This window comes from Pseudonocardia oroxyli (genome assembly GCF_900102195.1).
Classification (GTDB): domain Bacteria; phylum Actinomycetota; class Actinomycetes; order Mycobacteriales; family Pseudonocardiaceae; genus Pseudonocardia; species Pseudonocardia oroxyli.
The window spans coordinates 169,665-225,281 of the sequence record NZ_FNBE01000006.1; the positions used below are offsets into that span (position 1 = coordinate 169,665).

The 55,617-nt window shown below is 73.6% G+C and carries 58 protein-coding genes and 1 tRNA gene (2 of these 59 running past the window's edge); 27 read left to right on the top strand and 32 right to left on the bottom strand.

Translation table 11 applies throughout. The features are described 5' to 3' along the window. Positions 1-180 carry the 3' portion of a TetR/AcrR family transcriptional regulator gene (locus BLS43_RS11315; RefSeq protein WP_245707429.1) on the top strand. It extends 516 nt beyond the left edge of the window, so only the last 180 of its 696 coding nucleotides appear in the window; its start codon lies off the left edge, out of view; the stop codon is at positions 178-180. A 142-nt stretch (positions 181-322) separates the two neighbouring features. Here the strand turns inward: BLS43_RS11315 and BLS43_RS11320 are convergent, their stop codons facing one another. The 11 genes from BLS43_RS11320 to argS all read right to left on the bottom strand — a co-directional run bounded on the left by BLS43_RS11320 (position 323) and on the right by argS (position 13,484). Next, positions 323-1,213, bottom strand: a complete 891-nt coding sequence (locus tag BLS43_RS11320) for an endonuclease domain-containing protein (protein WP_093082038.1) — start codon at positions 1,211-1,213, stop codon at positions 323-325. A 181-nt stretch (positions 1,214-1,394) separates the two neighbouring features. Next, the gene (locus BLS43_RS11325) at positions 1,395-2,054 is read right to left on the bottom strand and encodes an L-threonylcarbamoyladenylate synthase (RefSeq protein WP_093082662.1); all 660 of its coding nucleotides are present in this window, start codon (positions 2,052-2,054) and stop codon (positions 1,395-1,397) included. A gap of 19 nt (positions 2,055-2,073) precedes the next feature. Further along, positions 2,074-2,934 carry a peptide chain release factor N(5)-glutamine methyltransferase gene (gene prmC, locus BLS43_RS11330; RefSeq protein WP_093082665.1) on the bottom strand — a complete coding sequence of 287 codons (861 nt, stop codon included), beginning with the start codon at positions 2,932-2,934 and terminating at the stop codon, positions 2,074-2,076. Positions 2,935-2,962: 28 nt separating this feature from the next. Beyond that, positions 2,963-4,054, bottom strand: a complete 1,092-nt coding sequence (gene prfA, locus BLS43_RS11335; RefSeq protein WP_093082042.1) for a peptide chain release factor 1 — start codon at positions 4,052-4,054, stop codon at positions 2,963-2,965. 112 nt (positions 4,055-4,166) lie between these two features. Continuing rightward, complete coding sequence (rpmE, locus tag BLS43_RS11340; protein ID WP_093082047.1) at positions 4,167-4,394, bottom strand: 50S ribosomal protein L31; 228 nt, start codon at positions 4,392-4,394, stop codon at positions 4,167-4,169. 125 nt (positions 4,395-4,519) lie between these two features. After that, positions 4,520-6,676 (bottom strand): transcription termination factor Rho, encoded by a 2,157-nt coding sequence (rho, locus tag BLS43_RS11345; RefSeq protein ID WP_093082054.1) that lies wholly within the window; start codon positions 6,674-6,676, stop codon positions 4,520-4,522. Between the two features lie 297 nt (positions 6,677-6,973). Beyond that, positions 6,974-7,876 (bottom strand): homoserine kinase, encoded by a 903-nt coding sequence (gene thrB / locus BLS43_RS11350; RefSeq protein WP_093082059.1) that lies wholly within the window; start codon positions 7,874-7,876, stop codon positions 6,974-6,976. Next, positions 7,876-8,892 carry a threonine synthase gene (gene thrC / locus BLS43_RS11355; RefSeq protein ID WP_245707442.1) on the bottom strand — a complete coding sequence of 339 codons (1,017 nt, stop codon included), beginning with the start codon at positions 8,890-8,892 and terminating at the stop codon, positions 7,876-7,878. Before thrC ends, thrB begins: the two co-directional genes overlap by 1 nt. 83 nt (positions 8,893-8,975) lie before the next feature. Next, positions 8,976-10,343: a homoserine dehydrogenase gene (locus tag BLS43_RS11360; RefSeq protein ID WP_093082064.1), complete on the bottom strand. Its 1,368-nt coding sequence runs from the start codon at positions 10,341-10,343 to the stop codon at positions 8,976-8,978. A 52-nt stretch (positions 10,344-10,395) separates the two neighbouring features. After that, entirely contained in the window at positions 10,396-11,844 is a 1,449-nt protein-coding gene (lysA, locus tag BLS43_RS11365; protein ID WP_093082068.1) for a diaminopimelate decarboxylase, read from the bottom strand. Next, on the bottom strand, positions 11,841-13,484 hold the full coding sequence (gene argS / locus BLS43_RS11370) for an arginine--tRNA ligase (protein ID WP_093082073.1): 1,644 nt from the start codon (positions 13,482-13,484) through the stop codon (positions 11,841-11,843). The genes lysA and argS overlap by 4 nt, the downstream gene beginning before the upstream one ends. A gap of 61 nt (positions 13,485-13,545) precedes the next feature. Between argS and BLS43_RS11375 the strand changes: the two genes are divergently transcribed. The 3 genes from BLS43_RS11375 to BLS43_RS11385 all read left to right on the top strand — a co-directional run bounded on the left by BLS43_RS11375 (position 13,546) and on the right by BLS43_RS11385 (position 15,186). Then, on the top strand, positions 13,546-14,352 hold the full coding sequence (locus BLS43_RS11375) for a thioredoxin-like domain-containing protein (protein ID WP_093082078.1): 807 nt from the start codon (positions 13,546-13,548) through the stop codon (positions 14,350-14,352). After that, a complete protein-coding gene (locus BLS43_RS11380; RefSeq protein ID WP_093082083.1) occupies positions 14,349-15,056 on the top strand; it encodes a DUF305 domain-containing protein in 708 nt (235 codons plus the stop codon). Before BLS43_RS11375 ends, BLS43_RS11380 begins: the two co-directional genes overlap by 4 nt. 58 nt (positions 15,057-15,114) lie before the next feature. Beyond that, positions 15,115-15,186, top strand: a tRNA-Arg gene (locus BLS43_RS11385). Positions 15,187-15,237: 51 nt separating this feature from the next. Here BLS43_RS11385 and BLS43_RS11390 read toward each other — a convergent pair. Together BLS43_RS11390 and BLS43_RS11395 are read right to left on the bottom strand one after the other, a co-directional pair. Next, a complete protein-coding gene (locus tag BLS43_RS11390; RefSeq protein WP_093082087.1) occupies positions 15,238-15,453 on the bottom strand; it encodes a ferredoxin in 216 nt (71 codons plus the stop codon). Positions 15,454-15,472: 19 nt separating this feature from the next. Next, a complete protein-coding gene (locus BLS43_RS11395) occupies positions 15,473-15,976 on the bottom strand; it encodes a group I truncated hemoglobin (RefSeq protein WP_093082091.1) in 504 nt (167 codons plus the stop codon). 113 nt (positions 15,977-16,089) lie between these two features. Here BLS43_RS11395 and BLS43_RS11400 point away from each other — a divergent pair, with 113 nt between their 5' ends. The 9 genes from BLS43_RS11400 (at position 16,090) to BLS43_RS30490 (ending at position 24,165) form a co-directional block, all read left to right on the top strand. Further along, positions 16,090-16,425 (top strand): AraC family transcriptional regulator, encoded by a 336-nt coding sequence (locus tag BLS43_RS11400; RefSeq protein WP_218129789.1) that lies wholly within the window; start codon positions 16,090-16,092, stop codon positions 16,423-16,425. 302 nt (positions 16,426-16,727) lie between these two features. Further along, entirely contained in the window at positions 16,728-17,843 is a 1,116-nt protein-coding gene (locus BLS43_RS29930; RefSeq protein ID WP_176921276.1) for a hypothetical protein, read from the top strand. Next, complete coding sequence (locus BLS43_RS29935; protein WP_176921277.1) at positions 17,840-19,342, top strand: lipopolysaccharide biosynthesis protein; 1,503 nt, start codon at positions 17,840-17,842, stop codon at positions 19,340-19,342. The genes BLS43_RS29930 and BLS43_RS29935 overlap by 4 nt, the downstream gene beginning before the upstream one ends. Beyond that, positions 19,339-19,899, top strand: a complete 561-nt coding sequence (locus BLS43_RS11410) for a DinB family protein (RefSeq protein WP_093082100.1) — start codon at positions 19,339-19,341, stop codon at positions 19,897-19,899. Before BLS43_RS29935 ends, BLS43_RS11410 begins: the two co-directional genes overlap by 4 nt. Positions 19,900-19,959: 60 nt before the next feature. Next, entirely contained in the window at positions 19,960-20,931 is a 972-nt protein-coding gene (locus BLS43_RS11415) for an NAD(P)/FAD-dependent oxidoreductase (protein WP_093082104.1), read from the top strand. A gap of 13 nt (positions 20,932-20,944) precedes the next feature. Next, the gene (locus tag BLS43_RS11420) at positions 20,945-21,613 is read left to right on the top strand and encodes a class I SAM-dependent methyltransferase (RefSeq protein ID WP_245707430.1); all 669 of its coding nucleotides are present in this window, start codon (positions 20,945-20,947) and stop codon (positions 21,611-21,613) included. A gap of 167 nt (positions 21,614-21,780) precedes the next feature. Beyond that, complete coding sequence (locus BLS43_RS11425) at positions 21,781-21,975, top strand: hypothetical protein (protein ID WP_237193053.1); 195 nt, start codon at positions 21,781-21,783, stop codon at positions 21,973-21,975. Positions 21,976-22,592: 617 nt separating this feature from the next. Beyond that, positions 22,593-23,273, top strand: a complete 681-nt coding sequence (locus tag BLS43_RS11430) for a VldE C-terminal domain-containing protein (protein WP_093082112.1) — start codon at positions 22,593-22,595, stop codon at positions 23,271-23,273. Positions 23,274-23,430: 157 nt separating this feature from the next. Next, positions 23,431-24,165 (top strand): VldE C-terminal domain-containing protein, encoded by a 735-nt coding sequence (locus BLS43_RS30490; protein WP_218129790.1) that lies wholly within the window; start codon positions 23,431-23,433, stop codon positions 24,163-24,165. Positions 24,166-24,196: 31 nt separating this feature from the next. On the opposite strand, the gene BLS43_RS11440 is transcribed toward BLS43_RS30490, so the two are convergent. Further along, the gene (locus tag BLS43_RS11440) at positions 24,197-26,224 is read right to left on the bottom strand and encodes a PhoX family protein (RefSeq protein ID WP_245707431.1); all 2,028 of its coding nucleotides are present in this window, start codon (positions 26,222-26,224) and stop codon (positions 24,197-24,199) included. Positions 26,225-26,337: 113 nt separating this feature from the next. Beyond that, positions 26,338-26,763, bottom strand: coding sequence for a hypothetical protein (locus BLS43_RS11445; protein WP_093082117.1), 426 nt, complete (start codon positions 26,761-26,763; stop codon positions 26,338-26,340). 84 nt (positions 26,764-26,847) lie between these two features. Between BLS43_RS11445 and BLS43_RS11450 the strand changes: the two genes are divergently transcribed. The 4 genes from BLS43_RS11450 (at position 26,848) to BLS43_RS11465 (ending at position 30,664) form a co-directional block, all read left to right on the top strand. Beyond that, complete coding sequence (locus tag BLS43_RS11450) at positions 26,848-27,873, top strand: 6-phosphofructokinase (RefSeq protein WP_093082683.1); 1,026 nt, start codon at positions 26,848-26,850, stop codon at positions 27,871-27,873. Between the two features lie 95 nt (positions 27,874-27,968). Beyond that, positions 27,969-28,334, top strand: a complete 366-nt coding sequence (locus BLS43_RS11455; protein ID WP_093082122.1) for a hypothetical protein — start codon at positions 27,969-27,971, stop codon at positions 28,332-28,334. 118 nt (positions 28,335-28,452) lie between these two features. Continuing rightward, entirely contained in the window at positions 28,453-29,391 is a 939-nt protein-coding gene (locus tag BLS43_RS11460) for an AraC-like ligand-binding domain-containing protein (protein WP_093082126.1), read from the top strand. Positions 29,392-29,428: 37 nt separating this feature from the next. Beyond that, a complete protein-coding gene (locus tag BLS43_RS11465) occupies positions 29,429-30,664 on the top strand; it encodes an acyl-CoA dehydrogenase family protein (protein WP_093082131.1) in 1,236 nt (411 codons plus the stop codon). A gap of 60 nt (positions 30,665-30,724) precedes the next feature. Here the strand turns inward: BLS43_RS11465 and BLS43_RS11470 are convergent, their stop codons facing one another. Together BLS43_RS11470 and BLS43_RS11475 are read right to left on the bottom strand one after the other, a co-directional pair. Continuing rightward, positions 30,725-31,699, bottom strand: a complete 975-nt coding sequence (locus BLS43_RS11470; RefSeq protein WP_176921278.1) for an AIR synthase related protein — start codon at positions 31,697-31,699, stop codon at positions 30,725-30,727. Beyond that, positions 31,692-32,279: a helix-turn-helix domain-containing protein gene (locus BLS43_RS11475; protein WP_245707432.1), complete on the bottom strand. Its 588-nt coding sequence runs from the start codon at positions 32,277-32,279 to the stop codon at positions 31,692-31,694. The genes BLS43_RS11470 and BLS43_RS11475 overlap by 8 nt, the downstream gene beginning before the upstream one ends. A gap of 61 nt (positions 32,280-32,340) precedes the next feature. On the opposite strand from BLS43_RS11475, the gene BLS43_RS11480 reads away from it, so the two are divergent. Continuing rightward, positions 32,341-33,057: a GntR family transcriptional regulator gene (locus tag BLS43_RS11480; RefSeq protein ID WP_093082140.1), complete on the top strand. Its 717-nt coding sequence runs from the start codon at positions 32,341-32,343 to the stop codon at positions 33,055-33,057. Between the two features lie 43 nt (positions 33,058-33,100). Here the strand turns inward: BLS43_RS11480 and BLS43_RS11485 are convergent, their stop codons facing one another. The 6 genes from BLS43_RS11485 to BLS43_RS11510 all read right to left on the bottom strand — a co-directional run bounded on the left by BLS43_RS11485 (position 33,101) and on the right by BLS43_RS11510 (position 38,767). Further along, entirely contained in the window at positions 33,101-33,415 is a 315-nt protein-coding gene (locus BLS43_RS11485) for a glycerol dehydratase reactivase beta/small subunit family protein (RefSeq protein ID WP_093082145.1), read from the bottom strand. Continuing rightward, a complete protein-coding gene (locus tag BLS43_RS11490) occupies positions 33,400-35,181 on the bottom strand; it encodes a diol dehydratase reactivase subunit alpha (RefSeq protein ID WP_093082149.1) in 1,782 nt (593 codons plus the stop codon). Before BLS43_RS11490 ends, BLS43_RS11485 begins: the two co-directional genes overlap by 16 nt. Beyond that, a complete protein-coding gene (locus BLS43_RS11495) occupies positions 35,178-35,753 on the bottom strand; it encodes a propanediol/glycerol family dehydratase medium subunit (RefSeq protein ID WP_093082154.1) in 576 nt (191 codons plus the stop codon). The genes BLS43_RS11490 and BLS43_RS11495 overlap by 4 nt, the downstream gene beginning before the upstream one ends. Continuing rightward, positions 35,753-37,447, bottom strand: a complete 1,695-nt coding sequence (locus tag BLS43_RS11500; RefSeq protein WP_093082158.1) for a propanediol/glycerol family dehydratase large subunit — start codon at positions 37,445-37,447, stop codon at positions 35,753-35,755. The genes BLS43_RS11495 and BLS43_RS11500 overlap by 1 nt, the downstream gene beginning before the upstream one ends. Continuing rightward, a complete protein-coding gene (locus BLS43_RS11505) occupies positions 37,447-37,878 on the bottom strand; it encodes a diol dehydratase small subunit (protein ID WP_093082163.1) in 432 nt (143 codons plus the stop codon). Before BLS43_RS11505 ends, BLS43_RS11500 begins: the two co-directional genes overlap by 1 nt. Before the next feature lie 133 nt (positions 37,879-38,011). Continuing rightward, on the bottom strand, positions 38,012-38,767 hold the full coding sequence (locus BLS43_RS11510) for an MIP/aquaporin family protein (RefSeq protein WP_093082167.1): 756 nt from the start codon (positions 38,765-38,767) through the stop codon (positions 38,012-38,014). Positions 38,768-38,954: 187 nt separating this feature from the next. On the opposite strand from BLS43_RS11510, the gene BLS43_RS11515 reads away from it, so the two are divergent. Continuing rightward, positions 38,955-39,374 carry a GlcG/HbpS family heme-binding protein gene (locus BLS43_RS11515; protein ID WP_093082172.1) on the top strand — a complete coding sequence of 140 codons (420 nt, stop codon included), beginning with the start codon at positions 38,955-38,957 and terminating at the stop codon, positions 39,372-39,374. A gap of 81 nt (positions 39,375-39,455) precedes the next feature. Here the strand turns inward: BLS43_RS11515 and BLS43_RS11520 are convergent, their stop codons facing one another. Genes BLS43_RS11520 through BLS43_RS11530 form a run of 3 tightly spaced genes read right to left on the bottom strand, consistent with a single transcriptional unit; the run spans position 39,456 to position 42,387 of the window. Further along, a complete protein-coding gene (locus BLS43_RS11520; RefSeq protein ID WP_093082177.1) occupies positions 39,456-40,793 on the bottom strand; it encodes an aldehyde dehydrogenase (NADP(+)) in 1,338 nt (445 codons plus the stop codon). A gap of 9 nt (positions 40,794-40,802) precedes the next feature. Further along, a complete protein-coding gene (locus BLS43_RS11525) occupies positions 40,803-41,474 on the bottom strand; it encodes a GntR family transcriptional regulator (RefSeq protein ID WP_093082182.1) in 672 nt (223 codons plus the stop codon). Between the two features lie 22 nt (positions 41,475-41,496). After that, positions 41,497-42,387, bottom strand: a complete 891-nt coding sequence (locus tag BLS43_RS11530; RefSeq protein WP_093082187.1) for a dihydrodipicolinate synthase family protein — start codon at positions 42,385-42,387, stop codon at positions 41,497-41,499. Between the two features lie 90 nt (positions 42,388-42,477). Here BLS43_RS11530 and BLS43_RS11535 point away from each other — a divergent pair, with 90 nt between their 5' ends. From BLS43_RS11535 to BLS43_RS11545, 3 genes are read left to right on the top strand one after another with little or no spacing between them, the layout of a single operon-like run. Beyond that, positions 42,478-43,809: an MFS transporter gene (locus tag BLS43_RS11535; RefSeq protein WP_093082192.1), complete on the top strand. Its 1,332-nt coding sequence runs from the start codon at positions 42,478-42,480 to the stop codon at positions 43,807-43,809. Further along, positions 43,809-44,816, top strand: a complete 1,008-nt coding sequence (locus BLS43_RS11540) for a dihydroxyacetone kinase subunit DhaK (protein ID WP_093082197.1) — start codon at positions 43,809-43,811, stop codon at positions 44,814-44,816. The genes BLS43_RS11535 and BLS43_RS11540 overlap by 1 nt, the downstream gene beginning before the upstream one ends. Continuing rightward, the gene (locus tag BLS43_RS11545) at positions 44,813-45,400 is read left to right on the top strand and encodes a DAK2 domain-containing protein (RefSeq protein WP_093082202.1); all 588 of its coding nucleotides are present in this window, start codon (positions 44,813-44,815) and stop codon (positions 45,398-45,400) included. The genes BLS43_RS11540 and BLS43_RS11545 overlap by 4 nt, the downstream gene beginning before the upstream one ends. A 54-nt stretch (positions 45,401-45,454) precedes the next feature. Here the strand turns inward: BLS43_RS11545 and BLS43_RS11550 are convergent, their stop codons facing one another. Further along, positions 45,455-46,225, bottom strand: coding sequence for a LuxR C-terminal-related transcriptional regulator (locus tag BLS43_RS11550; protein ID WP_093082206.1), 771 nt, complete (start codon positions 46,223-46,225; stop codon positions 45,455-45,457). Positions 46,226-46,393: 168 nt separating this feature from the next. Between BLS43_RS11550 and BLS43_RS11555 the strand changes: the two genes are divergently transcribed. Continuing rightward, positions 46,394-47,941: a GAF domain-containing protein gene (locus BLS43_RS11555; protein WP_245707433.1), complete on the top strand. Its 1,548-nt coding sequence runs from the start codon at positions 46,394-46,396 to the stop codon at positions 47,939-47,941. Here BLS43_RS11555 and BLS43_RS11560 read toward each other — a convergent pair. Beyond that, entirely contained in the window at positions 47,927-48,760 is an 834-nt protein-coding gene (locus BLS43_RS11560; RefSeq protein ID WP_218129791.1) for a pyridoxamine 5'-phosphate oxidase family protein, read from the bottom strand. The genes BLS43_RS11555 and BLS43_RS11560 overlap by 15 nt on opposite strands. 38 nt (positions 48,761-48,798) lie before the next feature. Here BLS43_RS11560 and BLS43_RS31020 point away from each other — a divergent pair, with 38 nt between their 5' ends. After that, positions 48,799-49,377, top strand: a complete 579-nt coding sequence (locus BLS43_RS31020; protein ID WP_176921280.1) for a CGNR zinc finger domain-containing protein — start codon at positions 48,799-48,801, stop codon at positions 49,375-49,377. Here the strand turns inward: BLS43_RS31020 and BLS43_RS11570 are convergent. After that, positions 49,325-50,464, bottom strand: a complete 1,140-nt coding sequence (locus BLS43_RS11570) for an MSMEG_0565 family glycosyltransferase (protein ID WP_176921281.1) — start codon at positions 50,462-50,464, stop codon at positions 49,325-49,327. The two genes, BLS43_RS31020 and BLS43_RS11570, sit on opposite strands and share 53 nt — an antisense overlap. Before the next feature lie 63 nt (positions 50,465-50,527). On the opposite strand from BLS43_RS11570, the gene BLS43_RS11575 reads away from it, so the two are divergent. The 3 genes from BLS43_RS11575 (at position 50,528) to BLS43_RS11585 (ending at position 53,283) form a co-directional block, all read left to right on the top strand. Beyond that, entirely contained in the window at positions 50,528-51,682 is a 1,155-nt protein-coding gene (locus BLS43_RS11575) for an MSMEG_0568 family radical SAM protein (RefSeq protein WP_093082219.1), read from the top strand. After that, positions 51,679-52,254 (top strand): MSMEG_0567/Sll0786 family nitrogen starvation N-acetyltransferase, encoded by a 576-nt coding sequence (locus BLS43_RS11580; RefSeq protein ID WP_245707434.1) that lies wholly within the window; start codon positions 51,679-51,681, stop codon positions 52,252-52,254. Before BLS43_RS11575 ends, BLS43_RS11580 begins: the two co-directional genes overlap by 4 nt. A gap of 147 nt (positions 52,255-52,401) precedes the next feature. After that, a complete protein-coding gene (locus tag BLS43_RS11585; RefSeq protein WP_093082223.1) occupies positions 52,402-53,283 on the top strand; it encodes an endonuclease domain-containing protein in 882 nt (293 codons plus the stop codon). A gap of 43 nt (positions 53,284-53,326) precedes the next feature. Here the strand turns inward: BLS43_RS11585 and glmS are convergent, their stop codons facing one another. The 3 genes from glmS to BLS43_RS11600 form a co-directional block, all read right to left on the bottom strand. Next, complete coding sequence (gene glmS, locus BLS43_RS11590; RefSeq protein ID WP_093082228.1) at positions 53,327-55,162, bottom strand: glutamine--fructose-6-phosphate transaminase (isomerizing); 1,836 nt, start codon at positions 55,160-55,162, stop codon at positions 53,327-53,329. A 7-nt stretch (positions 55,163-55,169) separates the two neighbouring features. After that, on the bottom strand, positions 55,170-55,433 hold the full coding sequence (locus BLS43_RS11595) for a hypothetical protein (RefSeq protein WP_245707435.1): 264 nt from the start codon (positions 55,431-55,433) through the stop codon (positions 55,170-55,172). 61 nt (positions 55,434-55,494) lie between these two features. Further along, positions 55,495-55,617: the end of an ABC transporter ATP-binding protein gene (locus tag BLS43_RS11600; RefSeq protein ID WP_245707436.1), read on the bottom strand. The gene runs 3,720 nt beyond the window's last position; only the last 123 of its 3,843 coding nucleotides appear in the window; its start codon lies beyond the right edge, outside the window; its stop codon occupies positions 55,495-55,497.

Genomic DNA, 55,617 nt, shown 5'->3' on the forward strand with positions numbered 1-55,617 from the left:
GAAGGGCTCGGCGGGCGCCTGGTGCAGGCCTGGAGCAGCCTCTTCGGCGCCATCAGCTTCGAGCTCTTCGGCCACACCCACAACGTGGTGGAGGACCACGAACAGCACTTCACCCAGGTCGCGACCCGCCTGGCGGCAGGGGTGGGCATCACACCCCCCATCACACCCCCCTCGTTGTGATCAACAGGCGCTGAGGGTCGAGAACCGCACCCGGATCGACCCGGAGCACCTTCTCGACCCCGACGCCCATGATCAACAGGCGCTGGGGGCTCGGCCCCTACGTCGGCGACACCCGTTCCCATGATCAACAGGCGCTGGGGGCTCAACCGCGCCTCGCCAGGCGCTCGGCCACGATCAACGCGGTCCGCTCCCGCACCTGCTGTTCCACAGCCTCGATCATCCGGTCGCGGCGGAGCCAGACGTCGACCGCCTGGAATCGCATCACGTGCCAGCCCAGGGCGCCGATCCGGATGTCGCGCTCACGGTCGAGCGCGTCGTCGTGCTGCGCGCCGTCGTACTCGACCGCCAACCGAGCCTGCGGGAACGCCAGGTCGACGCGGGCGACGAAGCCCCCGAACGCGTTCCGCAGCTCGTACTGGACCTCGGGCCGGAACCCGGCGAGCACCAACGCCAGCCGCATCCGGGTCTCCATCGGCGACTCCGACCGCGGATCGGCGAGCACGACCACCTCGTCGAGCCGCAGGCTGTTCCGCGCGCCGCGCTCCCGCATCCGACGGTCGAGGAGGGTGAACGGGTCGAACCGCGGCGGCGCCCCCGGCGTCGGTACCCGCGCGAGCGCGTCCACGGCGACGACCGCCTCGGGCAGTGGCAGCGATCGCCCGAGGTCCCACGCCGTGCGGAACCGGGTCGTGGCGCGGACCCCGCCCACGGAGACGGTCTCGTCGGTCGGGCCCTGGTGCGCGACGAGTCCCGGCTGCGCCGCCAGGTGGGTCGGCGCCAGCACCTCGACCGGCGCGCCGCTCGGTTCGCACGAGGCACCGAAGGCGTCGGCCGCCGAGTAGCCCGCCAGCACCCCGCCCCGCGGCTCGACGAACTGGTAGGCCGCCTGCGAGCGCACCCGGAACGTCGGTTCCAGGTCCGCAGGCAGGTAGACGTCCGGGAAGATCCGCACGAATCGGCGGCTGCGGAGCACGCCGCGGGTGAGCAGCCCCGCACGCAGGGCGTCGGAGCCGCGGAACGGGCCGATGAGCACCTCCGCAGCGTGACCCGACGACGGTCTCCCCCGTGGCGAAACGGCGAAACTCGTCGACGATGACGACCCTCAGCGCCTGATGATCAGGCCGTCTGGAGTCGAGAAGGCGCTCACGGCTCGTCCCTCACCCCGACTCGACCCTCACCGCCTGTTGATCAGTGCTCCGGGGGGACGCGAGTGCTCAGCCCATCGGGACCTCGTGGCCCACGACCTCGCTCACCATCGCCCGCGTGATCTCGCCCTCGCGCAGGATCCGCGGGGCCTTTCCCGTCAGGTCGACGATGGTGCTCGCCACCGGGGCGCCGCTCGGGCCGCCGTCGAGGTACACCGCCACCGAGTCCGCCAGCTGGTCGATCGCCTCGCCCGCGTTGCTCGCCGGGGGGCGGCCGGAGATGTTCGCGCTGCTCACCGCCATGGGCCCCACATCGCGCAGCAGCTCCAGCGCGACCGGGTGCAGCGGCATCCGGAGCATCACGGTGCCCTTCGTGGAGCCCAGGTCCCAGGCCAGCGACGGGGCGTGCGGCAACACGATGGACAGGCCGCCGGGCCAGAACGCCTCGATCAGAGCCCGCGCGGTCGCGGGGACGCCGAGCACCAGGCCGTCGATCGTCGACCAGGAGCCGACGAGCACCGGCACGGGCATGTCCGGCCCGCGGTGCTTCGCCGCGAGCAGCGACTTCACGGCGGTGGCGGAGAAGGCGTCGCAGCCGAGGCCGTAGACCGTGTCCGTCGGCAGGACGACGAGTCGCCCGGCACGGACGGCCTGCGCGGCGGCGGTGAGGCCCGCGGCCCGGGCGTCGGGATCGGAGCAGTCGTAGACGGGTGCGGCCGGAGCAGTCACCACCGCACCCTACGACCGGTCAGGCGGGCCTGGTCCGGCGGGCCGTCGCGAAGCGGGGGCGGCCCGCCAGGTCGGTGTGCGCCTCGACGTCCGTGAGGACCTTCCGCCTCCGCAGGAGGGCGGGGACGGCGTCGGCGTGGGTGTCGTCGTGCTCGATCGCCAGCCCGCCGCCGTAGCGCAGCAGCGTCGCCGCGGCGCTGATCACCGCCGGGACCAGCGCCAACCCGTCCGGTCCGCCGAACACCGCGACCGCCGGGTCCCACCGCGCCACCTCGGGCGGGACGGGGGTGCCGTCGGGGACGTAGGGCGGGTTGCAGACCACCAGGTCGACGCGGGCCTCGAGCTCGGGCAGCAGGTCCGGCCGCCGGACGTCGTCGGCGTGCAGGACGACCCGGTCGCCGTGCGCCGCGATGTTCCGGCGGGCCCAGGTCAGGGCCGCGGGGTCCAGCTCGACGGCGTGGACGACGGCGTCGGGGCGGGCGGCGGCGAAGGCCAGCGCGAGCGCGGCCGACCCGGTGCACAGGTCCACGACCACGGGGTTCTCGTGCCCGGCGAGCTCCTTGAGCCCCCATTCCAGGAGCAGCTCGGTCTCCGGGCGCGGCGTGAACACACCCGGCCCGACGGCGACCTCCACCGGCCCGAGCACGGCGGTCCCGAGCACGTGCTGGAGCGGCTCCCGGGTGGCGCGCCGGGCGACGAGCTCCCGCAACGCCGTGACCTGCGCGGTGTCGACGAGCGGGCGCAGCACCAGCTGCGACCGCGGTACCCCGACGACGTGCGCGGCGAGGAACTCGGCCTCCACCCGCGCCGACTCCACCCCGGCCGCCGCGAGCGCGCGCTCCGCCTCCGCCACCGCGACCCGCAGGGGCAGACGGCTCACGTGCACACCACGCGGAGGACTCGCGGACTCACGGGGCGGACTCGGCCGCAGCGAGCGACTCGGCGCGTTCGGCCGTCTGGAGGGCCGCGACGACGTCGTCGAGCTCGCCGTCGAGCACGGTGGCGAGGTTGTGGGCCTTGTAGCCCACCCGGTGATCGGAGATGCGGTTCTCCGGGAAGTTGTAGGTGCGGATCCGCTCCGAGCGGTCCACGGTTCTGACCTGGGACTTCCGCTCCGCCGACGCGGCGGCGGCCTGCTCGGCCTCGTGCAGCGCCTGCAGCCGGGAGCGCAGCACCTCCATCGCGCGCGCCTTGTTCTGCAGCTGCGACCGCTCGTTCTGGCAGCTCGCGACGAGCCCGGTGGGGAGGTGGGTGATCCGGACCGCCGAGTCGGTGGTGTTGACCGACTGGCCGCCGTGTCCGGAGGAGCGGTAGACGTCGACGCGCAGGTCGTTCTCATCGATCTCGACCTCCGCGTCCTCCCCCGTGTCCGGGTAGACGAGGACCCCCGCGGCCGAGGTGTGGATGCGGCCCTGCGACTCGGTGACCGGGACCCGCTGCACGCGGTGGACCCCGCCCTCGAACTTCAGGGCCGACCACACGCCGTCCGGCGTGGGCGCGCGGGACTTCAGCAGCAGGGTGATGTCCTTGAACCCGCCGAGGTCGGAGTCGACGGCGTCGAGGACCTCGACCTTCCAGCCGCGGCGCTCGGCGAACCGGGTGTACATGCGCACGAGGTCGCCCGCGAACAGGGCGGACTCCTCGCCGCCCTCCCCGGACTTGACCTCCATGACCACGTCGTCCCCGTCGTGCGGGTCGCGCGGCACGAGCAGCTCGGCGAGCCGGGACTCCAGCTCCGGGACGGCGGTGGCCAGCGCCGCGGCCTCCTCGGCGAACGCCGGGTCCTCGGCCGCCAGCTCGCGGGCGGCGGCGAGATCGGACCGCGCGGTGGCCAGCTCGCGCGCGACGGCGACGGTCGGGCCGAGCTCGGCGTAGCGGCGGCCGAGCTTGCGGGCCAGGGCGGGGTCCGCGTGCACCGACGGGTCCGCGAGCCGCGTCTCCAGTTCGGCGTACTCGTCGACGAGCGACTCCACGCCCGCCGGGCTGCTGCTCACCGCCATCGCCTGCTCCGTTCTCGTGGTGCTGTGGACTCCCGGGCCGGATGCCGGGGACTCAGGGCCCGGCATGCGAACGGCGCCCACCCCCAGCAGGGGGCGGGCGCCGTCGGGGCTGCTACTTGGCCGCGGCCTTGCCCGCGCGCTTGCCGTAGCGCGCCTCGAAGCGCGCGACCCGGCCGCCGGAGTCCAGGATCCGCTGCTTGCCCGTGTAGAACGGGTGGCACGCCGAGCAGGTCTCGACCGTCAGGGCCGAACCGCTGTGGGTGCTGCGGGTGGTGAAGCTGTTGCCGCAGGAACAGGTGACCTGGGTCTCCGTGTACTGCGGGTGAATGCCCTCGCGCATGGATCTCTCCTTCTCCGACTGTGCCGCCGGGTCCCGCGATGGCGGGTGAACCGGAGCAGTGACACGCCATTGAACCACCCGACCCCGGCGGGGATTCCCACCGGGGCCGGGTCGGCTCGGACGGGTCAGTCCTCGTTGTCGCCGAACTTCCCCGGGGTGGTCTTCTGCACCTGCATCAGGAACTCGATGTTGGTGCGGGTCTTGCGCAGCTGCCCGAGCACCAGCTCGATGGCCTGCTGGTGGTCCAGCGCGGCCAGCACCCGGCGGAGCTTGACGCTGACCGCGAACTCGTCCGCGGACATCAGCAGCTCCTCCTTGCGGGTGCTCGACGCGTCGACGTCCACCGCCGGGAACAGGCGCTTGTCCGCGAGCTTGCGGTCCAGCTTCAGCTCGGCGTTGCCGGTGCCCTTGAACTCCTCGAAGATCACCGTGTCCATCGTCGACCCGGTCTCGACCAGGGCCGTGGCGAAGATGGTGAGCGAGCCGCCGTCCTCGATGTTCCGCGCCGCGCCGAGGAAGCGCTTCGGCGGGTACAGGGCGGTCGAGTCGACACCACCGGACAGGATCCGGCCGCTCGCGGGCGCGGCCAGGTTGTAGGCCCGGCCCAGGCGGGTGATCGAGTCCAGCAGCACGACGACGTCGTGCCCCATCTCGACGAGCCGCTTGGCCCGCTCGATGGCCAGCTCGGCCACGGCGGTGTGGTCCGACGGCGGGCGGTCGAAGGTCGAGGCGATGACCTCGCCCTTCACCGACCGCTGCATGTCGGTGACCTCCTCCGGACGCTCGTCGACGAGGACGACCATGAGGTGGCACTCGGGGTTGTTCGTGGTGATGGCGTTCGCGATGGCCTGCAGCACCATCGTCTTGCCCGCCTTGGGCGGCGACACGATGAGCGCGCGCTGCCCCTTGCCGACGGGCATGACCAGGTCGATCACCCGGGTGATGAGCTTCGACGGCTCGGTCTCCAGGCGCAGCCGCTCGTTCGGGTAGAGCGGGGTGAGCTTGGTGAACTCGGGCCGGGACTTGGAGATCTCCGGGTCCCGCCCGTTGATCGCGTCGATGCGCACCAGCGGGTTGAACTTCTGCCGCTGCTGCTCGCCCTCGCGGGGCTGGCGCACCGCGCCGGTGATCGCGTCGCCGCGGCGCAGGCCGTACTTGCGGACCATCGACAGCGACACGTAGACGTCGTTCGGGCCGGACAGGTAGCCGGTGGTCCGGACGAACGCGTAGTTGTCCAGGATGTCGACGATCCCGGCGACCGGGAGCAGCACGTCGTCGTCTCGGACCTCGGTGTCCACGGCGCGCTCGCGCGGGGCGTCGCGCGGGGCGTCGCGGTCGCGGCCCCGACGGCGGTCGCGGTAGCGGCGGCCGCGGCGGCCGCGGCCGTCGCCGTCCTCGTCGTCGTCCTCGTCGAGGCGCGCCGGGCCCCGGGTGTCCACCGGGGCGGTGCGGTCGTTGCGGTCGTTGCGGTCCGGCCGGTCGTTGCGCTCGTTGCGCTCGGGACGGTCGTTCCGCTCGTTGCGGTCGTTGCGGTTGCGGCCCCGGTTGCGGTTGCGACCGCCCCCGTCGCCGTCCGACGGGCCGACGGACGCGGCGACCGCGTCCAGCGTGTCCGACTGCTCGGGGGTGCGCTCGCGACGGCGGGTCTGCCTGCGGCGGCCCTCACCCTCGCCGGGGCCCTCCCCCGGGTCCCCCTCGGACTCGGCGGCCGCATACCCGTTGACCTGGCCGTTCACGGCAGGCGCGGGGGCCGCGGCAGGGGTGTCCGCGACCGGGGCCTCCGGCGCGCCCGCGGGCCGCGAGGCGGTCCGGCGGCGCCGGGCGGGCTTCTCCGGCGCGCTCTCCGCGGCCGGGGTCTCGGCCACCGGGGCGGGCTGGGCCTCGGCCGGAGCCGCAGCCTCGGCCGGGGTGTCCTCGACGGGCTTGGCCGGGCGCCGGGTGGTCCGGCGGGGAGCCGGGGCCGAGTCGGACGCCGAGTCGGACACGGCATCGGTCGCCGAGGTGGACGCCGAGCCGTCCGCCGCGTCCAGCGGGAGCTGGTCGGCGTCCGCGACCTTCTTCGAGGTCCGCTTGGCGGGAGCGGCGGAACCCGCGCCCTGCTTCTCCTTGATGGCGGCGATGAGATCGCCCTTCCGCTTCCCCGCGATGTCGGGGATGTTCAGCTCGCCGGCGAGCTGCCGCAGGTCGGCGAGGACCATTCCGGACAGACCGCCGCGCTTGCGGGGTGCCGCCGGATCGGTGCCGGACTCGGCGGGGGTGCTGACGAGATCGGTCTCGCTCACGAATTTCCTTCCTGACCGGCCTGCAGATTTCAGGCCAGCGGATTCCACACGTCCGACATGCGCCGGACCACGACGCCAGGCGGCATCGACAGCCGCCGAGACGAGTGCAGGGGCGGCGACCAGTGCGACGGTCGCGGGGAAGAGGCCGCTCGGTCCGGACCGGATCCGACCACATGGGCTGCAGTGAAAGGGTTCCGGCTCGAGAGGCCACGCTGATGACGCGTGGATCGCCGTGCGAAGCCGAGGGTATCCGGTCCCGAGATGCAGGGCAACAACACCCGGGGCGTGTCGGACGTCTCAGCCGATCTCGACCTGCGCGCCGACCGTGTCGACGGGCAGCGGCAGCACCGCGAACCCCGTGGTGTCCACTCCCGCCGGGAGCGTCCCGTCCGAGGTCAGGGCCAGGACGGTGGGTCCGGCGCCGGAGATCGTGGCGGGCACCCCGCTCGCCCGGAGCGCGTCGACGAGGTCGGCGGACTCGGGGTAGGCGGGGCGGCGGTAGCCCTGGTGCAGGCGGTCCTCCGTGGCCGCCATCAGCAGCTCCGGCGCCGTGGTGAAGGCCAGCACCGACAACGCGGTGCGGCTCCCGGTGAACGCCGCGTCCGCCAGCGGCACGACCTCGGGCAGCAGCCCGCGGGTCGTCTTGGTGGAGGACTCCACCCCTGCGACGAGCGCGACCGGCGCGATGCCGGCGTGCACGTCCCGCCGTACAGCGTGGAAGCGCGCCGCGGTATTCCCCGGCGTCTCCCAGGCGATCACGAACCCACCCAGCAGGGAGGCCGCCGCGTTGTCCGCGTGCCCCTCCATACCGGCCGTGACCTGCAGCAAGGCGTCCTGTTCGAGGGCCACGTCCCGCCCGGTGAGCACGCAGGCCGCGACCGCGCCCGCCACCGCGGCGGCCGCGGAGCTGCCGAGCCCGCGGGAGTGCGGGATCGCGTTCGCGCACTGCAGCCGCAGCCCCGGCGGCTCCTCGCCGAAGGTCGCGAAGGCGTGGTGCATCGCGCGCACGACGAGATGCGTCTCGTCGCACGGGACCTGCGCCGCGCCCTCACCGGTGACCTCGACCGAGACGCCGGAGGACGTCGTCGACACGACCACGTCGTCGTAGAGCGCCAGGGCCAGCCCGAGCGAGTCGAACCCCGGGCCCAGGTTGGCCGACGACGCGGGCACCCGGACCCGGACCTCGCTCGGGCGCCCCATCAGGCCAGCTCCAGGGCGGCCGCGACGGCGGACGGGTCGATCGGGACCACCTCCGGGGCGGGTGCGGTGGCCAGCACCGAGTCCGGGTCCTTGAGCCCGTTGCCGGTGACCGTGCACACGACCGTCTGCCCGCGGTCGAGCCTGCCCTCCGCGGCGGTCTTCAGCAGCCCGGCCACGCTCGCCGCGGACGCGGGCTCGACGAACACGGCCTCGCGCGTGGACAGCAGCCGGTGCGCGGCGAGGATCTCCTCGTCGGTGACCGCCGCGAACAGCCCGTTCGACTCCTCGCGGGCCGCCTGCGCACCGTTCCAGGACGCCGGGGCGCCGATCCGGATCGCGGTGGCGATGGTCTCGGGGTTCTTCACCGGGGCGCCGTGGACCAGCGGCGCCGCGCCCGCGGCCTGGAACCCGAACATCCGCGGCAGCGCCGGGATCAGCCCGTCGTCCGCGTACGCGCGGTAGCCCTTCCAGTACGCGGTGATGTTGCCCGCGTTCCCGACCGGCAGGCAGTGCACGTCCGGGGCCCGGCCGAGCGCGTCGCAGATCTCGTAGGCGGCGCTGGCCTGGCCCGCGATCCGGGTCGGGTTCACCGAGTTGACCAGCGCGATCGCCGGGTAGTCCGCGGTGGTCTTGCGGGCGAGCTCGAGGCAGTCGTCGAAGTTGCCGTCGATCTGCAGGATGCGGGCGCCGTGCGCCACGGCCTGCGCCATCTTGCCCAGGGCGATCTTGCCGCGCGGGACCAGCACCGCCGACGTCATGCGCGCGCGGGCGGCGTACGCGGCGGCGGCGGCCGACGTGTTCCCCGTCGACGCGCACAGCACGCTCTTCTTGCCCTCGGCCAGCGCCGCGGTGACGGCCATGGTCATCCCGCGGTCCTTGAAGGAGCCGGTGGGGTTGGCGCCGTCGACCTTGAGGTAGACCTCGCAGCCCACCCGCTCGGAGAGCACCGGGGCCGGGAGCAGCGGCGTGCCGCCCTCGCCGAGGGTCACGATCTCCCAGTCCGGCCCGACGGGCATCCGGTCCCGATAGGCGTTGATCACACCAGGCCAGGGGGCCAGCGCGACAGGCACAGCATCTCCGATCTCCACCGATGACTCGCTCAGCCGGCCACGCCGAGGGTCGAGACCGGACGGCCCAGCCCCTCGACGCGCAGCACACTCTCGACCCCGAGCACGACGTCCAGCTCCGCGAGGGCCTCCACGGTCGCGTGCAGCGCCGAGTCCGGGGCCCCGTGCGTCACGACGACGAGGCGCGCGTTCCCGTCGGCGGAGGCCGGTCCGTCCTCGCCGCCGCCCGTCTGCCGCACCGCCGCGATGCTGACCCCGCGCCGCGCGAACTCCCCGGCGACCGCGGACAGCACGCCCGCGCGGTCCGCGACCTCGAGCGAGACGTGGTAGCGGGTGGGCACGTCTCCCATCGGCCGCACCGGCAGGCGGGCGTACGAGGACTCGCGCGGTCCGCGGCCCCCGCCGACCCGGTTGCGCGCGACGGCGACCAGGTCGCCCAGGATCGCGCTGGCGGTCGGCGCGCCACCCGCGCCCTGGCCGTAGAACATGAGCTGACCTGCGGCGTCCGCCTCGACGAACACCGCGTTGAACGCGCCGTCGACGCCCGCCAGCGGGTGCGCCTTCGGGATCATCGCCGGGTAGACCCGGGCGGACACCGACTCCGACGCGTCGGCGGCACCCGGCACGCGCTCGCAGATCGCGAGCAGCTTGATGACGCAGCCGAGCCCGTCCGCGGCGGCGATGTCCGCGGCGGTGACCCGGCGGATGCCCTCACAGTGCACGTCCGCCGCGGTGACCCGGGTGTGGAAGGCGATGGTGGCCAGGATCGCGGCCTTGGAGGCGGCGTCGTACCCGTCGACGTCCGCGGTGGGGTCCGCCTCCGCGTACCCGAGGCGGGTGGCCTCCTCCAGGGCGTCCGCGTAGCCGGCGCCGGACTCCGCCATGGCGGAGAGGATGAAGTTGGTGGTGCCGTTGACGATCCCCGCGACCCGGGTGATCCGGTCGCCCGCCAGGGACTCGCGCAGCGGGCGCAGCAGCGGGATCGCGCCCGCGACGGAGGCCTCGTAGTAGAGGTCGACGCCCGCGGCGTCCGCGGCCTCGGCGAGCACGGCCCCGTCCTCGGCCAGCAGCGCCTTGTTCGCGGTCACCACCGACTTGCCGGACTTGATCGCGTCGAGCAGCAGGGTGCGCGCGGGTTCGATCCCGCCGACCACCTCGACCACGACGTCGACGTCCTCCCGCGCGACGAGCGCGGCGGCGTCGGTGGTCAGCAGGTCCTGCCGCACGCCGGGGTGGCGGTGCGGGCGGCGCACGGCGATGCCGGCGATCTCGACCGGGGCCCCGACGCGGGCGGCGAGGTCCGCCGCCTGGTCCTCCAGCAGCCGGACCACCTCGGTGCCCACCGTGCCGCAGCCCAGCAGCGCGACGCGGACGGGACTGCCGGGCCTGTGCTCACTCACCGTCGGATCATCCCTGTTCGCGCCGCGTCCGGACAGGCGGGGGTGCCCACACTCACGAGGTCACCTCGAGCCGGAACTGGTCGTCCTCGGTCTCCCGGCGCAGGATGACCCGCGCCGCACCGTCCCGCACGGCGACGACGGCCGGTCGCGGCAGGCGGTTGTACGAGCTGGCCATGGAGTAGCAGTAGGCGCCCGTCGCGGCCACAGCGAGCAGGTCGCCCGGCGCGAGGTCGGCGGGCAGCCAGCAGTCCCGCACCACGATGTCCCCGGACTCGCAGTGCTTGCCCACCACCCGGGAGAGCAGCGGCGTGGGGTCCACGGTGTCGACCGACGACGCCCGGGACACCAGCCTGCAGTCGTACAGCGCGTCGTAGAGGGCGGTGCGGATGTTGTCGCTCATCCCGCCGTCGACGCTCACGTACCGCCGGGACCCGACGCCGAGGGCGACCTCCTTGAGCGTGCCCACCTCGTAGAGGGTGATCCCGCCCGGCCCGGCGATGGCCCGCCCGGGCTCGACGGCGAGGTCCGGCACGTCCAGCTCGGCCGCGTGGCACTCGCGCTTGACGATCGCGCGCAGCTCCTCGGCCAGCGCCGGGATCGACAGCGGGGCCTCGTCGGGCCGGTAGGCGATGCCCACTCCCCCGCCGAGGTCGAGGGTCCGCAGGTGCTCGAGCCCACCGTCCTCGCCGTGCTCGCGGTGCAGCCGCGCCAGCAGCCGGACGACGCGGTGCGCGGCGACCTCGAAGCCCTCGGTGTCGAAGATCTGCGAGCCGATGTGGCTGTGCAGGCCGACGAGCCGCAGGTTCGGCGCCTTGAGCACCCGACGGGCCGCCTCGGCGGCCGGGCTGTCCCCGTCCCCGGCGATCGAGAACCCGAACTTCTGGTCCTCGTGCGCGGTCGCGATGAACTCGTGGGTGTGCGCCTCGACCCCGACGGTCACCCGGATCATCACGTCCTGGGTGCGGCGGAGGTCGGCCGCGACCGCGTCGAGCCGGGTGATCTCGTGGAAGGAGTCCAGGACCACGCGACCGACGCCCGCGGACACCGCCTGCTCGAGTTCGGCCACCGACTTGTTGTTGCCGTGCAAGGCGATCCGCTCGGCCGGGAACCCGGCCCGCAGGGCCACGGCGAGCTCGCCGCCGCTGCAGACGTCCAGGCTCAGTCCCTCCTCCGCCACCCACTTCGCGATCTCCACGGAGAGGAAGGCCTTCGCCGCGTAGTGCACGTGGTCTGCGCCGAAGGCGGCGGCGAACTCCGCCGCGCGGGACCGGAAGTCCTCCTCGTCCACGACGAACAGGGGCGTGCCGAACCGCTCGGCCAGCTCGGTGACCGGGACGCCGGCGACGGCGAGCACCCCCCGGTCGTCCCGGCCCGCGTTCCGGGGCCAGACGGCGGGGGCGAGGTGGTCCAGCTCGGCCGCGGACCCCGGGCGGGGGCCCGCGGTCTCGGGCGGTGCGGAGATCCCGCCGTGCAGCGGCCCGGCCGGGTGCGCCCTGGTCACATCCGCTCCGGTGCGCTCACGCCGAGGAGGCCGAGGCCGTTCTCGAACACCTGCCGGGTGGCCACGCACAGTGCCAGCCGGGCCCGGTGCAGCTCGGTGATCTCCTCGTCGCCCATCGGCAGGACGCGGCAGGAGTCGTAGAACTTGTGGTATGCGCTGGCCAGGGACTCCAGGAAGCGGGCGACCCGGTGCGGCTCGCGCAGCTCGGCCGCGGACTTCACGACGTCCGGGAACTCCCCGAGCGTGCGGATCAGGTCGCCCTCGCGCGGGTGCTCCAGCAGCCCGTACGCGGTGCCCGGCGTGAGCCCGACGTCCGCCGCGTTGCGGGCCAGGGACGCCAGCCGCGCGTGCGCGTACTGGACGTAGAACACGGGGTTGTCGTTGCTGCGCTTGACCAGCAGGTCCAGGTCGATGTCCAGGGACGAGTCGACCGACGACCGGATCAGCGAGTACCGCGCCGCGTCCACGCCGACGGCCTCGACCAGGTCGTTCATCGTGACGACGGTCCCGGCCCGCTTGCTCATCCGGACCGGCTTGCCGTCCTTCACCAGGTTGACCAGCTGCCCGATCAGCACCTCGACCACGGCCGGGTCGTCCCCGAACGCCGCGGCGGCCGCCTTGAGCCGGGCCACGTAGCCGTGGTGGTCGGCACCGAGCATGTAGATGGCCAGGTCGAAGCCGCGGGCCCGCTTGTCCCGCAGGTAGGCGAGGTCGCCCGCGATGTAGGCCGGGCGCCCGTCGGACTTGATGACGACCCGGTCCTTGTCGTCCCCGTAGTCCTTGCTGCGCAGCCACCAGGCACCGTCCGCCTCGTAGAGGGCGCCGGAGTCCTTCAGCTGCTGCACCACCGCGTCGACCGCGCCGGACTCGTGCAGCGAGTTCTCGTGGAACCAGACGTCGAAGTCCGTGCCGAAGTCGTGCAGGTCCTTCTTGATCTCGTCGAACATGAACCCGACGCCGACCCGCCGGAAGATCTCGTCCTGGTCCGGGGCGCCGAGCGCGGCGGGCTCGGCCGCCACCACCCGCGCGGCGATGTCCGCGATGTAGGCGCCGCCGTAGCCGTCCTCCGGCGCGGGCTCGCCCTTCGCCGCGGCGACCAGCGAGTTCACGAACCGGTCGATCTGCGCGCCCGCGTCGTTGAAGTAGTACTCGCGGGTGACCTTCGCGCCCCGCGCGGTGAGCACCCGGCCGAGCGCGTCCCCGACGGCGGCCCACCGGGTGCCCCCCAGGTGCAGCGGGCCGGTGGGGTTGGCGGAGACGAACTCCAGGTTCACGTTCCGGGCGGAGAGCTCGTCCCCCTGGCCGTAGGCGGCGCCCGCGGCGAGGAGCTCCCCGACGAGCGCACCCTGCGCGTCGGCGGCCAGCCGCAGGTTGAGGAAGCCGGGCCCGGCGATCTCGGCGCTCGCCACGCCGTCCGCCCTGGTCAGCTCCTCGGCCAGCCAGCCCGCGAGCTCGCGCGGGTTCACGCCCGCCTTCTTCGCGGTGCGCATCGCGACGTTCGTGGCGTAGTCGCCGTGCTCCGGGTTGCGCGGTCGCTCGACGCCGATGTCGGCGGGGAGGGCGGCGATGTCCAGCCCTCGGGCCGTCAGGACCGCCGTGGCGGTGGTCCGGACCAGGTCGGCGAGCACGTCGGGAGTCACGTTCCGAGTCTAGGAGAGCCCCTCAACCGGTTCTCAGGTGGCGCTCCTAGACTCTGCGCCCATGGCCAGCGGGAAGACCAGCAAGGCGAACCGGCGCAACTCGCGCACCTCGGTCGTCGCCCAGAAGTCCACGCCGTGGGGCCTCATCGCGGGCGTCCTCGTCGTGGTGCTGTTCGCGGGAGCGGTCTTCGGGTACGCCGTCCTGCGCGGCAACGAGAACAGCGCCGCCCAGGAGCTCCTCGCGCCGTACGTGCCGAGCGACACCAACCGCGACCCGTCGACCCAGATCCCCGGCGTGGTCACCGCGACCTACCAGGCGGGCCAGCACGTGCAGCCGAACCAGCAGGTCGCCTACACGCACTCCCCGCCCTACGGCGGCGCGCACGACGGCTACTGGGCCACCTGCGTCGGCACCGTCTACCCCGAGCCGGTCCGCCAGGAGAACCTGGTGCACTCGATGGAGCACGGCGCCGTCTGGATCGCCTACAACCCCGACCAGGTCAGCGGCGCCGCGCTGGACACCCTGCGGGCCAAGGTCGACGGGCAGCCCTACACCGCACTCTCCCCGTACCCCGGCCTGGACCAGCCCATCTCGCTGCAGTCCTGGGGCCACCAGCTCAAGCTGAGCGACGCGAACGACCCGCGCGTCGACCAGTTCATCACCGCGCTGCGCCGCAACCAGTACCAGTACCCGGAGGTCGGGGCGAGCTGCTCCGAGATCGGGCAGGGCCTGTTCTCGGCGGCGAACCCGCCGCCGTTCGCGCCCACGCCGCCCGCGTCCGCGGTGAACGGCACCACGGTCGTCGACGAGCAGGGCGGGGCGGGCACCACCCCGGCGACCGACGAGATGCCCACCTCCGGCCAGTGAGCACCGCCACCGAGTCCCCCGTGGTCGAGGAGCCGGAGGGCCGCGCCGAACCGCGGTGGGTCCGTCCGCTCGTCGTGATCGGGGCGGTCCTGGCGCTGCTGCTGCTGGGCGGCGCGGGCGGGCTGCTGCTCGGCCGCGCGGGCTCGGACGCCGCGTCGGTGCCGTCGGGCACCTCGGTGGACGTCCAGTTCGCGCAGGACATGTCGGTCCACCACGAGCAGGCCGTCCAGATGGCCGCCTGGGAGCGGGACCACACCACCGACCCGGCGCTCACCCAGCTCTCCTACGACATCGAGACCACGCAGCTCCAGCAGATCGGCCGCATGCAGGGCTGGCTGGGGCTGTGGGGGCAGGCCGCGTTCCCGGTGGGGCGGCCCTACATGACGTGGATGTCGCCCGACGGCATGGCCGGGCACGGCATGGCGGGCGCCACCGGCAGCGCCCGCATGCCGGGCATGGCGTCGGACGCCGAGCTGGCCGCCCTGCGCTCCTCGACCGGCCCCGCGCTGGACGTCCTGTTCCTCCAGCTGATGCTGCGCCACCACCAGGGTGGTGTGGCGATGCTGCAGGACGCGGCCGCCCGCGCGTCCGTCCCGGAGGTCCGCAACCTGGCCGCCCAGATGCTGTCCGCGCAGCAGAGCGAGTCGGACTACATGACCTCCCTGCTGGCCCGACACGGCGCCCAGCCCCTCCCGATGAACTGATCGCGGGGTGCTGTAGGGTTTCCCTCGTCGCCGCGGGTCACCGCGGCCGGGCCGCACGGCCCCCGTAGCTCAGGGGATAGAGCACCGCCCTCCGGAGGCGGGAGCGCAGGTTCGAATCCTGCCGGGGGCACAGTCCACCCTCCGCGTCGCTCGCGGCCAGCCGGGCAGCAGACCGGGGGGATCACCCCGGGCGCTCCACCGTGATGGCGGCGGCCGGGCACTGGTTCGCCGCGTCGAGGACGGCGGCGGCGCCCTCCTCGTCGAGCGGTGCCCCGGTGGGGCGGGCCCGGACGCCGACGAACTCGAAGTGGTCCGGCGCGATCGCCAGGCACAGGCCCGCGGAGATGCAGCCCCGTGACACGTAGATCCGCCACGCGGTCGGGTCGTCCCCACTCATGCGGTGCTCCCGTGAGTCGTCAGCCGGCGGCGCTGCGCGGAGCGGGCCAGTGCACGCCCACGCTCTCCCAGCCGGCCAGCACGTCCATCTCCGGGTTCGCGAGGAGGACGTCCTTGAACGACGGGCTGCCGACGACGACGTCCTTGAACGAGCGGAGGAACTCGTCGATCTCCTTCGCCCCGCGCTCGGGGAGGCCGAACTCGGCGTAGGCGGGCGTGACGATGTCGTCGAAGAGCGCCGTCCAGTACTCCTCGGTGATGCCCATGCCGCGGTGCGACGTGGCCATGTCCGGGCCGGTGTAGGTGTGCGGGCCGCCCCAGTGGTCCCCGAGGAACTCCACGAAGCCGTTGATCTCCTCCTGCACCTCGGCCTGGGTCTTGTGGTTCCAGATGTGGCCGATGGTGGGGTTGAGCATGGCCCGCTGCACGAGGGTCTTGGCCAGGAAGGTGACGACCGGCAAGCCGCCCAGACGCTCGTAGAGCGAGCGGTCGTCGGTGGTGGTGGGTTCTGCTGCGTCAGTCATGGCGCGACCCTCCGACCCCCGCGCTCAATGCGTCAACATGACGCGACGCATTGACAAGACATGTCACGCGGCGGCAACCCCTCTCGGCGTCGATCGGTGGTCCACGGGGAGGCGTGGAGGTCGACACCAGGGCCGTCCCCGCCCGCGAACGGCTCGAGTACTGGCACGAGTGCGTGAGTGACCGCTTCGTGCCGCTCCTCGTCGCCCCGGCGAGCCACGAGGTGCAGGGGCGGATCCGGTTCCGCGAGGTCGGCGGCACCAGGGTCCGGCGCATCGCCGGCACGGAGCACACGTTCCAGCGCCGGGACGGCGACATCCGGCGGGTGGGGAGCCGCCGCGAGTCCATCGCCACGATCGGACGCCGGTGCGGACTGCCCGACCCGGCGCACTTCAGCCGGGTGTTCCGCCGCCGGTTCGGCGTCTCGCCGCGCGAGTTCAGGGACGGGTGACGCCTTCCTCGAGGCGCCGCCAGGTGTTCACCAGGCCGCAGTCCGCCGTCGACGACGGCCCGTGTGCGGATCCGCTGTCACGGCAAAGGGTGCCGGGAGCCGGGCACGGGCCCCGGGACCCGACCCCGCGAGGACCGGGCGGTCGCCGGCGAGGGCCGCGCGCAGGTCGACCGTTCACCTCGCCGACGCTCCACTGACACGGCCAGGCAGACCGCCCGACGAGTGGATTTCACTGATCGTTCACGTTCTTCGTAGAGTCCCCCAGACTAGGCCGAGTGGGGGACGAGTTGACGATCGATCATGTGACCCAACGCGTGGAGCCGGGCGTCTGGCGCGGGCTCGCCGTGTTCGTGGTCCGGGACGTGGTCGCCGCGGCGCTCGACGAGGCCGTCGCCGGCGTCGCGCGCGGCCTGGAGATCCTCGAGACGGTCGTCCTGACCCGGGCGCAGCGGTCGCGGCTCACGCCCGACGCGTACGCGCTGATCGTCGCGTGCGACGTCACCCCGCCCGAGGGGGCGACCGGCGTGCGCAGCGTGGCCCAAAGGGTCGCGGACGTCCTGGACCACACCCGCCGCAGGCTCTCCCCCGACGGCACCCCGGCCCCGCTGGTCGACGTCTCCTCCGGCCCGCGCGAGGCCCTCGCCTTCCTGGCGGCGCTCGGCGACCCCGACCTGCCGACCCGGCTGCTGCCGCGCGTGCAGGCCCTCACCGCGGCCTGCGCCGTGCCGTTCCCGCTGGTGGGCATGCTGGGTGGGGACTCGCCCGGGTTCCGGTCGCGGGTCGCGCTGGTCGACCACCCGGTGCACGGCCGCAGCGTCTGCAAGATCTTCCGCCCGGGCGCCGACGTGTCCTTCCAGCGCGAGCTGCGGGCCCGGACCGAGCTCGCGGACCTCCCCGAGGTGCCCGAGCTGCTCGAGCACGGCCCGAACTGGCTGCTCACGCCGTTCTACGCCGACAGCGGCGCCCACGTGGTCCGGCCGCTGCCGGGCGGGCTCGCGCAGCTGCACCCGCACGTCGTGCGGGACCTGGTGCGCTTCGTGCGCGACCTGCACGAACGCGGCCGCTACGTGCTGGACCTGTCCCCGCACAACCTCGTCACAGACCCGGACGCGGGCCTCAAGATCCTCGATCTCGAGTTCGTCCTCGACTACCCCGCGCCGCAGCCCGAGTGGGAGGCGTGCTGGAGTCTGCACGGGGTGCCGCAGGCGCTCCGGTCGGTGGGCGACGGCCTGCCGAACCTCGTGCTGACGAAGGGCGTGGGCAACTCCGTGTTCCATCCGGCCGTCTGTGGGCTGCGGCGCACCCAGCTGCTCGCGCCCGGTCGTCGTCGGGAGACCCCGCGACGGGTCGCGCGGCAGCTGGCCTGGTCGGCCGCGCTCGGCGTGGCGGGGCGGGTGCACCCGGCGTTCCGTCCGTGAACGACGACGCGAGCGAGGACCCGACCCGACCCCTGCCGACCGTCGCGCCCAGCCTCACCGCCCGGACCGCGCGGGGGTTCGCGTGGGTCTTCACCGGCTCGGTCGGGCAGGCGGTGCTGCAGATCGTGGCCACCGTCGTGCTGGCCCGGCTGCTCACGCCGGACGAGTTCGGGTCGGTCGCGGCGGCGCTGCTCGTCGTCGGGCTGACCCAGCTGGTCACCCAGCTCGGGGTGGCCGCGGCGCTGGTGCACCGGGCGGAGCTGACCGACGGGGACGTCGCGGCCGCGTTCTGGTTCTCCATGACCCTGTCCGTGGTGATGGCGGCCCTGCTCGCGGGCTTCGCGACGGCGCTCAACCCCCTCGTCGGGCTGCCCGCCGACTCCGACCTGATCCCGCTGCTGTCGCTGTCGCTGCTGTTCGCGGGGGCCATCGCCGTGCCCACCGGGCTGCTGCAGCGGGAGCTGCGCTTCCGACCGATGGCGACCGTCGACCTGCTCGCCGCGGGCCCGGCGCTGATCGGCGTCAGCGTGGTGTTGGCGCTCCTCGGGTTCGGCGCGGCCGCGCTCGCCTGGGCGGAGGTCGCGGCGGCGCTGGTCAAGGCGGTCGGGTACCTCGCGCTGACCCGGCCGCACGTGCGGCTGGACCGGCGCGCGTGGGATCGGCTGCGGCCCATGCTGAACTTCGGCTCCGGCTACTCGCTGACCCAGCTCGGCAACTGGTTCGCGCTCAACGCGGACAACCTCGTCGTGGCGAACGTGCTCGGCACCGCCCCGCTCGGGGTGTACACCCGGGCGTACAACCTGCTCAACGAGCCCGCGAACGTCATCGGCGGGGCCGCGGACAAGGCCCTGTTCCCGGCCATGGCCCGGGTGCGGGAGGACGGAGCGCGGCTGCGGGCCGCCTACGTCCGGACCGCCAGCCTGGTCGCCCTGGTCACCGTGCCGGCCGCCGTCCTGCTGTTCGTGCTGGCCCCCGAGGTCGTCCACGTGCTGCTCGGCACCCAGTGGGACGCGGTGGTCCTGCCCGTCCAGGTGTTCGCGCTCGTCCTGCTGCCGCGGACGTCGTACAAGATCAGCACCTCGCTGACCCGTGCGACGGGCGCGGTGTACCGGGCGGCGTGGCGGCAGTGGCTCTACGCCGCCGAGGTCGTGGCGTTCACCCTGGTCGGGGCGCACTGGTGGGGGGTGGACGGCGTCGCGGTCGGCGCGTCGGTCGCGATCGTGCTCCACTTCCTGGTCATGCTGCACTTCTCCGCGCGGGTCTCACCCGGGCTGATGGGCGCCGTGCTGGCCATGTACGTCAAGCACCTGCCCGCGCTGGTGGTCGTCGCGCTCGCCACGTGGGGCGCCGCCGCGGCCGTGCGGCCCGTGGGCTCGGACCTGCTCACCCTCGCGGTGGGCGCGCTCGCCGCCGCGATCGGCGCCGTGGCCTCCCTGGCGGTCCTGCGGAAGCGCTTCACCGCCGAGCTCGCGGTGGTGCGGACCCTGGCCCCCGCATGACGGAGGCCGACCGCCGAGAGGACCTGCTGCGCTACCTGCGCCGCGGTTGGGAGGCGCTGCTCTGGAAGCTCGACGGGCTCTCCGAGTACGACGTGCGCCGCCCCCTGACTCCGACCGGCACGAACCTGTTGGGCCTGGTCAAGCACGTGGCGCTGACGACCTCGGGCTACTTCGGCGCGGTGCTCGGCCGCCCGGACGCCGTCGAGTGGTCCGACGACGAGGTCAACGCCGACATGTGGGCCAAGCCCGGCGAGTCGCGGGAGCTGATCCTGGACGCGTACGCCAGGGCCGTCGCGGACGCCGAGGCCGCGCTGACCGAGCTCCCCCTGGACCATCCGGCGCACGTCTCCTGGTGGGCGGAGCCGGACGTGACGCTGCACCGCATCGCGGTCCACATGGCCGTGGAGCTGCACCGCCACTGTGGGCACGCGGACATCCTCCGCGAGCTGGTCGACGGCGCCGCGGGCATGGTGCCGGACGCGACCAACGTTCCCGGGGACCTCGACTGGCCCGGATACGTCGCCCACCTGCAGGCCGAGGCGGACGCCCACCGGTAGTCCTTGCCGAAACGGCAACGATCCTTGCCGACCTCGGGCGCGCGGCCGCACAGTCGCGTCATGGATTACGACGTGGTGGTGGTCGGCGGCGGGGCCGCGGGCCTCAGTGGTGCGGTGGCCCTGGCCCGGAGCCTGCGGTCGGTGCTGGTGATCGACGCGGGCGCGCCGCGCAACGCCCCGGCCGACGGCGTGCACAACTACCTGGGCCGAGAGGGCGTGGCACCCCGCGAGCTCGCCGCGATCGGCCGCGCGGAGGCGGCGGCCTACGGCGTGGAGTTCGTGGACGACCGCGTGCTCGCCGTGCACCCCGGCTTCCGGGTCGAGCTCGCGGACCGGACGGTCACCGCGCGGAGGATCCTCCTCGCCACCGGCCTGACCGACGAGCTGCCGGACGTCCCGGGCCTCGCCGCCCGCTGGGGCCGGGACGTCCTGCACTGCCCCTACTGCCACGGCTACGAGGTCCGCGGCCGGGCCGTCGGCGTGCTGTCCACCGGCAACGGGATGCACCAGGCACTGCTGTTCTCGCAGCTCAGCGCCGACGTGACGCTGTTCCTGCACACCGGCGACGAGCCGACCGCCGACGAGTGGGCGCAGCTGCGTGCGCGGGGGATCGCCGTCGTCGACGGGGAGGTCGCCGGGATCGAGGTGACCGACGACCGGCTCACGGGCGTGCGGCTGGCGTCCGGCCGGGTCGTGCCGCGGGACGCGGTGGTGGTCGCGCCGCGGGTCACGGCGACCGTCGTGCCGGGGCTCGGGCTGGAGCCCGAACCCGTGGAGATGCTGGGCCGGGTGATCGGCTCCCGGATCCCGGCGGACCCGACCGGCGCCACGGCGGTGCCGGGTGTGTTCGTCGCGGGCAATGCGACGGACGTGTCCGCCCAGGTCGTGGCGGCCGCCGCGGCGGGGATGCGGGCCGGGGTGATGATCAACGCTGCGCTCGTCACGGAGGAGACCCGCGAGGCCGTGGAGCGCGGTCGGGTGTTCTCCCCGGCGTCCGAGCGGGAGCTGTGCACGCCGCAGCACGGGGTCTAGCAGGATGGGGAGCATGGAACACGGACACGGGCACGGCCGGGCGATGACCGCGGAGGAGGTCCGGGCGATGCTCGAGCCCTCCGCCTGGGACGAGCGCTACGGCGGCGAGGAGCTCGTGTGGAGCGGGTTCCCGAACCCGCAGCTCGTGGCGCAGGTGGACGAGCTGACCCCGGGTGCCGCGCTCGACGTCGGCGCGGGCGAGGGGGCGGACGCCGTGTGGCTCGCCCGCCGCGGCTGGGCGGTCACCGCCGTCGACTTCTCCCAGATGGCGCTCAAGCGGATCGCCGAGCACGCCGCCGAGGCGGGCGTGGAGATCACGACCGAGCAGGCGGACGTCCGCACCTGGACCCCGCCCGCCGGCGTCTTCCAGCTGGTGAACTCGCAGTTCATGCACCAGCCCGCCGAGGTGTTCGCCCCGCTGGTGGCCCGCCTCGCGGACGCGGTCGCGCCGGACGGGCACCTGCTGGTCGTGGGGCACCACCCGAAGGACCTCGAGGAGCCCGAGATCGGCCGCCCGCCGGTCGGCGACATGCTGTTCACCGCCGAGGAGATCGCGGCCCAGCTCGACCCCTCGACCTGGGAGATCGTCGCGGCGGAGACCCGCCCGCGGCAGCTGATCGGCCTCGACGGCGAGCCCGTCACCGGGCACGACGCCGTCCTGCACGCCCGCCGCAGGTCCTGACCCGTTCACGGAGGGGCGAACGGCGGCCGTTCCCGTACGCCGATCGCCGAAGCCCGTTGACCGGTCTGCACTCAACCCTGCTGTCACCAGACGTAGTTGCGCCACTACCTTCTGCTGCACGCTCCCAGGAGGTGACACCAGTGGCGCTCGCGTCCATCTTGTCCGCCATGCCCGATCTGTTGCAGCGCACGCTCCAGCAGCACTCCCCCGACCCCGCGGGGTACTGCCGCGAGTGTCGCGAGGCGTCCGGAATCGCCGCGATCTGGCCCTGCGCCACCCGTGAGGTGGCGGAGGAGGCCCAGTACATCCGGCGCGGCGGCCTGCCCGGCACACTCGGCGGCCGACACCGCAACCGCGTCTGACACCCCGCGCACTCCGAGGGCCGTCCCGATGATCGGGGCGGCCCTCGGTCGTTCCTGATGGACTGAACGGAGTAGCGGCCACACCGTTCGCCGGCGCCTCTCGGACTAGGGCGTCTTGCCGCCGCACGTCCGGGCGCGACGAGCGGCCGATGCGCGGTGGCCCGCGCCACAGCCGGCCGTCCACCGTTACCGACGCCACGTCCGCTGCCGCTCGCCGCTCGGCCCGTTCCGATCGTCTCAGCAGGGGGGATCCGACGCCGTACCCCCGCGCGACAGCCCCTAACGTCGGACACGACAGGATCACGGAACGATCACGAACGACCCGTGGAGCCCCCGAAGCTCCGCTCCCCCGGGTCGGGAGTGCTCCCCGATCGGGCCGTGGTCGCAGTGGAAGAGGAAAGGTCGCAGTGGCCCGGCATCGCTCCCCACGAGGCCGCACCGCGTCCCCCCGCTCCACGGCGTCGAGCTCCCCACGACGTCGTGCTCCCCGAGCGGGGGACGCGGTCCGGTCCCTCCCCGGTCCCGTCCGTCACGGGGCCGCCGTCGCGCTCGCCGCGGGCGGCGTCGTCTCCGTCCTCGGTGCGGCCGCCCCGCTCGCGGGCCCACTGGTGTCCGGAGTGGACACCGCGGCCGCCGCGTTCGGCGTGGGCTCCGCGGCGGACACCCCGGACCGTCCCGACCAGCCCGTCACCGGCGGCGCGGTGGTCGAGGGTGTCCTCGCGGGCGTGCCCGCAGGCACCGGGGACGCGGCCGCCGCGCCCCCACCGGCCGTCTCGCTCACCCACCTGTCCGACGCCGTGCGCTCCGCGGGTGATCGCACGGTCGCCGAGCAGCAGCGCGTCGAGCAGGAGGCGCGGGCCGCCGAGGAGCGCGCGAAGGCCGCGCTCTCCGGGCAGACGCTGCGGGCGGGCTCGGGCAGCACCTCCTGCGGGCTGAACACGAGCGGCCTGGGCGCGGTGAAGTCCTGGGTCGCCGACGCGGCGGAGTTCCTCGGCTGCCGGTTCGGGCAGCCGCCGCTGCTCGGCGTCGGGAGCCGGGGCAACGCCTCGGACCACCCGGGCGGCCTCGCCCTCGACCTGATGACGACGAACCAGGTCACGGGGGACTCCATCGCCGCCTGCGCACTGCAGAACATGGACGCACTCGGCGTGACCTACGTGATCTGGGACCAGCAGATCAACACGGGCTCGGGCTGGAAGCCCATGGAGGACCGCGGCAGCCCCACGGCCAACCACGAGGACCACGTCCACATCTCGTTCCGGAGCTCGGCACCGAGCGGGACCCCGGTCACCTGCTGACCGTTCGCCGCGCGCGCCGACACGCACATCTCACGGCATGGGGAGCGTTTCGGGCGTTTCGTGACCTCTCCGCTACATTCGGTCGCGAACACACCGGTTCGGCTCCCCGTTGGACGCTCCCCGCTCCGCCCGGGCCGGCGGTTCGAGAAGGCAGGTCGTGTCGCGGCACCGCTCCGCCCCGTCCCGGGTGTGCGCCCTGCGTCGCGGGGTCACCGCCGCGGCCGTCACGGGCGGCGCGCTCGCGGTCGCGGCCCCCACCGCGGCGCTGCTGCCGGGCGCGGACGCCGCACCGCGGCAGGCCGCCGCGCAGATCGGGCTGGCCTCGTCCGACGTCGCCGAGGAGGCCCTCCCCGTCGTCGACGGGACCCGGATCGCGATGAGCGTGCTCCCCGTCCGTGCCGCGTCGTGGGAGCCCCCGGGCCTCGACGCCGCCGAGCGGCTCCGCAAGTCCGCAGCCCTGAACGACGCGGCGTGGGCGGCCGAGCAGGAGCGCCTGGCCCGCGAGGCCCGGGTGCACTGCGACGTGCCGCTCGGCGGGCTCGGCGCGGTGAAGTCGCACGTGCGGGACGCCGCCCGGTTCCTGTCGTGCCTCTACGACCAGCCGGACCTCATCGGGGTGGCGGGCCGGGCCCGCGTCTCCGACCACGCGACGGGCCTGGCGTTGGACCTCATGGTCCGCGGCGCGCAGGGCGACCGGATCGCGCAGTGCGCGCTGGCCAACCGTGCGGCGCTCGGCATCACGTACGTGATCTGGGAGCAGCGGATCAACCACGGGAGCGGCTGGACGCGCATGGAGAACCGCGGCAGCGACACCGAGAACCACGTCGACCACGTGCACATCAGCTTCGGCCGCGGCGCCTCCGGGACCCCCGACCCCGACCTCTGCACCTAGCTGCACTGTGGAGCACCGTGGAGCACTGCGGTCAGATCCCGATGCGGCCGCGGTCCTCCCGGTAGACGTTGACGACGGCCGGGCGCGGCTGGGCGGAGCCGCCGTCGGGCCAGTGCGAGCCCGGGCGGTCGGGTGAGGCGTCGTCGACGTCCCCGGGGTGCTGCACGGAGACCAGGACGAAGTCGTCCGTCACGACCGGCCCGCAGGTCTCCGCACCGATCGGCACCGACAGGAACTGGGTGGTCCGCCCCCGGGTCTCGCCGGTGAGCGAGACGCCGAACAGCCCGTCGTTCTGCTCCAGGGCCTGCGACGAGTCCGTGGAGATCCACAGGTTGCCGTGCGTGTCGAAGGCGAGGTTGTCCGGCGAGGTGATCGGGCTGACCTGGGACTTGTCGAAGCCGCCGAAGTAGGTCGACGGGTCGGCGGGATCGCCGCAGACCAGCAGGATCGACCAGGTGAAGGAGGTTCCGGTCGGGTCGTCGTCCGCCTCGACGAGCTCGATGACGTGCCCGTGCTTGTTGTCTGCGCGCGGGTTCGCCTCGTCCGGGCCCGCCTTGCCCGCCTTGCCGCGGTCGGTGTTGTTGGTCAGCGCGAGGAACACGTGCCCGTTCGCCGGGTTCGGTTCGACGTCCTCGGGCCGGTCCATCTTCGTGGCGCCCACCTTGTCGCCCGCCTCGCGGGTGAAGACGTAGACCTCCTCGGCGGTCATCCCGGGCACGAAGCTCGTGGAGCCCGCGGCGAGCTTGATCCACTCACCGGAGCCGTCGTACTCCCCGTCCTCGGCGCCGTCGCCGGTGAACCTCGCGACGTACAGCGTGCCGTCGGAGAGCAGCGACAGGTTGTGCTCGCGGGCCCGGCGGCTCTGCCCCTTCCGCATCGTCGCCGAGGAGACGAACTTGTAGACGTAGTCGAACCGCTCGTCGTCGCCCATGTACGCGACGGCATGACCCTCCTTCGACAGCCGGATCGTGGCGCCCTCGTGCTTGAAGCGCCCGAGCGCGGTGTGCTTGACCGGCCGGGAGTGCGGGTCGTGCGGGTCGACCTCGACCACCCAGCCGAAGCGGTTCGCCTCGTTCGGCTCCTGCGCCAGGTCGAACCGGCGCTCCACCGTCTCCCAGCCCCGCTCCGACGGGCCCGGCTCGAAGCCGTAGCGCGCGAGCCGCGGGTCCGCGGGCGCGTTCGCGAAGTACTGGTCGACGTTCTCCTCCCCGGACAGGAAGGTGCCCCACGGCGTGGTGCCGCCCGCGCAGTTGTTGAACGTGCCCAGCACCAGGGTGCCGGTCGGGTCCGCGGACGTCCGCAGCAGCGGCGACCCGGCGGCGGGCCCGTCGAGCAGGAACTCGGTGCTGCCGGTGATCCGCCGGTTGCGGGGGCCCTGCACGTCGACGGTCATCCGGCCCTCGCGGTCCCGGACGATCTCGACGACGGAGTGCCCGTGCGCGGCGAGCCCGATCCGCACCTGCTCCTCGGTCGGCGCCTCGGCGTCGTAGTCGCGGAACATCAGCGGCTCGATCGTGTACTCGTGGTTGGAGAACAGGACCCAGCGCCGCAGCGGCCCCTCCAGCAGGAGGATCCCGCAGAAGTCGTTGTTGTAGCCGAACTGCCGGGCCTGCGCCGCGGCCGTCTGGTGGTCGAAGTCGAACTCCGGCGCGCCCGGCAGGATCGGGTCGCCCCACCGCACCACGACGTTCTGCGCGTACCCGCCGGGCACGCGCACGGCGTCGTCGGTGTTCGGCGGGACGGTCGCGTAGTCCAGGCCGTAGGGAGCGGGAGACGGCGCCGGAGCGACCGGCGGGCCGGGCGTGGCCGCCGCGGCGAGCGCGGGCCCGCCGACGGCCACCGCGCCGCCGGCCAGCCCGAGCACGGCGCCGGCGCGCAGCACCCCGCGGCGGTCGAGCACCGCACCGAGGACCTCGCCGAAGTACGGGTTCGCCGAGCGGTTCGGTTCCCGCTTCGCGCAGGCGTCTCCGCAGCGGAAACGGCAGGTCAGGCCCTGGCGCGCGCGGTGTAGGACCGGCAGGGAGCGGGGCGGGTGGTCGCCGGTGCACGGCTGGGCCACGGTCGTCCTCCAGGTGGGGTGGATTCACCGGTTCGGGTCACGGGGACGCTAGGCAACCGCGGTGAGCACCAAGTGGACAGAACGTGAACCTCGGGATGATCGTGACGAATCCCCTATGGGGTCGCGGTGTGTGCCGGGTGCCCGTGGGTGCGGCGGGCCTGCTTCATCTCCGCCTCGAACACGTGCCTGCGGCCGCCCACCAGGTCCTCGCGCAGCGCGCGCTCGGTGTCGCGCAGGGGCCCGTAGTAGGTGTCGTCGAACTCCTCGACGACCTGGAAGCTCCAGCGCCCCTCGAGCACGTTGCGGCCCAGGATCTCCGTCTCGATCCGCTCGGCCCACTCGGGCCTGCCGTCCTTGCGCAGCAGGTCCACGACGTCGTCGAGCATGGCATCGGCACCTCCCATGAGCTGGTGGAACTCGTACAGGGCGCCGCGGGCGCGCTCGATCCGTTCGAGCATCTCGGAGAGCTTGCCGGTGGCGGCCACCGCGTCGTCGGAGACGCCGGCGGGACGGGCGTGGGCGGAGTCGAGGTCGGACATGCGGCGGACTACCCCGCACGCGCGCCGTTCAGTGTGACGGCGGTAACATCCAGGTCTTCTGCATCGATGGAGATGGAGGCGCGGATGCGAGTCGGGGTCCTGACCGGTGGCGGCGACTGCCCGGGTCTGAACGCGGTGCTGCGGGCGATCGTCCGCAAGGGGGTGCCCGCCTTCGGGCACGAGTTCGTCGGGTTCCGGGACGGGTGGCGCGGGGTCCTGGAGGCGGACGTCCGGCCGCTCGACATCCCCGACGTCCGCGGCCTGCTCCCGCGCGGTGGCACCGTCCTGGGCTCCTCCCGGACCAACCCGTTCGCGACGGACGACGGCGTGCAGCGGATCCGGCGCAGCCTCGACGACCTGCGGGTGGACGCGCTGATCGCGATCGGCGGAGAGGACACCCTCGGCGTCGCGGCCCGGCTGCACGACGAGGGGCTGCGCGTCGTCGGCGTGCCGAAGACGATCGACAACGACCTGGGCGGCACCGACTACACGTTCGGCTTCGACACCGCGGTGTCCATCGCGACCGAGGCCATCGACCGGTTGCACACCACCGCCGAGTCGCACCACCGGGTGCTGATCGTCGAGGTCATGGGCAGGCACGCGGGCTGGATCGCGCTGCACGCCGGGATGGCGGGCGGGGCGAACGCCATCCTGATCCCCGAGCAGCGGTTCTCCGTGGAGCGGGTGCTCGGATGGGTGGAGAGCCGCTTCCGGGACCGGTACGCCTCGATCATCGTGGTGTCGGAGGGCGCGATGCCCGAGGGCGGCGCCGAGGTGTTGCAGAGCGGCCGGAAGGACGCGTTCGGACACGCCCGGCTCGGCGGCGTCGGCGACTGGCTGGCGCAGCAGATCGAGTCGCGGTCGGGGCGCGAGGCCCGGACCACCGTGCTGGGCCACGTGCAGCGCGGCGGCACGCCGACGGCGCGCGACCGCTGGCTGGCCACCCGGTTCGGGCTGCACGCGATCGACGCCGTGCAGGCGGGCGAGTGGGGCACGATGACCGCCCTGCGCGGCACGGACATCGTCACGGTGCCGCTGCTGGAGGCGACCAAGGCGCTCAAGACCGTCGACCCGGCGCTCTACGCCGAGGCCGAGGTGTTCTTCGGCTAGAAACACGTCGTAGTCCGGATGTAACCGGTCGGACATCATTCACGCCGGATGGCGGCCTAGAAAGGAGCCACGCACCCGCCGAATGGAGGTCGACCGTGGAGCTGACCCGACTCGCGTGTCCCGCCGAGTGCCGGGGCGACCGTGCCCGGCGGGACCACCACGACCGCCTGCTGGCCGTCGAGACGGACCCGGACGCCGTCGTCGAGCTGTTCGAGACCGCCGTGACCTGGGCGGAGCTGGAGTATCCCGCCGAGTCGACGATCCCACCCGCGCAGTGGGTGGAGTTCGCCGAGAAGCACCGCTGGCAGGACCCCGACCGCGCGCTGCGGATCTTCCTGCTCGCCGCGGACATCGCCCGGCGCGGCGCCCGCACCCCGGTGCAGCCGCACGCCCGCGCGGTGGGTGACGGGGTCTGCCCCACCCTGGTCCCCGCCCCGCGCCACCTCCGCCTCGCCGAGTAGCGGCTCCGCCGCCCGTGCGTGGGAAGTGGTGCCAGAGCACCACTTACCACGCACGACCTCGGTGCGGGCTTGTCCGGCGGTGCTTCCTGGAGCATCCTCGACGGATCTCGGAGGTGCGATGACGGTCTGGGACACCCGCAGCCACCCCGCGCGGGAGCAGTTCGCGGTCTGGCACGAGGTGATCTGCCAGGCCTTCGTCCCGCTGCGGCCGACGCGCACGGCGGCCGAGCCGGGCTTCGCGGCCCGCGTCGAGACCCGGGCGCTCGGCGGGGTCAACCGGGCCCGGATCGAGTCCCGGCCGCAGCTCACCGACCACGGCCCGCGCGAGGTCGGCGGCTCCACCGGGGCGTACGTGTTCGTGAACCTGCAGCTCGCGGGCTCCTGCCGGGTGCGGACGGCGGCGGGGGACGCGGTCGTCGAGCCCGGCCGGTTCGTGCTGCTGGACACCACCGAGCCCTACTACCTGCGGTTCGACGAGCCGTGGCGGATGCTGTCGTTCCGGGTCCCGCACGCCCACCTCGGCGGACGGCCCGACTCCCCCGCCCTCGGCCGGGCGCTCGACGGGCGGGCGGGCACCGGGCGGGTCGTGACCGCGCTGATGGACGCGTTGTGGGGGCTGGAGGAGACCGCCCCCGCCGACCTGGAGCAGTCCTTCGCCTCGGCGGTCGGTGCCGTCCTCGGCGGTCCCGCCCCCACCGCCGCGGACCTGCGCGCGGCGGTGCTGCGGCACGTGACCGCGCACCTCGGTGACCCCGGGTTGTCGGTCGCCTCGGTCTGCAGGCGGTTCGCGGTCGCGCCGCGCACCCTGCACGCCGCCTTCGAGGGCCATCCCCTGACCTTCGCCGCCACGGTGCGGGAGCTGCGGCTGGAGCGGTGCGCGCGGGCGTTGGCCGACCCGGCCGAGCGCGGGACGGTCACCGCGATCGCCACCCGCCACGGCTACCCGGACCCGGCCGCGTTCAGCCGAGCCTTCCGCCGCCGCTACGGCGTCGCGCCCCGGGAGCTGCGCGAACGGCACAGGAACGCCGCACCCGAAGCCAAGACCGCGTCCGGCTGAACGGACGAGGCTCGGGGCAGCCCAGCGAGGAGGCCCCGTGTCCGTGTCGTTCACCCTGTCCCCGGAACAGCAGCAGCTCAAGGCGGTCGCCCGGGCGTTCGCCGAGGAGCATCTGCGCGATCTCGCCGCCGCCGTGCGCGCCGAACCGGACCCGCTGCGCCGGGCCCTGCTGGCCCGGCCGGTGATGGAGAAGGCGGTCGGGATGGGCTTCCTCAAGGGCCTGATCCCGGTGCCGTTCGGTGGCGCGGCGGGCAGCGGGGTGGACGCCGCGATCCTGATCGAGGAGTGGGCGACGCACAGCCCCGACTTCGTGATCTCGCTGGCCGGTCCGCTGATCGCGCTCGCCCCGGTCTACGAGGTGGGCACCCCGGAGCAGATCCGCCGGTTCGTCGCGCCGTTCCTGGCCGACTCCGGCGCCCCGGTCGCGGCGATGGCCTACTCCGAGCCCGGCGGCAGCGCGAACTTCGCGGCGCCCGCGCCGGCGGAGGGCACCCGCACCACCGCCGTCCCCGACGGCGACCACTGGGTGATCAACGGCGCCAAGCAGTGGGCCTCGCACCTGCCCGGCTGGGACGGCGACGGGCCGGACCTCATGACGATCGTCTGCCGCACCCCGGGCGGGGTCTCCCTGCTCGTCGCGGAGCGGGCCCAGCTCGCCGGGCACGTCGAGGTGGAGGAGTACCTCGACCTGCCGGGCCTGCGTGGCTGCCTCACCGCGCGCATCCGGCTGCGCGACGTCCGCGTGCCCCGCGCGAACCTGCTCGGCGCCGAGGGCGACGGGGCCCGGCTCACCCTGAACGCCTTCACCGGCAGTGGGGCGTCCATCGGCACCTTCGCGACGGCGGCGATGCGGCGGGCCTTCGACGTCGCCTTCCGGTTCGCCACCACCGAGCGCCGCGGCGGTGCCGAACCGATCATCGCCCACCAGGCGGTGTCGGACGTCCTCGCCGACGCGAAGGGCCGCATCGAGGCGGTCCGCCTGCTGTCCTGGCGGGCGCTCGACGCGGCGCTCTCCGGTGACCCGAACGGGCTCGAGCTGGCGTTGCACGCCAAGGTGTTCGGCTCCGAGACCGCGGTCGACGTGATCAACGACCTGGTCAAGATCGTGGGCGTGAGCGCCTACGACACCGCGTTCCCGCTGGTCGACGCCCTGCACGAGGCGCTGGCCTACCCGGTGATCGAGGGCAGCAACACCGGCGTGCGGCGCCGCCAGCTCCAGGCCCTGCTCCGCGACCCCGCCTACGACCCCCTCGCCGCCTCCGGCCTCACCTAGCCGTGCGTGGTCAGTGGTGCTCTGGCACCATTTACCACGCACGAGAGCCGGAGGCGCAGGTCAGCGGGGCAGGCCGGTGATCGGCGTGGTGCGCAGGTCCAGGACCTCGACCCGCTCCTCGCCCCGGCGCAGGGCCAGGCTCCCGCTGGGGTCCAGGGTGCCGACCACCGCCGCCGCCAGGTCGCGCTCGGCGAACGCGGCCAGGCACTCCGGTTCCCGACCCGCGGGCACGCACAGCAGGAAGCCGAAGCTCGGGAAACAGTTGAACCAGCGGACGAGCGGCACCCCCGCGGGCGCGGGCACCGCCGGCACGTCGACCGTCACCCCGAGCGCACCCGGCTCCAGCAGCATCGCCAGCGACCCCACGAGCCCGGCCATGCTGATGTCCTTGGCCGCCACCACGATCCCGGCCTCGGCCAGGGCGCCCAGCAGCCGGACGTCTCCCGCGCTGCGCCGCCCCCGCGACTCGAAGGCCGGGAAGAAGGGGAAGTCCTCGCGCATCCGCCCGTCGAGCGCCGCCGCGACGACCAGCGACTGCCCGGGGGCCGCGCGGGTGACCGACAGCGGCGCCGCCGACCGCCCGACGGCGAACGCCGAGATGGACGGCTGGCCGTCGTGCAGGGTGAAGTGCCCGCCGACGATCGGGACGTCGTAGAGCTCGGCGGCCTCCCGCATGCCGGCGAAGGCCTTGCGCGCCAGGGGTTCCGAGGCGACCACGGTGTCCACGATCCCCAGCGGGACCCCGCCCATCGCGGCCACGTCGTTGACGTTGGCGAGCACCGCGGCGAACCCGGCGCCGTGCGGGTCGGCGGCCACGAACGGCGGGAACAGGGCCTCCCCGCAGGCGATGATCCCGTCCCCGACGACCGCGCCGTCGTCTCCCGGTCCGCCCTGCCAGTCGGTGTCCCCCAACACCTCCCCGACGAGCGCGATCTCGGCCTTCGCCGCGAGCCCGGGGTTGGCGAGGCAGGCGGCGGCGATGTCGGCGAGCGACTCAGAGGTGGAGCCTGCGGAACCGGCCGTCGACTCAGCCACGCAGCACCACCCAGGTCGCGCGCACCGGGCCATCGCCCCGGTTGTGCCAGGAGTGGCCCCGGTCGGTCGGATAGTGCACGGTGTCCCCCGCCTCCACCTCGTATGTCTCCCCCGCGACCTCCACGGTCAGCGTGCCCTCGTGCACCAGCACGAGCTCCTCGCCGGGTCGCCGGGGTCGGGTGTCGCCGCTCTGCCCGCCGGGCTCGACGGTCACCTCGACCGCGGTGGCGTGCAACGCGTCCGACGCCGTCGCCCGCCCCTCGACCCGGATCCCGAGCGCCGCGGGCGCCCACTCCCCCGGCGGGGGCAACCGCTGACCGGCCTTGACCAGGACGGCGGCGGGCGGTTCGGACCCGCTGTCGTCGACGAACGCCGACACGGGCTGCCCCAGGGCGCCCGCAAGCTTGAGCAACGTCGTGATCGTGGGCACCATGTCCCCACGTTCGACCTTGTGCACGGCCGCCGCGGAGACGTCGGCGCGGGCCGCGAGCTGCTGGAGGGACAGACCCAACCGGCTGCGGGCGGCGCGCACCTTCGGCCCGATCGCGTCGACGATCGGCTCCCAGGACGGCGTGCTCACGTTGACAATCCTAGACGGCGTCCACCTATGGTGAACACCTGACGAGCAGAGGAGTGCCCCGGTGGCCGGCACGTACCGACCCTCCCGGCCGCCGTCGGTCTTCGCGCGTCGGCTCGGCCGCGCTCGCAGCGGGACCGAGGGCGTCCTGGACGAGCTGCGCGGGGTGATCCTCTCCGGCGAGGCGGCACCGGGCGTGCCGATCCCGCTCGACGAGATCGCCCAGGCCCTCGGCGTCAGCCAGATCCCGGTGCGCGAGGCCCTCAAGACGCTGATCGGCGAGGGCCTGGTCGACCACCGGCCGCGCGGCGGGTACACCGTCGCGCGGATCACGGTCGCCGAGCTGGCCGAGCTGTACGTGGTGCGGGGCACCCTCGAGCAGGCCGCCCTGGCCGCCGCGCTCCCGCTCGCCTCGGCCGCCGACCACGCCGAGGCCCGCACGGCGCACGAGGCCCTCGACGACGCGCTCGCGCGCGGGGACCTGGCCGCCTACCACCGGGCGTCGCGCCGCTTCCACCTCGCCCTCGTCGCGCCGGCCCGGATGCACCGCCTGCAGCGCATGCTCGAGTCGGCGTGGAACATCACCGAGCCCTACCGCCCCATGTCCCAGCTCTCCGACGCGGGCCGCGCGGGCCTGCACGCCGACCACGCGGCCATGCTCGCCGCCTTCGTGTCCGGAGACGCCGAGGCGCTGCTGCGCGAGGCGATCGAGCACCACGAGGACCTCCGCCGAGCCGTGGCGGCGCTGCCGTCGGACCCCGCCCTCTTCGCCGACCCCTGACCACCCCGTGAGCGGCGATAGTCGCTGGAGCGACCATCGCCGCTCACAGGTCGGTCAGGGGCAGGATCTTCACGATGCGCGCGGCGGTGCGGCCCGCGTGTCTGCCGTCCCCGGTGACCTCGGCCGGGTGGTCGCGGGGCAGGCTCGCGTGGTGGACGACGATCTCGTCGCCCTCGATCCCGATGCCCACCTCCAGGGCCGAGGCGAGCGCGGCCCGGTGGGCCGAGGTGGTCGCGTCCCCCGTCCCCGGCTCCACGGTCACCGGGACGCCCTCCTCCTCGGCCCCCGCGCAGACCTCGCGCAGCAGCGGGCCCGCGCCGCGGATCACGATCGCGGGCGGCTCTACCGACGCGACCATGCGTCCACCAGGCCGCTCGCCACGGCGTTGCGCGGCCCCTCGGTGCCGTGCACGTTCCCGATGCCGCAGACGATGCCGTGCGGGGCCAGGGCGTCGGCGATCAGCTCGGGGATCTCGAAGTCCAGCGCGGACCCGCCGAGCAGCACCACGAACTCCAGCAGCCGCAGCGACCCGCCGGGCGCGACCTGGCGCAGCGCCCGCACCGCGTTGACCGCGAACACCTTGCGCTTCGCCTCCCGGCGCACCCGCCGGACGTGGTCGACGGTGTGCCGGGTCCGGACCGGCGCGGGTCCCTCCGGCCCCATCGTGACCACCCGCGCGAACACGTGCGAGGGCAGCGGTTCGCGGAAGAACTGGACCGTGCCGTCCTCGTGCCGCACGTGGAAGAAGCTCTCCGCCTTGGCCAGCGGGTGCCGCTTGACGGCCTCGGCCTGCTCCCGGTCGTCCAGGGCCAGCTCGGAGTCGATCAGCTTGGTGACCAGCTCGCCCGCACCCGCGACGTGCACCGCCGCCGAGCCCTCGTGGGTCAGCAGCGCCGCGTCGGTGGAGCCCCCGCCCAGGTCGAGCACGGCGATCGGGACGGCGGTGCCGGGCGTGGTGAGCGCGCCGCGCACCGCCATCTCGCCCTCGACGCCGCCGATCTCGGCACGGCAGCCGAGCGCGGCCGCGACCTGGTCCGCCACGACCTGCATGCGCGAGCGGGAGGTGCGGACCATGGCGGCGAGCGCCACCGCCCGCTCCGGCGCGATCTCCCCCGCCAGCCCGCCGCGCACCTCGTGCGGGACGGTGGTGTCCACGGCGAGGACGTCCCGGATCCGGATCTCGTTCGCGGGCTGCCCCGTCACGTCCGTCATCGTGTCCCTGACCTGCGCCAACATCCCGCCGACGTGGGTGCCGGGCTCGCCGGTCGCGTCGTCGAGGGGCTGGACCCGGGACAGGACGGTCATGATCTCGTCCGCGCCGGCGTCGACGTCGACCCGCTGGGTCTTGCCCGCGCCGGTCAGGGTCAGCGTGCCGACGGGGATCCGGCGGTCGGTCACGTCCCCGCTCGGTGTCCGGACGACGACGGCGGACCGGTTGCCCGTCAACGCCCGCGCCACCGGGGAGACCTGCCGGGTCTGCTCGGGATCGAGGCCGAACACCGAGGCCAGCCCGTAGGCGTCGGACAGGGTGCGGATGGTGCGCCCGGGCGGGGCGACCTCGACGGCCGCGAGCATGCCGAGGGGCACCTTCTCCACCGCCCCGACCTCGTCGACCACGGGGATCGGCGTGGCCAGGCGGTTGCAGACGAGCACGGCGTCGTCGTGGGCGAGGACGGCCGCGACCACCTGCGCGGACGAGGAGTCGATCTCGTGCGCCACGTCGTCGAAGTCCCAGCCCGCCGGGACGACCACGATGCAGGGTCCGGACGCGGAGGCCAGCGCCTCGATCGCCACCGTGGTGCCCACCCCGGTGCCCTCGCCGCCGGGCGTCGCCGGGTTGTGGCCGATCATCGTGGACTCGGTGATGATCGTCTCGGAGATCGTCTCCATGGCCAGCCCGGAGATCACCGGGGTGGCCTCGTTGAGCAGCACCAGGTCCGGGGTGCGGCCGTCCAGCGCGCGGCGCACGGCCGCCACCGCGCCCTGGGTGTTGTCCGGGGTGCCCTTCACCCCGGTGGTGCGGGTCAGCGCGGTCCCCAGGTACTCGACCCGGCCCTCCCCCACCGAGGCCACGCAGGCCTCGGTGGTGGAGTTGCCGATGTCGACGCCGACGACCAGGGTCATGCCCGCGAGACGACCGGCTCGACCTCGACCGGCTTGCGCCCCGCCACGATGCACTCGTACTCCTTGAGGTGCAGCAACGCGGCCTTGGCCTGCCAGCGCGGCCGGGCCATCTGGTCGTTGCGGGTGGGGACCGGCGCGGGCGACTCGCCCTTGGCGTACTGGGCGGCGTTGGACCCGATGCGCCGGAACACCTCCGCGTCGAGCAGCGGGGACTGCGGGAACAGCTCCAGGTTGGACAGCCGCGGCAGGTCCCGCTGGTGGATCATCGCCGTGCCGCGGGAGAGCAGCCCGATGGAGATGCCGGAGCCGGACAGCCGCGCCCCGGTGTGCGCGACGGCCGCGAGGTCCGCGGTGTCCCACACCTTCACCATCCGCGCCGCCACCCCCTGCTCCTCGATGCCGGCCAGGATCTGCCGGACCACCTCGGCGTGCGGGACGTCCACGATCGTCTTGGAGAAGTAGTCCCCGAACGCGGGCGAGACGGCGACGACCACCTCGTCGGGCCGCGAGCCCCGTTGCGCGGGGCCGATCTCCTTCAGCGACAACGTGCGCTGGACTGCGGGCGCGGTCATCACGACACCTCCGTCTCGGGGTTCTCGGCGCTGGTGACGTGGCGCAGCTTCTTGAGCTGCTCCCACCGCTCGCCCTGGAGGCGGTACCCGGAGCCCGGGCCGCCGTAGTCGTTGGCGTCGTTGATCGCGGACCGGGGGACGAAGTCGTCGTCGAGGATGGCCGCGGTCTGCAGCAGGTCGCCGGAGACGCGCTGGCGCAGCACGGTCAGCAGGTTCTCGGCGACGTCGTGGAACCCGGTGCGCTCCAAGGCCTTCACCAGGTCGAGCCCCGTGACGCCCCGGTCCATGACCGACTGGGCGCCCTTGAGGTCCTCGAGGACGTCCCGGTCCGGGTAGTCACCGGAGCCGTGGGCGTAGACGGCGGCCTCGACCTCGGTGTCGGTGATCGCGGGCAGGTCGAGCTCGGCGAACACGGCCTGCAGCGCGCGGGCCGCCTTCTCCCGGGCCTGCAGGATCTCCGGCTCGCGGACGTGCCGGAGGCCCCCGTCGACCTGGAGGTCCCGCTGGATGGTGTTCCAGTCGTCGTAGTCCTCGACGTCGAAGTTGGAGCCCGCGAACATGTTGTCCGCGTTGGGCACCCCCGAGAAGCCGGAGCACACGAAGTCGGTGCCGGGCAGCAGCTGCGGCAGGGCCCGGCTGACCCGGCGCATCGACGAGTGCGAGAAGGACTGGTCGTTGCCCGAGGCGCACTCCAGGTCCATCCAGGAGGCGATCAGGTTCTCCGCCGCCACGGCCCGGATGCCGCCGGGCACCGCACCGGGGACGCCGATGCAGGAGATCGAGCCGTTCTGCAGACCCTGCACGCCCGCGCCGCGGGCCATCAGGATGCAGCGGATCTCCAGGTACAGCATGGAGCGGCCCTCGGCGTTGCCCATCTGCACCTCCGACCCGGTGCCCGAGGTGAACCGCATCTTGATCCCGCGCGAGGCGTACGCGCTGGCCAGGAAGGCCTTGGACCAGGGCGTGTCGTCCCCGTCGACGAACACCGACTCGGTGCCGTAGACCGAGATCGTCTCGGCGTAGGCGGTGATGCCGCGCATGCCGAGCTCGAGCTCGGTGGCCTCCTCCAGCGCGCACTGGGTGAGCACGCCGCCCCGCCCGACCTGGCCGCCGACCTGCAGCGCGATCGCGATCAGCGGCGCGTAGCGCACCACGCCGAGCGTGGTCTCCAGCTCGGCGAAGCCGCGCAGGGCGCCCTCGGCCGCGTCGGCCGCGACCTGGATCGGGTTGTCCTTCGCGCTGGTGGAGTGCGCCTGGTTGGCGGGCGTGCGGCGGGACCGCATCTTCTGCATCGCCATCATGATCTCGACGACGTTCATCAGCTTGACGACGTCGAGGATCTTCGCCGGGGTGAGCCCGCGGCCGATGCGGATGAGCTCGTCCCGCGAGGCACCCGGATCGACCAGTGCCCGCGCGATCTCCACGGACGGGATCGCGGTGACCTCCTCGGCCGTCTCCACGTCGATGGCGTGGTCGGCGATGAAGGTGTCCATGAAGTCGAAGTCCGCGCGCACGCGGCCGTCGAGCTCGACGATCCGGCCGTCCTCGACGCGGACCGACGGCGCGGGGTCGAAGTCCGACTCCATCGCGACGAGGCCCTTCTCGGGCCACTCCTCGACGAACCCGTCGAGGTTGACCGGCCGGTCCTCCAGGATCTCCGTGCGCTTCGAGCGGCGGTTCTCCGTCGTCGTCATCAGCCCTCCTCACGGGCGAGCAGGTCACGCCGCTCGTAGACCTCGGCGGCCTCGCGGACCAGCGCCCCGCACACCGTCGCGCCGTACTTGCTCTCCAGGTTGTCGGCGATCTCCAGGAGCTTCGCCTTGCTCGACGCCCGCGGGCGCAGCGCGTTGTACATGGCCAGGACCTCGGCGTCGGGCACGGCGGTCAGCTCCGCGGCCCGGCGGAAGTTCTGGGCGAGCTGGCGCCGGTGCACCGACTCGGCCAGCGTCGCCTGCAGCTGCAGCGTCTCGGGGGTGATCCGCAGGTCCTCGGCGGTGATCTCCCCGGAGACGACGGCGTCCATCGTCAGCGCGGTGATCGGCTTGCCCGTGGGGGTGCGGAGCAGGTCCTGGCGGTTGACCGAGAGCGGGTAGTCGGCCGGACCGAGGTCGGGGGCTGTACTCACGCCTGACACCTCTCGTCGTCGTCGAACGTTCGGTAGGGAGACCGTCGCAGCGTTCCCGTTGCACGACCGTTGCGCACCTGCGCAGGTACGCGAAACCCTCCAGCCCCGAACGGCCCCTGCCCGACCGGGCAGGTCACGACACTCCCAGGGCGAGCAGGCCCGCCAGCACCGCGCCGACGACCGGGCCCACGACGGGCACCCAGGAGTAGCCCCACTCGGGGCTGCCCTTGCCCTTGATCGGCAGCACCGCGTAGGCGATCCGCGGGCCCAGGTCGCGGGCCGGGTTGATCGCGTAGCCGGTCGGCCCGCCGAGCGAGCACCCGATGCCGATCACCACGAAGGCGACCGCCGCGTACCCGAGTGCGCCGTTGCCGAACTGCGGGACGCCCGAGCCGTCCGGGGCCTGCGCGGCCGGGTTGGACAGGATCCAGAACACGAGCACGAACGTCGCGACGACCTCGGTCACCACGTTCCAGGCGGAACGGGCGACGACCGGGCCGGTGCAGAAGATCCCGCGGGTGTCCCGGTTGGCCTCGGGATCGTCCTCGTAGTTCTTGTCGAAGTTCGCCTTGTACGCCAACCAACCCAGGCAGGCGCCCACGAACGCACCCACGAACTGGCCGATGAGGTAGAAGGGCACCATGCCCCACTCGGTGGCGCCCGCGACCGCGAGCCCGATGGTCACCGCCGGGTTGAGGTGCGCCCCGGAGGGCTCGGCGATGCTCGCGCCCGCGAACACCGCGAAACCCCACCCGAAGGTGATCATCAGCCATCCGCCGCCGGTGCCGAGCGTGGGTCGCAGCACCACGTTCGCCACCACCCCGCTGCCGAGCAGGATGAGCACGGCGGTGCCCAAGCCCTCGTAGAGCACGATCGATCCTGCGGTCATGCCGTTCTCCCTCGGTCCGACGACGTCGTCGGAACCGCACGATCCACAGTGCTCCCGCCCGCGGGCAAGGGTGGGCCGGGCGAGACTCACGGGAGAGTGAGGTCGGACCTGACCGAAGGCGGAGCTGCGGTCAACGGTCCCCGTCCGGTTGGGTGGAGGGACCGGCACTTCACGGCAGGAGGACCCGATGAGTGGACTGACGCTCGCCGAGGCGCAGAAGGCCCTCGCGGCAGGACTGAAGAAGGCGGAGGCGATCGGACAGCCGATGAACGTCGCCGTGGTCGACGGGGGCGGGCACCTGCTCGCCTTCGCCCGCCAGGACGGCGCGATCCGGGCGAGCATCGACATCTCGCAGCGCAAGGCCCTGACGTCGATCCTGATGGCCGCCCCGACGGGCGCCCTGACCCCGCTCGTCCAGCCCGGCGCCGAGCTGTACGGCCTGGAGCAGCTGGCGGGCGGGCTCGTCATCTTCGGCGGCGGCATCCCGATCGAGCGCGACGGCGAGATCGTCGGCGCGGTGGGGGTGAGCGCGGGCAGCGTGGAGCAGGACACCCAGGTGGCGGAGGCGGCCGTGGCGGCGGTGACCCGCAAGCCCCGCACCCGCTGAGCCGTGTGCGGCGGCCGGGGGTCGGCAGCCGCCGGAGGCGGCGGGGTGGGCGAGCGGAGTCGCCAGGGCGACCATCGCCGCTCACGGTCGGTGGAGCTCGCTGGGGAGCAGGTCGGCGGGGATGTTCTGGTAGGCCACGGGGCGGAGCCAGCGCGCCGCGGCCGCGGTGCCGACGGACGTCGTCAGCGGCGCGGTGCTCGCCGGGTACGGCCCGCCGTGCTGCTGCGCGTCGCTGACCGTGACGCCGGTGGGCCACTGGTTCCAGATCACCCGGCCGACGTGCTCGGCCAGGCGGGCCAGGATCTCCGGGGCGTCCGGGTCCGCCGGAGCCCCCTGCACGGTGCCGGTGAGCTGCCCCTCCAGCGCGTCCAGCACCTCGAGGGCCTCGGCCGGGGAGGTGTACTCCACGATCAGCGCGGCGGGTCCGAAGACCTCCAGCTCCAGCAGCGTCGGCTCGGCCAGGACCTCCGCCGCGGACGCCCGGAACAGCACCGGGCCGCCGTCCAGCTCGCCGCGCGCGACCTTGGCGGACTCGGCCAGCTCGGCCGCCGCGGACCGGTAGCCCGCCTCGATCCGGTCGTTGAGCATGGCGTGGGCGGACAGCTCCGGGACGGCGGCGAGGAAGCCGTCCGCGTCCGGCACCAGGACCACGCCGGGGTTGGTGCAGAACTGGCCCGCGCCGAGGGTCACCGAGCCGGCGAAGCCCTCCGCGATCTCCGCCGACCGCGCCGCCCAGCCCGCGGGCGTGACGACGACCGGGTTGGTGGAGCCGAGCTCGCCGTAGAAGGGGATGGGATCCGGGCGCCGCGCCGCGAGGTCGAACAGCGCCCGGCCACCGCGCGTCGAGCCGGTGAAGCCGACGGCCTTGATCCGCGGGTCCTGCACCGCGGCGGCCCCTTCGGCCTCCCCCTCGATCAGGGCGAACACGCCCTCGGGGAAGTGCGGCGCGACCAGCGCGGCGGTCCGCCGGGACAGCTCCGGGTGGCCCGGGTGGGCCTTGACGACGACCGGGCAGCCCGCGGCCAGCGCGGAGACCGTGTCGCCGCCGAACACCGAGAAGGCGAACGGGAAGTTGCTCGCCGCGAACACCAGCACCGGCCCGATCGGGACCTGGGTGCGCCGGATGTCCGGGCGCGGGCCCATGCCCCACTCCGGGTCCGCCTCGTCCACCCGCACGTCCAGCAGGACGCCCTGCTCCAGCCGCTCGGCGAACAGCCGGGCCTGGAACGTGGTGCGGGTCAGCTCACCGCTCAGCCGTCCCTCCGCCAGGTGGGTCTCGGCCATCGCGAGCGGGACGAGCTCGGCCGCGGCGGCGTCCAGCGCGTCCGCGGCGGCGCGCAGCATCGCGGCGCGCTCGGCGGGGGTGGTGCGTCCGTACGCGCGCGCGGCGGCGGCCGCGCCCGCGAGGGCCTTCTCCATGACAGTCCTTTACGTCGAGATCGCGTGTGAGTCCATGTCCGCGACCGTCCACTCCTCGACCTCGTCGAGGTGGACGGCGGCGGCCGCCTGCGCGGCCGCGACGTCGCGGACCGCCATGGCGTCCAGAATCTCCAGGTGCCGCTTCGTCGAGCCCGCGGCGCGGTGCGGGCCGGTCGCCCCCAGGATCCGCAGCCAGGCGACGAACGGCTCGACCGAGCTGCGCGCCCGGACCAGCCGCTCGTTCCCGGTGGCGGCGACGATCTCGCGGTGGATGCGGAAGTCGCTGTGGAAGAACGGCTCGAAGTCGCCCTTCTCCACCGCGGCCAGCGCCTCCACCGCCTCCGCCCGCAGGTCGGCGATCTGCGCGCCGGGCATGACCGACGCGGCGAGCCCCGTCGCCACCCACTCGATGCCCTTGCGCAGCTGACAGACCTCGCGGACGTCCGCGGTGCCCGGGCGCGCGACGAAGGTGCCGGAGCGCGGGCGGGTCTCGATCAGCTGGTCGTGCTCGAGCCGGGCCAACGCGTCCCGCACCGGGGTGCGGGACACGCCGAACTCGTCCGCGACGGCCTGGGGATCCAGCCGGGAGCCGGGCGCGAACACGCCGGTGGTGATCCGCTCGACCAGGATCGTGTAGAGCTGGTCGGCGATCGACTCGACGACGAGTGCGGTCCTAGCCACGGCGGCCCCCTGGTTCTGATACCTAGTCGATCAGGTTAGCGGCTCGCAGCGCCGTGGCGATGCGCTCCCGCTCCTCGGCCGTCGCCGGGGCGAAGGGCTTGCGGGGCAGACCGCCCTCGCGGCCCTGCAGCTGCAGGGCGGCCTTCAGCGTGGCGGGCAGGTTGGGTCCGTCGATCGCGCGCCACACGGTGAGAATGCGCTCGTGGAGCTTCAGCGCCTCCGTGTGGTCCCCGGCCTGGACCGCGTCCCACAGCTCGACCGACAGCTTCGGCGTGACGGTCGGGATCGCCGCGAGCGCACCGTGCGCGCCCATCACGAACGCCGGGTAGTGCAGGTCGTCCAGGGCGGCGAGGATGGTGAACCGGTCCCGGACCCGCAGCAGCAGGTCGGCGAGCTTGTGCGCGTCCCCACCGGACTGCTTGACGGCGATGACCTGCGGCACGACCGAGCCCATCTTCTCGATGGTGTCCACCGGCACGAGGGCCCACGGTACCACGTTGTAGAGCACGATCGGCAGGTCGGTGGCCTCGCCGACGAGCCGGTAGTGCTCGATGGTCTCGGCCTCGGACGGGGCGAAGACGTAGTGCACGGGGGTGACCTGCAGCGCGTCCACCCCGGCCTCCTTGAGCGCCAGCGAGTAGCGGATCGCCTGCGCGGTGGAGTTCTGGATGACGCCGCCGATCACCGGCACGCGGCCGCCGACCTCATCCACGACGACCTCGCAGATCGCCTTGCTCTCCTCCAGCGACAGGGTCTGGCCCTCGCCGGTGCTGCCGCAGGCGCAGATCGCGGTCACGCCCTGGTCGAGCAGGTACTTGACCTCGCCGCGGAGCAGCTCGAGATCGACCTGGTCGGCCTCGTCGAACGGGGTGACGACCGTGCTGATCATCCCGTGCAGTGCCAGGTCCTTCATCACGCCTCCTGAGGGGCTTGTCTTGCATCTAGTGTCTGATACATTAGCCGTCACACGCAGGAAACACCAGCAGGTACGAGGGAGTGCCGAATGTCTGCTCCAGAACCCGGTTCCGCCGAGAAGTCCGGCACGCCCGTCAGGCGGGTCGTCTGGGCCTCCGCGCTCGGCACGACGGTCGAGTACTACGACTTCACGCTGTACGCGACGACCGCCGCGCTCGTCTTCAACAAGGTCTTCTTCCCCGCCGAGAACGCGCTGGTGGGCACGCTCGCCGCGTTCGCGACGTTCTTCGTCGGCTATCTCGCCCGCCCACTCGGCGGCATCGTCTTCGGCCACTACGGGGACCGCCTGGGCCGCAAGACCATCCTGATCATCACGATGGTGCTGATGGGCGGCGGCACGTTCGCCGTCGGTCTGCTGCCCGGCTACGACACGATCGGCATCTGGGCGCCGATCCTGCTCGTGCTCATCCGGTTGCTGCAGGGACTCGGCATGGGCGGCGAGTACGGCGGCGGCGTCCTGATGGCGCTGGAGTACAGCCCCAAGCAGCGGCAGGGCTTCTTCACCTCGCTCGTGCACATCGGCACCCCCGCGGGCGTGCTGCTGCCGGTCGCGATCGTGACCATCCTGAACTCCGCGCTGCCCGAGGGCGCGTACGAGAGCTGGGCGTGGCGGCTGCCCTTCCTGGCCAGCATCATCCTGATCGGACTGGGCGTCTACATCCGCACGCACGTCAGCGAGAGCCCCGAGTTCGTCAAGGCCCGCGCCGAGAAGGAGGCGCACGCGCTCCCGGTGAAGGAGCTCTTCCGCACGCACAGCAACCGGGTCGTGCTGTCCATCCTCGCGAAGATCGCCGAGTCCGGGCTGTTCAACGTCTACTACGTCGTCGCGATCGCCTACGTCACCACCGAGCTGGGGCTGCCCCGGCAGCCCGTGCTGATCGCCGTGCTCATCGCCTGCGCCGTGGAATGCCTCACGCTCCCGGTGTTCGGCGCGCTGTCGGACCGGATCGGCCGCCGCAAGGTCTACATCGGCGGGGCGCTGTTCCAGGTCGTCCTCGCGGTGCCCTTCTTCCTCATGCTCTCCACCGGGAACTTCTGGCTCACCGTGCTGGGCATGACGCTGGGCCTGGCCGTCGGGCACGGTGCGATGTACGGCTCGCAGGCCGCGCTGTTCGCCAACCTGTACCCGGTCTCCGTCCGCTACACCGGCCTCTCGGTGACCCAGCAGGTCGGCGCCACCCTCGGCGGCGGACTCGCCCCGCTGGCGGGCACCGCGCTGCTCGCCGCGGGCGGTGGACACTGGACCTGGCTGGTCGTCTACGCGATCGGCATCGCCCTGATCTCGTCGGTCGCCGCATCCCGGCTGGTGTGGGGCGAGGCACGCCACACCTCGACCGACCGTTCCTTGGAGAACGCCTGATGGCACCACCCTTCCTCCCCGCCGACGGCGACCCGGTCCCGCCCGCCCTGCGCGGGTTCGCCCGGGCGCACGCGGACCTCGTCGAGCTGGTCGAGAAACCGGCCCACCTCGTCGCCAGGGACCGCGACCCGGCCCGGCGGGTGGGCCTGGTCTCCGGCGGCGGCTCCGGCCACGAGCCGCTGCACGCCGGGTTCCTGGGCCGCGGCATGCTCGACGCCGTCGCCCCCGGCAAGGTGTTCGCCTCCCCGCACAACCTGCAGGTCCTCGAGGCCTCGCGGCGCGCCGCGGGCCCCGAGGGCGTCCTCCACGTCGTCAAGAACTACACCGGCGACCGGATCAACTTCGGGATCGCGGCCGAGCGGCTGCGCCTGGAGGGCGTCGAGGTCCGCCGGGTGCTCGTCGACGACGACCTGGCCACCGAGTCGGACGAGACCGCCACCGGGCGGCGCGGGACCGGGGCCACCGTCGTCGTGGAGAAGCTGCTCGGCGGGGCCGCGGACACCGGCCTGGGGCTGGACGAGCTGGCCGCCCTGGGCGCCGAGTTCGCGGCGGCCTCGCGCAGCCTCGCCGTGGCCTCGCGGGCGCAGACCTCGCTGCACACCGGCGAGCCCTCGTTCGCGCTGGACGCGGGTGAGCTGGAGTACGGCGTGGGCATCCACGGCGAGCGCGCCCAGAAGTCGATCGACCGCCCCTCGACCGAGGCGCTGGTCTCGCGGCTGCTCGACGAGCTGGTGGCCGGGCTCCCCGCGGGCCCGTCCGAGGTGATCGCGGTGGTCAACGGGCTCGGCGGCACCACGCTGCTGGAGCTCTACGGGCTGCACGACCTGGTCCTCGACGGGCTCGCGCAGCGCGGCCTCACCGTGTCCGCGGCGCTGGTCGGCACGTTCGTCCCGGCCCTGGACATGACCGGGTTCTCGCTCACCCTGACCCGCCTGCAGCCGTCCTGGTCGGCCTACTGGACCGCCCCGGCCGTGACGCCCGCCCTGACCGTCGGAGCCCAGCCGTGAACCAGGAAGCAGTCCTGCGGACCTTCGCCCGGGCCGCCGAGGACGCCCACGCCGCGCTCACCGAGCTGGACCAGCGCTCCGGCGACGGCGACTTCGGGGACAACCTGCGCGGCGGGCTCCGGGAAGCCGTCGCCCGCTTCGACGCGGGCGGGACGAGTGCCTTCGGCGCCCTCGGCGAGGTGTTCCTCGACGAGGTCGGCGGCACCAGCGGGCCGCTGCTGGGCCTGTTGTTCACCGAGATCGCGCAGGCCCTCGACCGCGGCGGGTCCTTCGGCGACGGCGCCCGCGCGGGCCTCGCCGCGATCCAGCGGGTCGGCGAGGCGCAGGTCGGCGACCGGACCCTGGTCGACGCCCTCTCCCCCGCCGTCGACGCGTTCGCGACCGGCGGGTTCGTCGCCGCGGCGGCCGCCGCGAAGAAGGGCGCCGACCACACGGCCGAGCTGCGCGCCCGGATGGGCCGGGCCAGCTACGTCGGGGACCGGGCGAAGGGCGAGCCGGACCCCGGCGCCGTCGGGATCGCGGTGCTGTTCTGGGCCGCGGCGACGGTGGAGAGTCCGGACGCCGCCGTCGAGAAGCCCCTGTGATCACCGGATGGCGCCGGGATCCGCCGGCGCCATCCGGGAGCTCCTCGTGCGCCGCTAGACGATGCCCTGGCGGGTCGCGGTGTAGACGATCTCGGTGCGGCGGCGGACGTCGAGCTTGTCGCGGAGGTTGCGGACGTGGAACTTCACCGTCGCCTCGCTGATCACCAGCTCGGTGGCGATCTCCCGGTTCGACATCCCCGTGGCCAGGAGCTTGAGCACCTGGTTCTCGCGGTCGGTGAGCAGGGGGCCGCGCGGGTTCTGGATCGACGGCTCGCGGGGGTCTCGCAGCGCGTCCATCATCATCGTGGTGATGCGGGAGTCGAACACCGCGTCGCCGCGCAGCAGCGTGCGCACGGCGGCGACGATGTCCGCGGTGTCGGCGCCCTTGCGCAGGTAGCCGTGCACGCCGAGGCGGACGGTGCGCAGCATCGTCTCGCGGTCCCGGCAGCCGGTCAGCACGAGGATCCGGGTGCCGCGGTGGCGCTGGAGCAGCGCGCGGGCCACGTCGATCCCGGCGGAGTCGCCGCGCCCGAGGTCGACGTCCAGGAGCACGACGTCCGGGCGCAGCCGGTCCGCCGCGACCAGCGCGTCCCGCGGGGTCGCGGCCTCGCCCACGATCCGCAGGTCCGGCTCGACGGCGAACAGCTGGCGCAGGCCGAGCCGCACGATGCCCTCGGCGTCGACCACGAGGATCCGGCCCGTGCGCACGGTGGCCGTCGGGCCGTCACCGCGCAGGTGCTCGGGCGCGGCCCCGACGCCCGGGACGCGGGTGGGGCGGGTGGGGCGGGAATCGAGGATCCGGACGTCGGCGAGCTCTGCGGTCATCGGGGTGCCTCCGATCGTCGACGGGCCGTTGTCGCCGCGACGGTAAGCTGAGTCACGTTGCCCGTTCGTTGCACGCGGGGACTGCCCCCTCGGACAGGCGCAACCTCGCCTTGCCGGCGGGGCGGACGTGAGGCGATGATGAGGCGCATCAGGACGCGGGAAGTCGGGGTGCCGGTGCCAGTCGACGGGGTGGTCGAGCGCGAGCCGAGCTCCGGCCTGCCCGCGTCGATGTCCTCGTCGCTCTCCTCGTCGCTCGCCTCCTCGTTCTCGTCGTCCCAGCGGATCGACGAGCTGTTCGAGGCCGTGCTGGACGACACCGGGGACGCGACCGTCCGCAGGCTCGTCTCCGAGTCCTGGGAGCGCAGCCTCGCCGCCGCGATCGACCCGGCCACGCCGCTGCCGCCGCTGCGGTTCGACCCGGCCGAGAGCCGAGCCCGGCTCGACGCGCATCCGCTGCACAAGGTCATGCCGCTGTTGCGGGACAACCTGTTGAGCATCGCCGAGGAGGCCAAGCACGTCGTCGTCGTGACCGACGAGGAGGGCACGGTCCTGTGGCGGGACGGGGCCAGCGCCGTGCTCGGCCCCGCCGACCGGGTCGGTCTCGTCGAGGGGTCGAACTGGTCCGAGGAGGCCATCGGCACCAACGCGATGGGCACCGGGCTCGCGCTCGGGCGGCCGGTGCAGATCCACTCCACCGAGCACCTGGTCCGCGCCGTGCACGCGTGGACCTGCGTCGCCGCGCCCGTGATGGACCCCGACACCGGGCGGATCATCGGCGCCATCGACATCACCGGCCCGCGCCGCACCATCCATCCGGCGATGTTGGCGCTGGTCACGGCCACCGCGCAGCTCGCCGAGAACCAGATGCGGATGCAGCTCGCCATCGCCGACGAGCGGCTGCGTGCCCGCAACCAGGGACACCTGGCCTCGCTGCGGGGCACGCCCGGCGCGCTCGTCACCCCCACCGGCCGGATCATCGCCGGGGACCCGTTCGGCGACTGGCCGGAGCGGGTGCGGCTGGAGGCGGGCCAGGACCGCCTGCGGCTCGCGGACGGCCGGGAGATGCACGTCGAGCCGCTGGCCGAGGGCTTCCTGCTGTCGGCGACCCGCAGGCGCGCCTCGGCGTCCGCCGCGCCGGGTCACTCGCTGTCCCTGCGGTTCCTCGGGGACGGCAACCCGTCGGTCGTCCTCGACGGCGAGACGCACGCGCTCACCACCCGGCCCGCCGAGCTGCTCGCCGCCCTCGCGCTGCACCCGGAGGGCCTGACCGCCGAGCGGCTCGCCCTGCTGCTCTACGGCGACGACGGCAACCAGACCACCGTGCGCGGCGAGATCCACCGGCTGCGCCAGCTGATCGGCACCGACGTGCTGAAGACCCGCCCCTACCGGCTCGCCGCGACGGTGGACGCGGACTTCGACACCGTCCGCCGCGCGCTGCGGGAGGGGCGGATCGCGGACGCGCTGCACGCGTGCGCGGGTCCACTGCTCCCCCGCTCGGACGCCCCGGAGATCCGCGGCGCGCGAGACGAGCTCGAGGTCGGCCTGCGCCGCGCGGTCCTGGACTCCGACGACGCCGAGCTCGTCCATGCCTACGCGACCCACCGCATGGGGCGTGACGACCTGGAGGCGCACGAGCGCCTCGTCGAGACGCTGCCCGCGGGCGACCCGCGGCGGGCGATGGCCGAGTCGCGGGTGGCGCGGCTACTGGCCGAGTAGGCCGCTCGTCTCGACGACCACCTCGGGCACGAACCGGACCCGCCGGTCGGTGCCCGACCACTCGATCTGCGCCGTGCCGGACAGCTGCAGGCTGCGCCCATGGCGGAGGTCCAGGACCAGCATCGCCGCCTCCGGGTCCACCGCGAGGTTGCCCAGGCTGTTGAACAGGTTGTTGCCCGGGAGCTCCGGCCAGCCGACGACGCCGTCGTCCACCTGCACGAACCCGGCCGGGCCGCCGCGGTGCGAGGCGTCCGCGCCCCGCTCGGGGTGCACGGTGCCGAGCAGGAACGAGTCCGCCGCGCGCAGCCGCTCCGCCACCTCGGGGGTGAGCCCCTCGTGGCGGGTGACGACCGGACGGACCTCGCCGATCGCCGTCGCCTCCCGGCACGGGATGTGCTGGGGGCAGTTGCCGTAGGCCTGGTCCGCCTCGATCGTGAACCCCGCCCGGCCGACGCGGGCCAGGGTCCCGTTGACCCGCAGCCGCCGCCTGCGGGCGTAGTCGACCATGATCGAGCCCACCGGGCCGCCCTCGGTGAGCACGTGCAGCGGATCGCCCGGCAGCGGGACGGCGTGCACCTCCAGGGTGGCGCCGTACGCCCGCAGGAAGCCGGGCTCGCCGAACACCGGCGAGGTCCAGAGCCTGCCCTCGGGGTCCCGGGCGGTGATCACCGCGTGGTCCCGCTCGGCCGCGAACGCGGCCATGCCGCCGTCGAGCCGCGGGGCCCGCAGCATGCCGGCGAGCTGGTCCGCGCGGTCTGCGACCTGCGCGCGCTGTTGGACGAGCAGCTCGCCCTCGTGGAAGCCCATGCTAACCACCATAGACGCATTATGACGGTTAGTCGAGTACGGTGGTCGACGTGAGCTTCCTGTTCCGCGGCGGCGACCCGGCCCTCGACCTGGTGAACACGGTGATCGTGGAGGCCGGGGCGCCGCTCGACCTGATCCCCACCCCCGCGGACCTCGCCGCCTGGACGGCCGCGGCGGGCCTCGGATCACCCGCGGCGGTGTCGCCGGAGGTGCACGCCGCGGTGCTGGACGTGCGGAGCGCACTGAAGGAGGCCTTCGACGCCGTCCTCGCGGAGCAGCCCGTCCCGACCGACCGACTGAACGCCGTGCTCGCGGACGCCCCCGGCACCGTGCTGCGCGCCGGTCCCGACGGCCTGCAGCTCCTCCCCCGGGTGGACCTGACGGCGGATCCCGCGGCGCTGCCGTGGGTGCTGGCGGACGCGGGCGCCCGGGTGCTCACCGGTGGCGGGCTGCTGCGGCGCTGCGCCAACCACGACACCTGCGTGCTGCTGTTCCTCGACACCTCGCGCAGCCACACCCGGCGGTGGTGCAGCATGGAGGCGTGCGGCAACCGGAACAAGGTCGCCGCCCACGCGGCTAGAGCGTCCGGTAGACCTCCTGGTGCGCGGCCGCGGCGTTCGCCCAGGTGAAGGCGCTCGTCGTGGCCCGGCCCGCCGCGCGCAGGGACTCGCGCAGCGCGGGCTCGGTGATCACCCGCCGCAGCGCGCCCGCCAGCGCGGCGTCGTCGCCGACCGGCGGCAGCAGGGCGTCGACGCCGTCGGTCAGGTGCTCGCGGAACACCGCGAGGTCGCTCGCCACCACGGGCAGGCCGAGCGCCATCGCCTCGATCGGCACCAGACCGAAGCCCTCGGCGACCGACGGGTAGGCCAGCGCGTCCGCGGCGGCGTACCAGCCGGCCAGCTCGTCGTCGGTCAGGGTGCCGACCTCGTGGACCGCGACGCCGAGGTCCGCGGCCTCCTTGAGCGTCGCGTCCCGGTAGGGCGCGAAGTCCTGGAACGAGTGCCCGCCGACGACGACCAGCGCGGGCGCGAGCTCGCCGAGCCGGGCGAGCGCGCGGACGAGGTGCACGGTGCCCTTGCGCGGCTCGATCCCGCCCACGGCGAGCAGCAGGAAGCCCGGCGGGCGCGGAACCGGCGCGGGGGTGGCGAACCGGCGGAGGTCCACGCCGTTGGGCACGATCGTCGCGGCCACCCCGAAGTCGCGCGCGAGGATGTCCTGCCACATCCGGGACACCACGAGCACCCGGTCCGGTTCGGTGATCGCGCGACGCTGGCACTCCACGAGCACCGGGGTGGTGAAGTCGTCCACGTGGTGGGCGGTGCGCAGCACGGTCACGTCCGCGCCGGTCCGGGCCCGGGCCGCGGACGCGGCGCGGGCGGCGATGCAGTCCTGGGCGTGCAGGACGTCGAACCGGTCGATGTGCTCCGCCAGCGCGACGGTCAGCCGTTCGATGCCGTCCAGGGTGCGCTCGGTCAGCGTCGTCCCGTCGCGGCGGGGGCCGGGGACGAGCGTGTGCGGGAGGTCGACGTCCCGGTAGAGCCGCTCGCCGAGCGCGAACAGGTGCACGGGGTGACCGGCGCGGTGCAGCGCCTCGCCCAGACCGAGCGTGTGCACGTGGCCGCCACGGGGAGTCGTGGAGTGAGTGATCAGGGCGACCCGCTCACCCACCCCGTCGGCTCCGCCTCCTGCCACCCCCGGATCAACGATGTTGCGCACGCGTCCACCATAGTGAATTCTCTGATGGGAAACGACCGTGTCCGATAGTGGAGGAGCCCACGCATGACCGTGGTGGACGACCGGACGTCGACGCAGACCGCCGAGCTGATCATGGATCTGCAGGCGGTGGGCCTGCGGATCGAGACCGAGCTGGAGACGGGACGCAAGGGCGGGGCCGGGCCGTCGGACTCCGGGTTCCTCTGGATCGACGGCGTGCCGGTGACAGTGCCGCCGAACCCGACGTCGCCGTACGCGCTGCGCGCCGAGGACGACGGTCAGGGGGTCTACCGCGACGGGGTGAAGGTCGCCTCGGTGTCCGGCACCAAGCGGCCGCGGTTCTACGACCTCGAGACCGCGGACGGTGTGCCCTACCACAAGATCGCACTGCTGCACCTGGACTCGCTCGCCTCGACCGTGGTCCAGGCCTGCAACTACTGGGGCAACTCCGACCAGTGCGGATTCTGCGGGATCGGGCTCTCGCTCGCCGCGGGCTCGACGATCGCGAAGAAGACCCCCGAGATGCTGGCCGAGGTGGCCGTGGCCGCCCGCGACCTCGACGGCGCCGTCGACGCCACGCTGACCACCGGGTCCTCGGTCGCGCCGGACCGCGGGGCGCTGTACGTGGCGCGCTGCGGGCAGGCGGTGAAGGAGGCCGCGGGTCTGCCGGTGGAGGTGCAGTTCGAGCCGCCGCGGGACCTGGACGTGATCGACCAGGTCCACGACATGGGCGTCGACTCCGTCGGGATCCACATCGAGACGTTCGACCCGCAGGTGCTGGCGCGCGTCGCCCCGGGCAAGTTCCGCACCGGGATCGACACGTACTTCCGCGCCTGGGAGCGGGCCGTCTCGCTGTTCGGCGAGGGCCGGGTGTCGACGTACGTGATCCTCGGGATGGGCGAGGACCCCGAGCTCACCGTCGAGATGTGCCGACGCGCGGTGGACATCGGGGTGTACCCGTTCGTGGTGCCGCTGCGGCCCGTGGCGGGGTCGCTGATGGCGGACGTGCCCGCGCCGTCCCGGGAGTACACCGAGCCGATCTACCGGCGCGTGGCCGGTTTCCTCGAGGCCAAGGGGCTCGGCGCCGACACCGCGGTCGCCGGGTGCGCGCGCTGCCAGGCCTGCTCGTCGCTGAACCTGGTGCAGCAGTCCGGCGGGGCCACGCCGTGCGGGTCCGGCGGCGGCACCCCGGGCGTCTTCCAGATCGGCATGCGGAAGTGACCGCGGTCGTCCCCGAGCGGGCGACCCGGATCCGGCCCGTCGCCCCGGTGAGCGTGCTGGTGGGGGTGGACCCGGTGCTGGTCCGCCCGGCCCGCCGCCCGGACGTCCGGGCCGCGCACCACGCCATCCGCCACGCGGTGTTCGTCGAGGAGCAGGGCCTGTTCGGGGACAACGGGGGCACGGACGTCGACGCGCACGACGCCCGGGACGACGTCGTCCACGTGCTGGCGACCCACCTCGGCCGCCCCGCGGGCACGGTCCGGCTCTACCCGCTCGGCGGCGGCGAATGGATGGGCGACCGCCTGGCGGTGTTGCCGGAGTTCCGCTCCGCCGCGATCGGCGGCCCGCTGGTGCGGTTCGCGGTGGCGGCCGCGGGCGCCCACGACGGCACCCGCATGCACGCCCACGTGCAGGTGGCCAACGAGCGCTTCTTCCACCGCCTCGGCTGGAGCACCGCGGGACCGCGCGAGATCTACGTCGGCACCGAGCACGTCCCGATGACCACCGCCCTACAAACCCCGACGACAGAATGGCTGGCCGGCCCCCGCCCCGAATGCATTATGGAACCTTAATGCGCGGGTAAGCGCTTCAATTCAGCAACAAGGTTCCATAGTGCGGTGGGTTTCGGGCTGTGGATGGGCCGGGGTTCGTGTGGATGGATTCGGCCTCCCGGGCCCTTGACGGCCTGGCCTCGGGGAGGGGTGTCGCACGATGGCGGCATGAGATCCTCGTCCGTCGCCGGCATCGCCCATCTCGAACTGTTTCGCGGTTCCGAGGCCGTGACGCACGGCTACCTGAGCCGCAACGACCTCCGTAGGCCCCGGGTTCAGCGCCTGTTCCGTGACGTCTACACCTGGTCCGGCATTCCCGTCACCCACGAGCTGAGGGCCCGGGCGGCCGCGCTGGCCCTTCCAGCGGGGGCGGTGATCACGGGACGGGCGGCCGCGAGCGTGCGCGGCGCCCCGGTCGCCTGGCGAGACGATCCGGTGGACGTCGTGGCGCCGTTGACGCTCCGGATCGGTCGCCGAAGCGGTGTCCTCCTGAGACGGACCGAGCTGCGGGCGGAGGACTCTGCGCCGTGGGGTGGCGGATTGATCGCCTCGCCGCTGCGTATGGGCCTGGACCTGCTCCTCGGCCGCGCGTTGCCCGACTCGACCGCCGACCTCGACCAGGTGCTCCGATGCGGTCTCGTCGACCGTGCCGAGCTGGCCGCAGCGCTCCGCGCGCGTCACGACAACGGGATCGTGGTGGCTCGGCAGGCCGAGCAGCTGGCCACGGGCGTCGCCGACTCCGTACCGGAGTCGAAGGTGCGGGTCCATCTCGTCCTGGCAGGCCTCGACCCGGTGGCCCAGTATTGGATCGAGGTCGGAGGCGAGCGGATCGCACTCGTCGACCTCGCGTTCCCCGCGCGCAAGGTCGCGGTCGAGTACGACGGGGCGTGGCGCGACAATCAGATCTGGGCGTTGAACAAGGACCGGGAACGTCTGAACCGCGTCCAGGCGGCGGGGTGGCGGGTCGTCTTCGTCACGGCGGCTCTCCTCCGCAACCCCGCCCGCATGGTCGCGGAGATCCGCGGCGCCCTCAGCACTATGGAACCTTGATGCGAAAGGAAAGCGCTTCACCGCGCATCAAGGTTCCATAGTGCTATTCGACCGTGACGGACTTCGCGAGGTTTCTGGGGCGGTCGACGTCTCTTTCCAGGGCCACTGCGGCGTGGTAGGCCAGGAGCTGCAGGGGGACGCTCATCAGGATGCTGTCCAGCTCCGGCTCGCTGCGCGGGACGACGATCGTGCGGTCGGCCAGGTCCTCGGGCAGCGCGCGGTGGGCCAGCGCGACCACCGGGCCGCGGCGGGCCCTGATCTCGGCGAGCGTCGAGGTGTTCTTGTCGAACAGGTCGTCGTCCGGCACGCAGGCCACGGTCGGCAGCTCGGGGCTGACCAGGGCCAGCGGCCCGTGCTTGAGCTCGGCGGACGCGTAGGCCTCCGCGTGCACGTAGGAGACCTCCTTGAACTTCTGCGCGCCCTCCTTCGCGACCGGCCACCCGCGCCTGCGCCCGATGAACAGCACCGAGTTGCGCCGCGCGATCTCCTGCGCGACGGCCTCGATGGTCCCGTCCCGCTTCTCCGCGTCGAGGATCTCCTCGATCTGCCCCGGGAGCGCCGCGAGACCGTCGAGGATGCGCCTGCCCTCCGTCGGGGCGAGGTCCCGCATCCGGCCCAGGTGCACCGCGAGCAGCGCGAAGGCCGCCACGGTGGAGGTGAAGGACTTGGTGGCGGCCACGGACATCTCCGCGCCCGCGTGGATGTAGATGCCGCCGTCGACGGCGCGGGCGATCGTCGAGCCCACCACGTTGACGATCCCGATCACCCGCCCGCCCTTGCGCTGCAGCTCCTGTACCGCGGCGAGGGTGTCGACGGTCTCGCCGGACTGGGACACCGCGACGTAGAGGGTGTCCGGCTCGACGACCGGGTTGCGGTAGCGGAACTCACTCGCCGACTCCGAGGTGGCCGGCATCCGGGCCAGGTCCTCGATGAGCTGGGCGCCGAGGTCACCGGCGTAGCAGGCCGAGCCGCAGCCGAGGATCTTCACCCGACGGAACTCGCGGGCCTCCCGCACGGAGAGGTTGAGCCCGCCGAGGTGGGCGGTGTTGAAGCGCTCGTCGATCCGGCCGCGCAGGGTGCGCTCGATGGACCGCGGCTGCTCGCCGATCTCCTTGATCAGGAAGTGCGCGTGGTCGCCGATCTCGGCGCCGACGACGTCCCAGTCGACCTCGGAGACCGACTTGGCGGTGGTGCGCGCGTCGAGGGTGAAGGTGCGGTAGCCGCCCGCGGTGATGGTGGCCAGCTCGCCGTCGTCGAGGTAGACGACCTGGCGGGTGTAGCCGACGAGCGCCGCGACGTCCGACGCGACGAACATCTCCCGCTCCCCCACGCCGAGCAGCACCGGGGAGCCGTTGCGGGCGACGACGATCCGGTCCGGGTTCTCCGTGTCGACGACCGCGATCCCGTAGGCCCCCACGACCTGCCGCAGCGCCTGCCGGACGGCCTGCTCGAGGTCCTCGGCGCCGCCCGCGAGCGCGGCGGCGACGAGGTGCGCGACGGTCTCGGTGTCCGTCTGCGAGGTGAACTCCACACCGTCCGCCTGCAGCTTGGCGCGCAGCTCCTCGGCGTTCTCGATGATGCCGTTGTGCACGACGGCGATCCGGCCCGCCCCGTCGACGTGCGGGTGGGCGTTCGCGACGGTGGGCTCGCCGTGGGTGGCCCACCGGGTGTGCCCGATCCCGACCGAGCCCTTGAACCGCGCGGGCAGCTCCTCCTGCAGGTCCGCGACCCGCCCGCTGACCTTGCACAGCTTCAGCCGGCCGCGGTCGATCACCGCCACGCCCGCGGAGTCGTACCCGCGGTACTCGAGCCGGTTGAGGCCCTCGATCAGGATGGGCGCCGCATCAGCGCTGCCGACATACCCCACGATGCCGCACATGGCACTCCTATCCGTAGACGAGGCGCCGGAGCTGGCGCGCGGACAGCGCGGGGGGCGCCACCCGGCGCACCGCCAGCTCGGCGCCGATCCGGTCGAAGATCCGGTCGTTGTGGAGCCCGCGCGTGCGGAGCTCGGCGTGCCGCCTCCGGACGAACGCCTCGGTGGACTCGCCGAAGTACGTGAGCACCTCGTCGACCACGCGGGCGGCCTCCCCCGGGCTGAGCGACGTGGTACCGGTCAGGTACTCGACCAGCTCGGCATGCTGCGGCACACCCCGGATCGTGCCGGATGACACGAGGAAGTCAAAATCGCTGCCCGATTCCGGGCAGGGATCAGGCGGAACGCGCCGTGGAGCCGTCCTCGACCTCCGCGTCGGCGACCGGTTCGAGCTCGCCGGCCCGCCACAGCGCGGCGTACCGCCCGTCCGCCGCGAGCAGCTCGGCGTGCGGCCCCTC

What these genes read in the sequence shown, in the direction of transcription:
- BLS43_RS11530 (WP_093082187.1), bottom strand. Translation starts at nt 42,387, where the DNA reads ATGAAGGACCTGGCACTGCACGGGATGATCAGCACGGTCGTCACCCCG.
- BLS43_RS11375 (WP_093082078.1), top strand. Translation starts at nt 13,546, where the DNA reads ATGGCCAGCGGGAAGACCAGCAAGGCGAACCGGCGCAACTCGCGCACC.
- BLS43_RS11560 (WP_218129791.1), bottom strand. Translation starts at nt 48,760, where the DNA reads ATGGTGGTTAGCATGGGCTTCCACGAGGGCGAGCTGCTCGTCCAACAG.
- BLS43_RS11540 (WP_093082197.1), top strand. Translation starts at nt 43,809, where the DNA reads ATGGCACCACCCTTCCTCCCCGCCGACGGCGACCCGGTCCCGCCCGCC.
- BLS43_RS11485 (WP_093082145.1), bottom strand. Translation starts at nt 33,415, where the DNA reads ATGGTCGCGTCGGTAGAGCCGCCCGCGATCGTGATCCGCGGCGCGGGC.
- BLS43_RS11510 (WP_093082167.1), bottom strand. Translation starts at nt 38,767, where the DNA reads ATGACCGCAGGATCGATCGTGCTCTACGAGGGCTTGGGCACCGCCGTG.
- thrC (WP_245707442.1), bottom strand. Translation starts at nt 8,892, where the DNA reads ATGCCCGTCGGGCCGGACTGGGAGATCGTGACCCTCGGCGAGGGCGGC.
- BLS43_RS11390 (WP_093082087.1), bottom strand. Translation starts at nt 15,453, where the DNA reads ATGAGTGGGGACGACCCGACCGCGTGGCGGATCTACGTGTCACGGGGC.
- BLS43_RS11575 (WP_093082219.1), top strand. Translation starts at nt 50,528, where the DNA reads ATGACCGTGGTGGACGACCGGACGTCGACGCAGACCGCCGAGCTGATC.
- BLS43_RS11535 (WP_093082192.1), top strand. Translation starts at nt 42,478, where the DNA reads ATGTCTGCTCCAGAACCCGGTTCCGCCGAGAAGTCCGGCACGCCCGTC.
- BLS43_RS11585 (WP_093082223.1), top strand. Translation starts at nt 52,402, where the DNA reads ATGAGATCCTCGTCCGTCGCCGGCATCGCCCATCTCGAACTGTTTCGC.
- BLS43_RS11415 (WP_093082104.1), top strand. Translation starts at nt 19,960, where the DNA reads ATGGATTACGACGTGGTGGTGGTCGGCGGCGGGGCCGCGGGCCTCAGT.
- glmS (WP_093082228.1), bottom strand. Translation starts at nt 55,162, where the DNA reads ATGTGCGGCATCGTGGGGTATGTCGGCAGCGCTGATGCGGCGCCCATC.
- thrB (WP_093082059.1), bottom strand. Translation starts at nt 7,876, where the DNA reads ATGGGGCGCCCGAGCGAGGTCCGGGTCCGGGTGCCCGCGTCGTCGGCC.
- prfA (WP_093082042.1), bottom strand. Translation starts at nt 4,054, where the DNA reads ATGGCGGTGAGCAGCAGCCCGGCGGGCGTGGAGTCGCTCGTCGACGAG.
- rpmE (WP_093082047.1), bottom strand. Translation starts at nt 4,394, where the DNA reads ATGCGCGAGGGCATTCACCCGCAGTACACGGAGACCCAGGTCACCTGT.
- BLS43_RS11515 (WP_093082172.1), top strand. Translation starts at nt 38,955, where the DNA reads ATGAGTGGACTGACGCTCGCCGAGGCGCAGAAGGCCCTCGCGGCAGGA.
- BLS43_RS11550 (WP_093082206.1), bottom strand. Translation starts at nt 46,225, where the DNA reads ATGACCGCAGAGCTCGCCGACGTCCGGATCCTCGATTCCCGCCCCACC.
- BLS43_RS11445 (WP_093082117.1), bottom strand. Translation starts at nt 26,763, where the DNA reads ATGTCCGACCTCGACTCCGCCCACGCCCGTCCCGCCGGCGTCTCCGAC.
- BLS43_RS11460 (WP_093082126.1), top strand. Translation starts at nt 28,453, where the DNA reads ATGACGGTCTGGGACACCCGCAGCCACCCCGCGCGGGAGCAGTTCGCG.
- BLS43_RS11425 (WP_237193053.1), top strand. Translation starts at nt 21,781, where the DNA reads ATGCCCGATCTGTTGCAGCGCACGCTCCAGCAGCACTCCCCCGACCCC.
- BLS43_RS11450 (WP_093082683.1), top strand. Translation starts at nt 26,848, where the DNA reads ATGCGAGTCGGGGTCCTGACCGGTGGCGGCGACTGCCCGGGTCTGAAC.
- BLS43_RS11420 (WP_245707430.1), top strand. Translation starts at nt 20,945, where the DNA reads ATGGAACACGGACACGGGCACGGCCGGGCGATGACCGCGGAGGAGGTC.
- BLS43_RS11395 (WP_093082091.1), bottom strand. Translation starts at nt 15,976, where the DNA reads ATGACTGACGCAGCAGAACCCACCACCACCGACGACCGCTCGCTCTAC.
- BLS43_RS11410 (WP_093082100.1), top strand. Translation starts at nt 19,339, where the DNA reads ATGACGGAGGCCGACCGCCGAGAGGACCTGCTGCGCTACCTGCGCCGC.
- BLS43_RS11490 (WP_093082149.1), bottom strand. Translation starts at nt 35,181, where the DNA reads ATGACCCTGGTCGTCGGCGTCGACATCGGCAACTCCACCACCGAGGCC.
- BLS43_RS11520 (WP_093082177.1), bottom strand. Translation starts at nt 40,793, where the DNA reads ATGGAGAAGGCCCTCGCGGGCGCGGCCGCCGCCGCGCGCGCGTACGGA.
- BLS43_RS11495 (WP_093082154.1), bottom strand. Translation starts at nt 35,753, where the DNA reads ATGACCGCGCCCGCAGTCCAGCGCACGTTGTCGCTGAAGGAGATCGGC.
- BLS43_RS11500 (WP_093082158.1), bottom strand. Translation starts at nt 37,447, where the DNA reads ATGACGACGACGGAGAACCGCCGCTCGAAGCGCACGGAGATCCTGGAG.